Source organism: Haloferax sp. KTX1 (assembly GCF_902410085.1).
Classification (GTDB): Archaea; Halobacteriota; Halobacteria; order Halobacteriales; family Haloferacaceae; genus Haloferax; species Haloferax massiliensis.
Genome location: NZ_CABPRH010000017.1, coordinates 1 through 57,671 on the forward strand (window position 1 = coordinate 1; position 57,671 = coordinate 57,671).

47 protein-coding genes (1 of these 47 running past the window's edge) are annotated in these 57,671 nt (G+C 66.0%); 26 read left to right on the forward strand and 21 right to left on the reverse strand.

Features of this window, described 5'->3' with window-relative positions; all coding sequences use genetic code 11:
* The 5 genes from FY251_RS18995 to FY251_RS19015 all read left to right on the forward strand — a co-directional run.
* Positions 1-906: isocitrate/isopropylmalate dehydrogenase family protein (locus FY251_RS18995; protein WP_148416568.1), on the forward strand; the 906-nt coding region annotated here is incomplete at its 5' end.
* A gap of 7 nt (positions 907-913) precedes the next feature.
* A complete protein-coding gene (locus tag FY251_RS19000) occupies positions 914-2,098 on the forward strand; it encodes a hypothetical protein (RefSeq protein WP_148416569.1) in 1,185 nt (394 codons plus the stop codon).
* Complete coding sequence (locus FY251_RS19005) at positions 2,095-2,379, forward strand: hypothetical protein (RefSeq protein ID WP_148416570.1); 285 nt, start codon at positions 2,095-2,097, stop codon at positions 2,377-2,379. The genes FY251_RS19000 and FY251_RS19005 overlap by 4 nt, the downstream gene beginning before the upstream one ends.
* Before the next feature lie 4 nt (positions 2,380-2,383).
* Entirely contained in the window at positions 2,384-3,457 is a 1,074-nt protein-coding gene (locus tag FY251_RS19010; protein ID WP_148416571.1) for a hypothetical protein, read from the forward strand.
* 90 nt (positions 3,458-3,547) lie between these two features.
* Complete coding sequence (locus FY251_RS19015; protein WP_148416572.1) at positions 3,548-4,324, forward strand: HpcH/HpaI aldolase/citrate lyase family protein; 777 nt, start codon at positions 3,548-3,550, stop codon at positions 4,322-4,324.
* A gap of 147 nt (positions 4,325-4,471) precedes the next feature.
* On the opposite strand, the gene FY251_RS19020 is transcribed toward FY251_RS19015, so the two are convergent.
* Positions 4,472-5,374, reverse strand: coding sequence for a dihydrodipicolinate synthase family protein (locus FY251_RS19020; protein ID WP_148416573.1), 903 nt, complete (start codon positions 5,372-5,374; stop codon positions 4,472-4,474).
* 92 nt (positions 5,375-5,466) lie between these two features.
* Here FY251_RS19020 and FY251_RS19025 point away from each other — a divergent pair, with 92 nt between their 5' ends.
* Together FY251_RS19025 and FY251_RS19030 are read left to right on the forward strand one after the other, a co-directional pair.
* Positions 5,467-5,895 (forward strand): universal stress protein, encoded by a 429-nt coding sequence (locus FY251_RS19025; protein ID WP_148416574.1) that lies wholly within the window; start codon positions 5,467-5,469, stop codon positions 5,893-5,895.
* A gap of 19 nt (positions 5,896-5,914) precedes the next feature.
* A complete protein-coding gene (locus tag FY251_RS19030) occupies positions 5,915-7,234 on the forward strand; it encodes a DUF362 domain-containing protein (RefSeq protein WP_148416575.1) in 1,320 nt (439 codons plus the stop codon).
* 866 nt (positions 7,235-8,100) lie between these two features.
* On the opposite strand, the gene fdhF is transcribed toward FY251_RS19030, so the two are convergent.
* Both fdhF and FY251_RS19040 read right to left on the reverse strand, forming a co-directional pair.
* Positions 8,101-11,427 carry a formate dehydrogenase subunit alpha gene (fdhF, locus tag FY251_RS19035; protein ID WP_148416576.1) on the reverse strand — a complete coding sequence of 1,109 codons (3,327 nt, stop codon included), beginning with the start codon at positions 11,425-11,427 and terminating at the stop codon, positions 8,101-8,103.
* Positions 11,424-12,944, reverse strand: coding sequence for an NADH-ubiquinone oxidoreductase-F iron-sulfur binding region domain-containing protein (locus FY251_RS19040; protein ID WP_148416577.1), 1,521 nt, complete (start codon positions 12,942-12,944; stop codon positions 11,424-11,426). The genes fdhF and FY251_RS19040 overlap by 4 nt, the downstream gene beginning before the upstream one ends.
* 200 nt (positions 12,945-13,144) lie before the next feature.
* Here FY251_RS19040 and FY251_RS19045 point away from each other — a divergent pair, with 200 nt between their 5' ends.
* Complete coding sequence (locus FY251_RS19045) at positions 13,145-13,420, forward strand: hypothetical protein (protein ID WP_148416578.1); 276 nt, start codon at positions 13,145-13,147, stop codon at positions 13,418-13,420.
* A 108-nt stretch (positions 13,421-13,528) separates the two neighbouring features.
* Here FY251_RS19045 and FY251_RS19050 read toward each other — a convergent pair whose 3' ends face one another.
* A complete protein-coding gene (locus FY251_RS19050; protein WP_042662156.1) occupies positions 13,529-13,909 on the reverse strand; it encodes a Rid family detoxifying hydrolase in 381 nt (126 codons plus the stop codon).
* A gap of 316 nt (positions 13,910-14,225) precedes the next feature.
* Here FY251_RS19050 and FY251_RS19055 point away from each other — a divergent pair, with 316 nt between their 5' ends.
* Together FY251_RS19055 and FY251_RS22695 are read left to right on the forward strand one after the other, a co-directional pair.
* Positions 14,226-15,383 carry a glutathione-independent formaldehyde dehydrogenase gene (locus tag FY251_RS19055; RefSeq protein WP_089780295.1) on the forward strand — a complete coding sequence of 386 codons (1,158 nt, stop codon included), beginning with the start codon at positions 14,226-14,228 and terminating at the stop codon, positions 15,381-15,383.
* 69 nt (positions 15,384-15,452) lie between these two features.
* Positions 15,453-15,614 carry a hypothetical protein gene (locus FY251_RS22695; RefSeq protein WP_187367453.1) on the forward strand — a complete coding sequence of 54 codons (162 nt, stop codon included), beginning with the start codon at positions 15,453-15,455 and terminating at the stop codon, positions 15,612-15,614.
* On the opposite strand, the gene FY251_RS19060 is transcribed toward FY251_RS22695, so the two are convergent.
* Positions 15,615-16,748 carry a GTP-binding protein gene (locus FY251_RS19060; RefSeq protein WP_148416579.1) on the reverse strand — a complete coding sequence of 378 codons (1,134 nt, stop codon included), beginning with the start codon at positions 16,746-16,748 and terminating at the stop codon, positions 15,615-15,617. It lies immediately after the preceding gene.
* A gap of 271 nt (positions 16,749-17,019) precedes the next feature.
* On the opposite strand from FY251_RS19060, the gene FY251_RS19065 reads away from it, so the two are divergent.
* Both FY251_RS19065 and yqeC read left to right on the forward strand, forming a co-directional pair.
* Positions 17,020-18,774, forward strand: coding sequence for an aldehyde ferredoxin oxidoreductase family protein (locus FY251_RS19065; RefSeq protein WP_148416580.1), 1,755 nt, complete (start codon positions 17,020-17,022; stop codon positions 18,772-18,774).
* 128 nt (positions 18,775-18,902) lie between these two features.
* The gene (gene yqeC, locus FY251_RS19070) at positions 18,903-19,634 is read left to right on the forward strand and encodes a selenium cofactor biosynthesis protein YqeC (RefSeq protein WP_148416581.1); all 732 of its coding nucleotides are present in this window, start codon (positions 18,903-18,905) and stop codon (positions 19,632-19,634) included.
* Here yqeC and FY251_RS19075 read toward each other — a convergent pair.
* Positions 19,631-20,242: a molybdenum cofactor guanylyltransferase gene (locus tag FY251_RS19075; RefSeq protein WP_148416582.1), complete on the reverse strand. Its 612-nt coding sequence runs from the start codon at positions 20,240-20,242 to the stop codon at positions 19,631-19,633. The genes yqeC and FY251_RS19075 overlap by 4 nt on opposite strands.
* Before the next feature lie 1,174 nt (positions 20,243-21,416).
* Between FY251_RS19075 and FY251_RS19080 the strand changes: the two genes are divergently transcribed.
* From FY251_RS19080 to FY251_RS19090, 3 genes are all read left to right on the forward strand, one after another.
* Positions 21,417-24,938 carry a bacterio-opsin activator domain-containing protein gene (locus FY251_RS19080; protein ID WP_148416583.1) on the forward strand — a complete coding sequence of 1,174 codons (3,522 nt, stop codon included), beginning with the start codon at positions 21,417-21,419 and terminating at the stop codon, positions 24,936-24,938.
* Between the two features lie 317 nt (positions 24,939-25,255).
* The gene (locus FY251_RS19085; protein ID WP_148416584.1) at positions 25,256-28,393 is read left to right on the forward strand and encodes a PKD domain-containing protein; all 3,138 of its coding nucleotides are present in this window, start codon (positions 25,256-25,258) and stop codon (positions 28,391-28,393) included.
* Between the two features lie 77 nt (positions 28,394-28,470).
* On the forward strand, positions 28,471-29,238 hold the full coding sequence (locus FY251_RS19090) for a winged helix-turn-helix domain-containing protein (RefSeq protein WP_148416585.1): 768 nt from the start codon (positions 28,471-28,473) through the stop codon (positions 29,236-29,238).
* A 613-nt stretch (positions 29,239-29,851) separates the two neighbouring features.
* Here the strand turns inward: FY251_RS19090 and FY251_RS19095 are convergent.
* Entirely contained in the window at positions 29,852-30,736 is an 885-nt protein-coding gene (locus FY251_RS19095) for a bile acid:sodium symporter (protein WP_148416586.1), read from the reverse strand.
* 18 nt (positions 30,737-30,754) lie between these two features.
* Positions 30,755-33,073, reverse strand: a complete 2,319-nt coding sequence (locus FY251_RS19100; RefSeq protein WP_148416587.1) for an arylsulfatase — start codon at positions 33,071-33,073, stop codon at positions 30,755-30,757.
* Between the two features lie 224 nt (positions 33,074-33,297).
* On the opposite strand from FY251_RS19100, the gene FY251_RS19105 reads away from it, so the two are divergent.
* Positions 33,298-35,013 (forward strand): sodium:proton antiporter, encoded by a 1,716-nt coding sequence (locus FY251_RS19105; RefSeq protein WP_148416588.1) that lies wholly within the window; start codon positions 33,298-33,300, stop codon positions 35,011-35,013.
* A gap of 78 nt (positions 35,014-35,091) precedes the next feature.
* Here the strand turns inward: FY251_RS19105 and FY251_RS19110 are convergent, their stop codons facing one another.
* The gene (locus FY251_RS19110; RefSeq protein ID WP_148416589.1) at positions 35,092-35,760 is read right to left on the reverse strand and encodes a hypothetical protein; all 669 of its coding nucleotides are present in this window, start codon (positions 35,758-35,760) and stop codon (positions 35,092-35,094) included.
* Entirely contained in the window at positions 35,757-36,359 is a 603-nt protein-coding gene (locus FY251_RS19115) for a hypothetical protein (protein ID WP_148416590.1), read from the reverse strand. Before FY251_RS19115 ends, FY251_RS19110 begins: the two co-directional genes overlap by 4 nt.
* A 245-nt stretch (positions 36,360-36,604) precedes the next feature.
* Here FY251_RS19115 and FY251_RS19120 point away from each other — a divergent pair, with 245 nt between their 5' ends.
* Together FY251_RS19120 and FY251_RS19125 are read left to right on the forward strand one after the other, a co-directional pair.
* Positions 36,605-37,231, forward strand: a complete 627-nt coding sequence (locus FY251_RS19120; protein ID WP_148416591.1) for an HdeD family acid-resistance protein — start codon at positions 36,605-36,607, stop codon at positions 37,229-37,231.
* Positions 37,232-37,643: 412 nt separating this feature from the next.
* Entirely contained in the window at positions 37,644-38,969 is a 1,326-nt protein-coding gene (locus FY251_RS19125; protein WP_255516756.1) for an AI-2E family transporter, read from the forward strand.
* A 704-nt stretch (positions 38,970-39,673) separates the two neighbouring features.
* Here FY251_RS19125 and FY251_RS19130 read toward each other — a convergent pair.
* The 7 genes from FY251_RS19130 to FY251_RS19160 all read right to left on the reverse strand — a co-directional run bounded on the left by FY251_RS19130 (position 39,674) and on the right by FY251_RS19160 (position 46,559).
* Positions 39,674-40,075, reverse strand: a complete 402-nt coding sequence (locus tag FY251_RS19130) for a cupin domain-containing protein (protein WP_148416592.1) — start codon at positions 40,073-40,075, stop codon at positions 39,674-39,676.
* A 149-nt stretch (positions 40,076-40,224) separates the two neighbouring features.
* A complete protein-coding gene (locus tag FY251_RS19135; protein ID WP_148416593.1) occupies positions 40,225-40,905 on the reverse strand; it encodes a helix-turn-helix domain-containing protein in 681 nt (226 codons plus the stop codon).
* 237 nt (positions 40,906-41,142) lie between these two features.
* On the reverse strand, positions 41,143-42,102 hold the full coding sequence (locus FY251_RS19140; RefSeq protein ID WP_148416594.1) for an energy-coupling factor transporter transmembrane component T: 960 nt from the start codon (positions 42,100-42,102) through the stop codon (positions 41,143-41,145).
* Positions 42,099-43,922, reverse strand: coding sequence for an ABC transporter ATP-binding protein (locus tag FY251_RS19145; protein WP_148416595.1), 1,824 nt, complete (start codon positions 43,920-43,922; stop codon positions 42,099-42,101). The genes FY251_RS19140 and FY251_RS19145 overlap by 4 nt, the downstream gene beginning before the upstream one ends.
* An 18-nt stretch (positions 43,923-43,940) precedes the next feature.
* On the reverse strand, positions 43,941-44,804 hold the full coding sequence (locus tag FY251_RS19150; protein WP_255516757.1) for a hypothetical protein: 864 nt from the start codon (positions 44,802-44,804) through the stop codon (positions 43,941-43,943).
* 227 nt (positions 44,805-45,031) lie between these two features.
* Positions 45,032-45,829: a sugar phosphate isomerase/epimerase gene (locus FY251_RS19155; protein WP_148416596.1), complete on the reverse strand. Its 798-nt coding sequence runs from the start codon at positions 45,827-45,829 to the stop codon at positions 45,032-45,034.
* Positions 45,822-46,559 (reverse strand): 2-phosphosulfolactate phosphatase, encoded by a 738-nt coding sequence (locus FY251_RS19160; RefSeq protein ID WP_148416597.1) that lies wholly within the window; start codon positions 46,557-46,559, stop codon positions 45,822-45,824. Before FY251_RS19160 ends, FY251_RS19155 begins: the two co-directional genes overlap by 8 nt.
* Before the next feature lie 673 nt (positions 46,560-47,232).
* Here FY251_RS19160 and FY251_RS19165 point away from each other — a divergent pair.
* The 6 genes from FY251_RS19165 (at position 47,233) to FY251_RS19190 (ending at position 52,569) form a co-directional block, all read left to right on the forward strand.
* On the forward strand, positions 47,233-47,673 hold the full coding sequence (locus FY251_RS19165; protein WP_148416598.1) for a DoxX family membrane protein: 441 nt from the start codon (positions 47,233-47,235) through the stop codon (positions 47,671-47,673).
* Between the two features lie 96 nt (positions 47,674-47,769).
* Entirely contained in the window at positions 47,770-48,744 is a 975-nt protein-coding gene (locus FY251_RS19170; protein WP_148416599.1) for a deoxyhypusine synthase, read from the forward strand.
* Positions 48,745-48,906: 162 nt separating this feature from the next.
* Positions 48,907-50,010: an extracellular solute-binding protein gene (locus FY251_RS19175; RefSeq protein ID WP_187367454.1), complete on the forward strand. Its 1,104-nt coding sequence runs from the start codon at positions 48,907-48,909 to the stop codon at positions 50,008-50,010.
* 2 nt (positions 50,011-50,012) lie between these two features.
* Positions 50,013-50,951: an ABC transporter permease gene (locus FY251_RS19180; protein ID WP_148416601.1), complete on the forward strand. Its 939-nt coding sequence runs from the start codon at positions 50,013-50,015 to the stop codon at positions 50,949-50,951.
* Entirely contained in the window at positions 50,948-51,829 is an 882-nt protein-coding gene (locus FY251_RS19185) for an ABC transporter permease (protein WP_148416602.1), read from the forward strand. The genes FY251_RS19180 and FY251_RS19185 overlap by 4 nt, the downstream gene beginning before the upstream one ends.
* Complete coding sequence (locus FY251_RS19190; RefSeq protein WP_148416603.1) at positions 51,829-52,569, forward strand: ABC transporter ATP-binding protein; 741 nt, start codon at positions 51,829-51,831, stop codon at positions 52,567-52,569. The genes FY251_RS19185 and FY251_RS19190 overlap by 1 nt, the downstream gene beginning before the upstream one ends.
* On the opposite strand, the gene FY251_RS19195 is transcribed toward FY251_RS19190, so the two are convergent.
* Positions 52,491-53,786, reverse strand: coding sequence for a DUF6498-containing protein (locus tag FY251_RS19195; RefSeq protein ID WP_222847848.1), 1,296 nt, complete (start codon positions 53,784-53,786; stop codon positions 52,491-52,493). The genes FY251_RS19190 and FY251_RS19195 overlap by 79 nt on opposite strands.
* Positions 53,787-53,907: 121 nt before the next feature.
* Here FY251_RS19195 and FY251_RS19200 point away from each other — a divergent pair, with 121 nt between their 5' ends.
* Complete coding sequence (locus FY251_RS19200; protein ID WP_148416604.1) at positions 53,908-54,255, forward strand: hypothetical protein; 348 nt, start codon at positions 53,908-53,910, stop codon at positions 54,253-54,255.
* A gap of 362 nt (positions 54,256-54,617) precedes the next feature.
* Here the strand turns inward: FY251_RS19200 and FY251_RS19205 are convergent, their stop codons facing one another.
* The 3 genes from FY251_RS19205 to FY251_RS19215 all read right to left on the reverse strand — a co-directional run bounded on the left by FY251_RS19205 (position 54,618) and on the right by FY251_RS19215 (position 56,827).
* On the reverse strand, positions 54,618-54,929 hold the full coding sequence (locus tag FY251_RS19205) for a hypothetical protein (protein ID WP_148416605.1): 312 nt from the start codon (positions 54,927-54,929) through the stop codon (positions 54,618-54,620).
* Position 54,930: 1 nt separating this feature from the next.
* Complete coding sequence (locus FY251_RS19210; protein ID WP_148416606.1) at positions 54,931-55,302, reverse strand: helix-turn-helix domain-containing protein; 372 nt, start codon at positions 55,300-55,302, stop codon at positions 54,931-54,933.
* A gap of 340 nt (positions 55,303-55,642) precedes the next feature.
* On the reverse strand, positions 55,643-56,827 hold the full coding sequence (locus FY251_RS19215) for an outer membrane lipoprotein carrier protein LolA (RefSeq protein WP_148416619.1): 1,185 nt from the start codon (positions 56,825-56,827) through the stop codon (positions 55,643-55,645).
* A gap of 301 nt (positions 56,828-57,128) precedes the next feature.
* On the opposite strand from FY251_RS19215, the gene FY251_RS19220 reads away from it, so the two are divergent.
* Positions 57,129-57,671 carry the 5' portion of a PAS domain-containing sensor histidine kinase gene (locus FY251_RS19220; RefSeq protein ID WP_148416607.1) on the forward strand. Its footprint extends 1,023 nt past the window's final position, so only the first 543 of its 1,566 coding nucleotides appear in the window; the start codon lies at positions 57,129-57,131; the stop codon falls past the right edge of the window.

A 57,671-nucleotide genomic window follows, 5' to 3' on the forward strand; every position in this document is an offset into this window, starting at 1 on the left:
GCGGGGTCGATGATGCCGGACGACGCCATCGAGACGCTCGAACCGTGCGATGCGATTCTCCTCGGTGCCGTCGGACACCCGGAGATTCCGGACCACGTGACGCTTCGCGGGATGATGCTCCCGATTCGAAAGGCGTTCGACCAGCAGGTCTGTAAGCGCCCCTCGGTGCTCTTCGACGGCGTCGAGAGCCCGCTTCGCGGATACGACGGGGGCGATATCGACTTCGTCGTCTACCGGGAGAACACCGAAGGCGAGTACGCCGACGCGGGGGGCCACGAGCATCGGGGCTATCCGCACGAAGTCGCGGTTCAGACGGCCGTCTACACCCGAAAAGGGACCGAGACGGTCGTCCGTGCGGCGTTCGAGGAAGCCCGGTCGCGCGAGGGCCGGCTGACGAACGTGACGAAGTCGAACGCGCAGGCACACGGGATGGTGTTCTGGGACCGAATCGTCGAGGAGGTCGCCACCGAGTATCCCGACGTGACCGTCGAGCGCCTGCTCGTCGACGCGGCGTCGATGGACCTCGTCCGACGACCGGAGGAGTTCGACGTCCTCGTGGCGTCGAACCTCTTCGGCGACATTCTCACGGACATCGGAGCCATCGTCAGCGGGAGCATGGGGGTGGCCCCCTCGGCGAACATCAACGTCGAGGGGCACTCCCCGTCGATGTTCGAACCGGTCCACGGGAGCGCCCCGGATATCGCGGGGCAGGGAATCGCCAATCCCCTCGCGACGGTCCTCTCGGTTTCGATGCTCTTCGACCACCTCGGCGAGAACGAGGTCGCCCGTGGCATCCGGCGCGCGGTCGAGTCACAACTCGCCGACGAAACGGCACCGAGAACCCCCGACCTCGGCGGGTCTTCCACCACCGAGACGGTCGTCGAAGACGCCAGGACGCGCCTCTGACCCATCGATGCGCCGCTTTCGCGGGAACCGAGGCGACGACGCGAGCCGGTTCGCGACGCGGCTGCGCCGCCTCGACGCGGAGACGTTCGCCCGACTCGTGTCTGACCTCTGGGTCGAACGCGGCCGGTCTGTCACGCGGGAGGGGGCGACCATCGCTGTCGACGACGGGAGCACGACGCGTCACCTCGTCGTGACTCACCGGCCGCCGTCGACGGTCGCCGGCGACGTCGTGGTCACCTCACGGTTCTCCGACGACCCGAGCGTCGTCGACGCGGCCGAGTTACTCGACGTCGTTCGGTACGCGGTCGACAGAGACCGGTCGGCCGAGATAGCCCGCGAGTATCTCGGCCCCTCGGCGGACCGCTTTTGCTCGCCGCGATTCGATTCCGCCGACGAGCCACGGGGCGTCGACCGGCTGACGACCCCCACGAGCGGTGCAGTCGTCGCGGTCGCGGTGGTGCTCCTCTTCGCGAGCGTCGGTGTGGTCCTCACTCACGCCGGTCCGACACCGGTTGTGGATTCACCTCCACCCGCCACCGCGACGGCCGACCAGCGCGAGCCGGAACTCTCGACGACGACGGCGCGACCGAAGTCCGAAACCGGCGCTCAGGGCGGTGAAGACGGAATCGAGAGCGCGTCTGCCGACGTCGAGACAGTCTCGTACTCGGCCATCGGCTGTCCCGCTCCACCGGAAGACGTTCGCCCAGCGGACCTCGCCCCGGCCGTCGTGCCGGGGGCGAGCGCCGGTGGACTCGACGGGTGGCAGCAGAGCCCGGCGACGTCCGACCCGCCGGCCGAACCGGACCGACTCCGCGACCCGACTGCGCGGCACGCGGTGACGTACTTGCCACCGTCCGGTCACGGGCTGACGCTCGGAATCAGTCTGTGGCCGTCGCGTCGAGTCGCGCAGTCGGTCGCATCGGCGTTTGCACCGCGCAACGAGACGGTCGCGCGGTGGGGACAGTACACGCTCGTCGTCAGTGGGACCACGCCGGACGGGGACCCCCTCGCGAGAGACCGGACGACCGTCTGGTCCCGACCGCTCCTCTCGGAGGTGCGGGCCCCGTCGGGGAGTCGGCTGGGGTACCGGTGTGTGGACTCGTTGCTCGACGAGTCCGCGCCGTCGACGGCCGCGCCCTCCGCCGGCTCCGTGAAAGGTTTATGGTCGAAGAAACCAGACGAACGAACATGACACACGGACCGGACGCGGTTCACGCTCTCGTCGAGGAGTCGGGGTGGGAGTACCCCGTCTCAGTTCGCCGAATAGAGCGCGAGCACGCGTTGGCGAACGTGCAGGTGGACGCGGACGGGAACTCCATCATGGTCGCGGAGTTACTCGGGAAGGCCGAGGCGGACCGATTCGAGAGTTACGATGACCTCGTCACCAAACTCGGACCGGTGTTCGAAGCCGAGAGTAAGCGGCGGAAGGTCGGGTTCTTCGGCCGCATCAAACAGACGTTCCTCGGGGGATGACGGCATGAACAAGCTCCGCGCGTTCGTCGTCGGCGGCTGTTCGACGCTCGCTGTCGCCCTCGCCTTCGTCGGACTCCGATACGGCTACGGCCCCGCTTCGAGAGGCGGCTACGTCACGGCGCTCGTCGCCGTCGTCCTCCTCCCGGCGGTTCCGCTGGTCGCCGCACACGCGAAGTTCGCGCTTCGACGGCTCGCCGAGTACCGCCGAAACGGCTCCGGACTCAGTTTCGAGCGCGACTCGATCTTCGTCTCGGCTGATACCGTGAGCGACGCCGAGCAGGCGCTCACCGACATCGAAGCGGCCGTCGAAGCGGCGGACGAGTACGACGAGTGTCGCCGCGACCGGTTCGGAGAGGGTCGCGGCCTCAACGTTCGCCACACCGGATTCCACAACTCGTTCGTTCGCGTCGCCGGCGACGGCCGCCTCGTCGTGACGGGGGCGTCGCAGAACACGCACTCGCTGGCGGCGCTCGTCGAGCGCGTCGCGTCGCTGACGATGGAACGGACGCGCGCACACCCCTTCTTCGCCCGCAAGCCGGTTCGAGGGGCCCCCAGAGCGTTCCTCGGGCTCTTCCTCGTCGTGGTGTTCGTCTTCGGTGCCGGCGGCGTCGTGGGTGCGGCCTACCCGGCGGACGCCTACAGCGCGCCCGAGCGGGTCGTGCTCGTCGGTTACGACGCGCGCGCGGCGGCGACGCCCGGATACGACGCGACGGACGCCACGCTCGACAAGGCCGCGTTCCTCGTCGACTCGCTCGGCGAGGAGGCGGTCGAAATCGGGTGGGACCGCGACGACGCGGACAAACTCGCCACCCACGGGCGACAGGCGGTCTTCCTCTCCGAGACGGTGTCGGCACAGCTCAGCGCGGCCCGCGAAGACGCGTCGGCGACGAGCGAGCGCGAACGCGTCGCCGCGCTCGAAGCCGACCTGCACGCCGCGGAGTGCCGGGTCGCCGCGCAGATAACCGACCGCGTCGAGTCGGGGAACGTCGAGGGAGACGCGAGCGCGCTCGTCGGTGCGGGCGAGTCGCTCCGCGCGAGCGCGGCGGACGCGGGGTACGCGTGTTCGACCGAGGCGTGAACCGACCGCTCGGGACCGACCTGAGACGGCGTTCATACTCTCCCCCGAGCATTGCGAAGCTATACCTGCGCCACCCCCGAGAGTGGTCACATGGTCGAACACGACGGACTGAAACACGCCGGCCAGTCGCCGGACCAACTGATCGGAACGTGGGCCGTGATTCCGCACCCGAGCACCGCGGAGCTGCTCGCCGGCGTCGGATACGACTTCGTCGTCTTGGACGCGGAGCACACCCCGATGTCGTACGAGACGATAGCGGACATGATTCGCGCCGTCGACGCGGCACCGGGTGAGACGGAAACCCTCGTCCGGGTGCCGGACGACGCCCACGCGACGCTGAAACGGACGCTCGACCTCGACCCGACCGGCGTCCTCGTTCCGATGGTCGAGACGCCGGAACAGGCCGCGGCGGTCGTCGACGCCAGTCGCTACCCCCCGGCGGGAACGCGAGGGCTCGGACTCGGCCGCGCGACGGGGTACGGGCGCACGCTCGGCGAGCACGTGGAGGCCGCCGAAGAGACGGTTGTGAGGTACGTTCAACTGGAGTCCGAGCGCGCGGTCAGGAACGCCGACGCCATCGCGGCGGTCGACGGAATCGACGGCGTGTTCATCGGACCGGTCGACCTCTCGATGTCGATGGGCTGTTTCGGTGAGTGGGACGACGACGACTTCCTCGAAGCGGTCGACCGAGCCGTCGCGGCCGCGGCCGACGCCGGGGTGGCGGTCGGAACCCTCGCGACCGACGCCGCCCAGCGGGCGACCCGCATCGACTGGGGTGTCGACTATCTGGTCGCCGGCGTCGACGCGCTCCACCTCTCCGACGGGGCCGCCGACGCCCTGGACCACAGCACCACGCTCGGCGACTGACGCCGCGACGGCGCGCCTGTCGTTCGGTCGCACCGCCCCGTCTTCCCGTCCGTCTGTGACGCCGCCGGGTGGCATCCCCGACGGATTTCGCATCGTCTACGGGTCGGGGCCGAGCCCGCGGCAACCGAAGGCGGCGAGTGCGCTCCGTCAGCGATACGCGGCGACGGTCGTCTCGACGAGCGACGAAATCTCGTCGCGGGTAGTCTCGTCGAGGCCGACGAGCGGGGGCCTGACCTCGTCCGTTTCGAGGACGCCGCGGGCGCGGAGGGCCGCCTTCGTCGCCGGCGCGAACCCGTGTTCGACGCACTGTTGGAACAGCGGCGCGATGTGTCGCTCGTGGATTCGACGCGCCTCGGCGACGTCGCCGCGGTCGGCCGCGGTCGCGGCGGCGACGAACGCTTCGGGGACGACGTTCGAGAGCGCGTTGACGCCCCCGGTCGCGCCCAGCACGAGTCCCGGGACGAGGTGGCTGTCGAACCCTTCGAACAGTTGGAACCCCTCGGGAGTCCGTCGGAGTAGCTCCGAGAAGTAGTTCAAATCGCCGCTCGAATCTTTCAGACCGAGGATAGCGTCGCGCCCGGAGAGTTCGACGACGGCGTCCGCGTCGAGCGACCGGCCGACACAGGCGGGGATGTTGTAGAGGTACAGCGGGAGCGCCGCCTCGTCGGCGACCGCCTCGACGAACGCGACGTCGCCGGCCGGGTCGTTCGCTCCGTGGAAATACGGAAGCGTGATGAGCGCGGCGTCTGCACCGGCCTCGGCCGCGGCGTCGATTCGGTCGACAGTCGCTTTGACGCTCGTCGCGGCGGTGCCCGCCATCACCGGCGTGCCGTCGGCCCGCTCGACCGTCGTCGAGAGAACCGCGCGGAACTCGGCGCCGTCGAGACTCGCGAACTCACCCGTCGTTCCACAGGGGACGAGTCCATCGACGCCGCCGTCCACGACGTGGTCGACGAGTGTTTCGAGCGCCTCGTGGTCGACCGCGCCACCGTCGAACGGCGTGACGAGCGGGCAGTGTACACCAGCGAACCGTCGTGCTACGTCTGTCATCGTCTCGTACTCCCGCCGATGCCAGTTATATGTTCTCACGACCCGGAGCGTGGCGTCAAGATTTATGTACACATGTGAAAACATGGCACACGATGACGATACTGGCAGCAGTCGACGGAGAGCAGAAACCGGACCGCGTCGTGACGATCGGCGAAGACCTCGCGGACGCGTTCGACGACCAACTCGTCGTCGTCAACGTTCTCGACCAAAAGGAGTTCGAAGAGCGAGACGACGTCCACCAGACGGGGTACACGGTCGAAGACGGTCAGAACGACGCCGAATCGGTGGCACGCTCCGTCGTCAAAGCGACCACTGACCGGCCGGGACACGTCCAGACGCGCGGCCTCGTCGGCGAGGTCGTCGACGAACTGCTGGGCGAGACGGAGCGACTCGACGCGTCGTACCTCGTCATCGGCGGACGAAAGCGTACGGCGGTCGGGAAGGCGCTGTTCGGAAGCACGACGCAGTCGGTCCTCCTGAGCGCGGACGTCCCCGTCGTCGCGGTCATGGACGAAAAGTGAACACGGGACTCAGACACAGATGGTTACACTCGACCTCCCCGACCGAGAGCGACTCGAAGCGGTAAACGACGCCTCGGTAGACGACCTTCCGGCCTTCGCGACCGTCCGCTCGGTTTCGGACCCACCGGAGGTAGACGACGTCCGAGCGAGCGCCGTCGAGGCGCTCGACGACATCCCGGCGTTCGAGACGCTCCCGTCGGGGTCGTCGGTGGCGATTACGGCCGGAAGTCGCGGCATTCACGACATGCCGGCCGTCCTCGCGGCGGTGGTCGTGGAACTCCAAAACCGGGACCTCGACCCGTTTATCATGCCCGCGATGGGGAGTCACGGCAGCGCGACCGCGGACGGACAGGTCCAGACGTTGGCCTCGCTCGGCGTCACCGAGGCGTCGATGGGCTGTGAAGTCCGCTCGTCGATGGCCGTCGAGCGAGTCGCCGAAGACCCGAACGGCGAGCCGATATACGCGGCGAGAGACGCGCTCGAAGCCGATGCAATCCTCCTCGCGAACCGCGTGAAACTCCACACCGACTACCGCGGTCCGATCGAATCCGGACTCTGTAAGATGGCCGTCGTCGGCCTCGGGAAGCACCGCGGAGCCGAGAACATGCACAACGCCGCAATCGCCCGCGGGTTCGACGAGGTCATCCCCGAGCGCGCGGAGATACTGCTCGCCGAGACCGATATCGTCGGCGGTATCGCCGTCGTCGAGAACGACCACGAGCGCGCCGCCCTCATCGAGGGCGTCCCCGCCGAGGGGCTTCCCGAACGGGAGTCTGAACTGCTCGAACGGTCGAAAGAGCTGTTCCCGTCGCTCCCCGTCGACCAGTTGGACTTCCTGATGGTCGACGAACTGGGAAAGAACATCAGCGGGACGGGGATGGACACGAACGTCGTCGGCCGGGTCTGGTTCCACAACCAACCCGAAGTGAACTCGCCGGAGATAACGCGCATCTACGTCCGTTCGGTCACGGCGGAGTCGCACGGCAACGCAATCGGCATCGGCCTCGCCGACTACGTCAACCGAAGTCTCGTCGAAGCGGTCAATTTCGAGGACATGTACGTCAACATCACCACGAGCGGCGAACCCGAGCGCTCGAAGATTCCGTTCGTCGTCCCCTGCGATGCGACGGCGTTCGTTCTCGCGGCCTCGATGACCGGCGTTCCCGACCTGAGTGAGATGCGCATCGGCCGCATCACCAACACGCTCGAACCGGGGACGATGCTGGCTTCCGAACCCGTGCTCGAAGAGTTAGCGGGACGAGACGACGTCGAAATCGGCGAACGTCGACGCCTCGAATTCGACGCCGACGGTACACTCGTCTCCACCATCGAAGAGTAGTCACGACACGGACCGGACCGAGCGAATGACGGTCGGACCCACTCGACCGCATGCCGCTTCGAACTACCCCATAGTATATCAATTTTCATAACCACCTTTGTACCTATCACGATGTGGTTGGAATCTCCGTAATCGCGTTCGCCCGTCGAGCGTAGGTCGGGTTCGCTATTCGAATGAATTGTGCAGGTAATCTAAAATACTACTGCGTCCGCTTGTGTCCTTTTTCCCCGCGACACTGGGAACGACCGACTGGAATCCGCGGGTCTGAAACCGGGTGTCGACGAAGATTCGAACTGAACCGCCGGCTTCGACGTTTATCAGAAACGAGTTCGAATCCCGGACTGTGGCTAATTTGGCGGTCTACTCGTCTCTGGACAATATCGTCTCTCACGTCTTTCGTACGGGCGCGAGTCGTGGGAACCGGTCCGACCCCCCGAACGGCGTAACGTCGAGACTCACGGTTCTCCCGAACGATACTGTATTAAATTCACATTTCCAACTGACGTTGAATCTGACGGCTGATTCGTCGGCTACGAATCTCTTCGAGTCGTGTACGGTGCATACGGTGCGTTCAACGTTCAAGACGGAGTGTGTGACTAAACTATCCGTGGCAACTGTGCGGAGTCGGTGGACACCGCCACGTCGACCCGTTCGAACACATATGAGATCTAGTATCTTCTCGAATAGTTAATCTGCTGTACTAGACACGGTAATCGGGACCAGTCAGTATTCGCCTTGGTCCCCCATAGAGCCGCCCGCAGTTCTCGTCGCTGTGCTCCGACGCGTCGGGTCAGTTGCAACGCCCAGTCACTACCGCGCTGTCTGACCCGCGCAGAAGGCGGGGACGAACTCACCGTTCGCGGCACTCAGTCGTCGCCGCGTGCGGCGCTGCCAGCGCCCGCGTCCGGAGTCCGCAGCACGTCCGGGTCGGCGTCCGATCCGAGCGGTTCGACGCGCACGCTCGACACCTTGTACTCCGGAATGCCGGCCTGCGGGTCGAACGTCTCCTGCGTGAGTTTGTTGACCGCGCCGGCCGCGAAGTGCATCGGGATGAACAGCGTCCCGTCGCCGACGCGGTCGGTCACCGTCGCCTTGACGACGATGTCGCCGCGGCGGGACTCGACCTTGACGTACTCGCCGTCTGAAACGCCGAGTTCCGCGGCCGTCGTCGGGTTGATCTCGATGAAACTCTCGCCGACGTGGCTCATGAGGCCCTCGACGCGCCGGGTAATCTGTCCGGTGTGCCAGTGGTAGAGAACCCGCCCGGACGTGAGCGTGAGGGGGTACTCCTCGTCGGGGAGTTCGCCGGGGTGGCCGCCGTCCGCCGGCACGAAGCGGGCGAGTCCGTCGTCGAAGTTGAAATTCCCCTCCTCGTAGTCGTAGAGGTACGGCGTGCCGGGGTGGTCGTCGTCCCAGCACGGCCACTGGAGTCCGTGCTCCTCGCCCGATTCGAGGCGGTCGTAGCTGACGCCGCCGTAGATGGGCGTCAGGTCGCTGATCTCGTCCATGACCTCCCGCGGGTGGTCGTAGCCCCACTCGTGGCCCAGTCTGGCAGCCAGTTCCTGCGTGATTTCCCAGTCCTGACGCGCCTTTCCGGGCGGTTCCGCGGACGCTCGAACCCGCTGGACACGACGCTCGGTGTTGGTGAAGGTGCCGTGTTTCTCCGGCGAGGTCGCCGCCGGCAGAATCACGTCGGCGTGCTCCGCGGTCTCCGTCATGAAGATGTCCTGTACGACGAGGAAGTCCAAGCTATCGAGCGCCTCGCCGGCGTGCTGGATGTCGGGTTCCGAGAGCGCGGGGTTCTCCCCGACGATGTACATCCCGCGGAGATTCCCCTCGTGGGCTTCGGCGAGCATCTCCGGCACTTTGAGACCCGGTTCGGCCGGCGGGCGCTCGCCCCACACGTCGGCGAACTTCTCGCCGACCTCGTCGTCGGCCGGGTCCTGGTATCCGGGGAGGCTCCCGGGCAAGGTCCCCATGTCGCCGCCGCCGCCCTGCACGTTGTTCTGGCCCCGGAAGGGCGACAGTCCGGCACCCGGTTTCCCGACCTGCCCGAGCGTGAGCGCGAGGTCGGCCATCGCGAGGAGGTTCTCCGTTCCGTGGCTGGATTGGGTCATGCCCATCGCCCAGCCGAAGACGACGTTCTCGGCGTCTGCGAGCGTCTCGGCGGCCGATTCGAGTTCGTCGGGCGAGACGCCGGCCAGTTCCTCGACTTTCTCGGGCGTGAACGCCTGGACCTTCCGCTTGACCTCTTCGAATCCGTTCGTATTCCGTTCGATGAACGTCTCGTCGTGCAGGTCGTGCTCGATGAGGTATCGGATGAGGCCGTTGAGCCACGCCACGTCGTAGCCGGGCGTCGTTCTCGTGTACTGGTCTGCGTGCTCGGCGATGCCGATTTTCCGGGGGTCGAACACCACGAGGTCGGCCCCGTCGCGGACGTTCTGCTTGATTCGGGTCGCCAACACCGGATGCGACTCGGTCGTGTTCGACCCGCTTATGAGGTAGGCGTCGGCCTCGCCGATGTCCTCGTTGATGCGGTTCGTCATCGCGCCGTACCCGAGCGTCTGTTGGAGCGCCGCCACCGTCGACGAGTGACAGAGCCGGGCGCAGTTGTCGATGTTCTTCGTGCCGAGCACCTGCCGCGCGAACTTCTGGACGAGGTACGCCTCCTCGTTGCTCCCCTTCGACGACGCGAGGCAACTGACCGCGTCGACGCCGTGTTCGTCCTGAATCTCGCGGAGTTCGCCGGCGACGTAGTCGAGCGCCTCGTCCCACGACGCCGCCTCGAACTCGCCGTCGTCGTTTCGAATCAGCGGTCTCGTGAGCCGGTTTTCGCTGTTGGCGAACTCGTGTCCGAACTTCCCTTTCACGCACGTCGAGAAGTTGTTGGCCGGTGCGTTTTCCGGGTCGTCGACGGGCTGGACGCCGAGGGCGTTGCCGTCTTTGCCCCACATCTCGAACCGACAGCCGACCGCACAGAATCCACAGGTCGTCTCCGCTTTGTCGAGGGTGCCCAGCCGGTAGTCGCTGACGAGCGACGCGACGTCGAACAACCGACCCTCCGGCAGGGTCCGCGCCGCGAGGTTCTCCGCGGTGTGTTCGCCCGCGAGCATGGCCTTCCGACCGTACTCCCCGAGGAAGTCGGACGCTCGGCGTTTGCTCTGGGCCATGTATCGGGCGACGCCGCTCCGTCCCTCCTGTCCCGCCTCGGCTTCGCCACCGGCGCTCCCCGCGCTCCCGGGTGCGGGCGAGCGGTTCGGTGCCGTCGTGTCGTCGATGGTCTCCGCCTCCTCGTGTTCGATGACGTTCCCGACGGAGTTCCGCTGCGTGAACCCCGGGAGCGGGAGCGTCCCCGCGCCACCGATGTCCTTCTCGGTCAGGGCACCGGTCGGACAGACCGTGGCGCAGTGACCGCAGGAGACGCAGTCCGAATCCGCCATCGTCTCGGCGTCGGACTGGAAGCCGATGCGGGTGTCCGAACCGGACCCCTCGATACGGAGCACGCCTTCGACCTGAACGTCGTTACAGCCCTCGACGCACCGGTTACAGAGGATGCACTTGTTGCGGTCGATTTGGATGAACGAGGAGCTGTCGTCGAGCGGTTCGTACTCGCTTCGCTCGTCGAAGACGCCGTACCGCGGATGGTCGACCCCCTCGCTGATGGCCGTCTCCTGGAGCTCGCACCGACCGTTCCCGTTACAGGTCGTACAGCGAAGGTTGTGGTTGGAGAGGACGAGGTCGAGGTTGACGCTCCGAGACTCCTCGGCGGCCGACGTATCGGTCTCGACCGTCAACCCGTCCGTCGCCGGGAACGAACAGGAGGGAACGACCCCGTGTTCGTCCGTCTCGACCATGCAGGTTCGGCACTCGCTCCGCGGGCCGATTTCGTCGCTCGCGTCGCCGTCGCGGTCGTAGTAGCACAGCGCCGGAACGTCGGCGTCCCCGTCGAGGCTGTCGGAGCCGGGGTCCACGCTCACGACCTCGTCGTCGACGGCCTGCATGGCGTCGATGACGGTTGCCCCCGGCGGGACGGTGACCGGGGTCCCGTTGACGGTGACCGTCGTCGGGCTCTCTCCGCCGGTTCCGACGGGCGGGTCGTTCGCGGTCCCGGTCTCGAACTCAGCCGTGACCGACGTCTCGTGCTGTGGGTCGTCTATCTCCGGAACGCCCGGAAGTGGGTCGTCAGTACTCATAGTTTGTCAGTACAGGCTCCGCTGGGACAGCGGCCGTCGGCGTGTGCTTCGAAACTCGATTCGAACTCGTCCATCGCGGTCAGCACCGGTCGCGGCGCACGAGCCCCGATTCGGCAGTTGCTCGACCGGGTCATGACCCGCCCGAGTTCGCGTAGCTTCCCCCGGTCGTACGAGCCTCGGTAGACCGCTCGCACCAGTTCGGTGAGTTGGACGGTTCCCTCCCGACCCGGCACGCACCGCCCGCTGTTGGCTTCCGAGGCGAAGTTCGCTCGTTGACCGGCGGTGGCGACCGGACACCGCTCGTCGTTCAACAGTTCGACGACGCCGTCCGTGCCGAGGCCGGCCGCGGTCAGTTCGTCCGCGGTCGGCGTGATATCCAACGTCCGAGTGACGCCGCCGAACACCCCGCCGACGCAGGCCATCTTGAACGAACCCTCCAGTTCGACGGCGTCCCGAACCGCAGAGAGGCGGGCGTCCGACCCGACCTCTATCGTCGCGGGCGCGGCCACGTCGCCGGTGACAGTCAACAGTCGCGTCGCCGAGGCGGACCCGTCCTCGTCGGTACCCTCGGAACCCGAGAGCGCGTGGTGTACCTGTGCGAACGTCCGCGGCGAATGGATGACCGTGGGGCGGCCGAACAGCCCGTACTCGGCCGGCGACGGTGGCTGGAGACGGGGCTCGATTCGGTCCGCTCCCTCAATCGCTTCCAGCGCCGCCGTCGGTGCGCCGGCGCGGTACTCGTCCGGGCCCGTGGCGAGTCTCGGAACGACCGGGAGTTCGCCCGCGGCGGCGTCGACGGCCCGCCGGAGATGTTCTCGGAGTTCGGTGTCGGTCTCCGCGAGATAGACGACCGCGTCGGTCGTCCCGAGGTACTCGGCGACGGCCGCCACGCCGTCGAGCACCGACATCGGCGACCCGGCGAGGAGCGTTTCGTCCGCCCACTGCCTGTCGTCCGCGTCGTTCGCGTTCACGACGACCACCGGGTCGCCGTCCGTCTCTCGCGCGCGCCGCCACGCGTCGGCGACCGGGTCGTCAGCGCTGGCATCGCCCCTGCCTCGACCGACGAGGCCAGCGTCCGCGATCGCGCCCGCGTCTTTGTCGAGCGACTGGAACTGACACCCCTCCGGGTCCAGCGGGTCGACCCACCCGCAGGGACCGAGGACGCGCCGCTGACCCACCGCGAGCGGCCCGTTCGTCGGCACCGGTAGCGTCGTCGTCTCGGCGTCGTGTTCGACGACCGCCGCGGCGTCGTCCGTCGGTAACGCCCCGTCTTCCACGTCGGCGACGATTTCCCGGGCTCTCGGTGCGTCCGGAGCCGGGAAGAACGCGGTCCGCCCCGCTCTGGTCGCCAGAACCAGCGGGTCGTACTCGCTGATTCCGGTCGGTCCCGTTCGCAGGACCGGGACGGAGTCGGCGGCGGCGCGCGCGCTGCTCAAGACACGCTCCCCGCGCTCCGTTCGTCCGGCTCCCGAAACCCGGACGGTCGGCGACGGGGTCGCCTCACCTGTGCGATTCATTCTCACGGTTAAAAAGACGCGGTAGGGTTAAAAAATCATCCCAACCCGGACCCGTTGGCGCGCGGCTTCGAGGCGTTCAATCCCCCGGACTCGAAGCCGGTCCCACCGCGATTGGCACGAAATCGCCGCGGCGGATGGCGCTCCCAGACGGGGCAGCGACCGGAGCAAAGAGCTAATGCGGCGACGCGTTGTTCCCCGAGGTGATGACGAACTCACGGTTCGACGACGTCCGAGAGACCGCGGCCGACGCGACCCGCGAAGACGACGTCCTGTCTGCGTACACCGGACTCGTCCACGACGACGGTCGGCGCGAGTACTACTTCGCCAACGACACCGAAGACGCATCGGAGCTACGCGAGACGGCGGCCGTCCAACTCGGGATGCTGGTTCGGGTCCTCGCGGACCGCTCCGAGAGCGACGTCGAGGAGATCACCGACCTCGCGGCCGAGCGGGCCGAGAACATGCGGTTGGAGTGACCGCGGGGGCCGACACCGGCCGCTCGAACGCGAGTTCTCGTCGGTGAGTGTCGTCTCAAGAATCCTCACGCGGGTCGGGACCCGTTGCGTCCGGTCGGGACCGCGACCCTATTCGGTCGCCGCTATCGCTTCGATTTCTATCGCCGCCCCTTTCGGCACGTTCCCGACCTCGACCGCGCTACGCGCCGGCGGTTCTTCGTCGAAGAACTCGCTGTACACCTCGTTGAACTCCTCGAAGTCGTCGATGTCGTCGAGGAAGACGGTCGTTTTGAGCACGTCGTCGAGGGAGCCGCCCTCCGAGACGAGAATCGCTTCCACGTTTTCGAGACACCGCTTCGTCTGGTCGCCAACAGAGGCGTCGTCGAGTAGCTCCCCGTCGGGCGTGAGCGGCAGTTGGCCCGCAGTGAGGACGAGGTCGCCGTTCGTCGTCGCCTGACTGTACGCGCCAACGGCCGCCGGTGCGTCCGAAGTGCTAATCGTGCGCTTCACAGCCGGCCGTTTCGAACGGTTCGTATTAAATCCACGTCCGGGGCGAACCCGGTCTCACGATATGTGTGCCATCTGCCATATCGTGGCGTCACTCGGCTTGCACGTCGGCTACTCCTCGTCCCGAACTTCGGAGCCTCGTGGGTGTCCCGGCCCTGCCGACACCCACGCAGAAAACACAAATAATACCAAACGTGACACGATGAGACGTTCACCAACGATATTTAAGCGTTGAAGTGCCGAGAACCGTGAAAGACATTCGCACCCGAACTATAAATGGCATCCGTCCGCAGAGACCGGCGGAGCCCGAACAATGTCAATGGACGCAGTCGTCTACAAAGGCGAACGAGAGGTCGCAGTCGAAGCGGTCGAAGAGCCCCAGATTGAACATCCGAACGACGTCGTTATCGACATCACGACGACCTGCATCTGCGGGTCCGACCTGCACATGTACGAGGGTCGGACGGCGGCGGAACCGGGAATCGTGTTCGGCCACGAGAACATGGGTATCGTCGAGGAGGTCGGCGAGGCCGTCAGCGGCCTCGAAGTCGGCGACCGCGTCGTCGCGCCGTTCAACGTCGCCTGCGGCTTCTGCGAGAACTGTGAGAACGGCTACACCGGCTTCTGTACCAACGTCAATCCGGGATTCGCCGGGGGAGCGTACGGCTACGTCGCCATGGGGCCGTATCAGGGGGGCCAAGCCGAGAAGCTCCGCATTCCGTACGCCGATTTCAACGCGCTCAAACTGCCGGACGGACGGGAGCACGAGGACTCGTTCTCGCTCCTCGCGGACATCTTCCCGACGGGCTGGCACGGCACGGAACTCGCCAATCTCGAATCCGGCGATTCCGTCGCTATCTACGGGGCCGGCCCGGTCGGCCTGATGGCCGCCTACAGCGCCAAACTCAAGGGCGCGGCCGAGATTTACGTCGTCGACCGCGTCCCCAGTCGCCTCGCGCTCGCCGAGGAACACTGCGACGCCACGCCCATCAACTTCGAGGAGGGCGACCCCGTCGAACAGATCAAAGAGATTCACGGCGGCGGCGTCGACAAGGGCGTCGACGCGGTGGGCTATCAGGCCATCGACCCGGACAAGGAAGCCGACAGCGCGTACGACCCCGCCCGGGAGAACCCGGCCGTCGTCATCAACAACCTCATTCGGACGGTCCGTCCGACCGGCGAACTCGGTATCCCGGGTCTCTACGTCCCCGACGACCCCGGCGCTCCCGACGAGATGGCCGCGCAGGGACGCCTCGGCATCGACTTCGGTCTCCTGTTCGAGAAAGGACAGGCGCTCGGCACCGGCCAGTGTAACGTCAAGGAGTACAACCGAAAGCTCCGAGACATGATAATCGAGGGGCGAGCCGACCCGAGTTGGGTCGTCTCCCACCGCGTCGACCTCGAAGACGCGCCCGAGATGTACGAGAAGTTCGACAACCGCGAGGAAGGCGTCACGAAGGTCCTGCTGGAACCCTAACGGTAACCGTCGCTTCCCCCTCTGATTTTCACCGGTACTCCTTTGACGGTCACCCCGGTAGTTCGGTCTATGTGCCAGTACTGTAGCTACCGGTACCACGACGGCTGGACCCAGCTGTTGGAGTACGACGAGATTTACCAGACGGCGGTCGGCGGTGAGTCGGAGTCGACCTACGGCTTCCACGAGTCGTGGGACGAACTCCGAGACGAGGTCGACTTCGGCGCGGCCTAATCAGGCGGACTCCCGGGGAAACGGGTCGTCGGGATACGACGCCGCCCGCTCGTCCGTCGTCGCCAGACACTCGTCGAGTTCCCCGCTCAGTGCCGCCTCGTCGAGGTCGCGGCCGATGAACACGAGTCGCGTTTCGGGGTCATCGTCTCCCCACTGACCGATGGGGCCGGCCTGTACCGACGGCCCCGCCTGACTCACGCCGAGCACCGTCTCGGGACGACTCGCGACCCACGCGAACCCCTTCGCGCGGACGACGTTCCCCTGCCAGTCGTCGAGCCAGTCATCGAGTCGGTGCGGATGGAACGGGCGGTCCCGACGGTAGACGAAGGACTCGACGCCGTGGGCCGTCGCCGCCGAGACGTCCTCATCGTGGGCGTGTCCGCTGTCGCGGCCGTGGCCGTGGTTGTCGTTCACCTCGCCATCGTCGCCCGTGAGCGCGCGTTTCCAGCCTTGGTGGTGTTTCGCAGCGTCGAAATCGAACCGTCCCGTATCGAGAACTCGCCCCGACTCGACTTCGCTGTGTGTCGTCCGGTGGAGGCTCGCGCGGGGTTGGAGTTCTCGAATCTCGGCTTCGACGGCGTCCAGCGCGTCGTCGGGGACCATGTCGCACTTGTTCAGCAACAGCACGTCGCAGAACTCGACCTGCTCGACGAGAACCTCCGTCAACGGCCGTTCCGGGTCGGGAGCGGCGTCCGGGAGCGATTCCGCCGGGTCGAACGCCTTCCAAAACCCGTAGGCGTCGATGACCGAGACCGCGGTGTCCAACCGGAACTGCTCCGGCAGACCGCCCTCCTCCGACTCGCGCGTCAGCACCCGCGCAATCGGGAGCGGTTCGCTGATTCCGGAGGCCTCGATGAGAAGGTAGTCGAACGAACGCTTCTCGGCCAACCGCGTCACTTCGGTCACGAGGTCGTCCTGCAATCGGCAGCAGATACAGCCGTTTGAGAGGTCGACAAGGCCGTCGTCCGCCTCGGAGGCGACTAACTCTGCGTCGACGTTCAGTTCGCCCATGTCGTTGACGACGACGGCGATCTCCCTCCCGCCGGGGTCGTTCAGGAGTCGGTTGACCAACGTCGTTTTGCCCGCGCCGAGGGGCCCGCTGATGACCGTAATCGGAGTTTCAGCCGTGGACATGTCGATGCTGTGTGTCGACTCGCGGGTGGCTGTAATCAATGCTGGGTCGCCTCGCTCGACCCGAGTGTAGAACCCCTCACACCGGACCTCCGTTCAAAACTCATCTTCTTCCATTACTGATAGGTCGGGTTTCGCGGCCGTTCGCGTCGGCCGACCTCCGCGCGAACCGGACTATCGACCTTGTTGGACGCGTTCGCGCCACCGAACTCGCTCGCCCGCTGTGGCACGACGGCATCATCTTTTTTGGTCGCCGGTCCTGACGGGTGACCAGATGGCACCCTCCGTCCCCGACCGACTCCTCACAGTCGACCTGTCTGCCGGTTCGGTCGAGAGCACGCCGATTCCGGACGAGTGGCGACGGCGGTACCTTGGCGGAAAAGGGCTGGGTGCCCGCTATCTCTACGACGAACTCGACGCCGGCGTGGACCCGCTGGGTGACGAAAACGCGCTTCTGTTCATGCTCGGCCCGCTGTCGGGGTATCTCCCGGGCGAGTCGAGATACGCCGCTATCACGAAATCCCCGCTCACGGGCTGTTTTCTCGATTCCTATGCGGGCGGCGAGTTCCCCGACTCGCTGGCCGGCGCGCTCGGGCCACAGATGGGCCTGCTCGTGACGGGTGTCGCGGATGAGCCCGTCACCCTCGTCATCGAAGGCGGGGACGCCACGATTGCGCCCGCCGAGACGTGGGGGGCCGACACGGTCGAAACGGCGCGAGCGTTCCCCGACGCGTCGGTCGCGTGCATCGGCCCGGCGGGCGAACAGCAGGTCGCCTACGCCACTATCGCCTCCAATGCCGGCGACCACCACGCTGGTCGAGGGGGCGCGGGAGCGGTCATGGGTTCGAAGCGGCTGAAGGCGGTCGTCGCGCGGGGAGAGCCACCCGAGGGGTTCGACGGCCTTCGGGAGGCCTACGCCGCGAAGTACCGAGAGAGTTCCACCGGACGCTGGCTCCGGGCCAGTGGAACCGTCGAAACCATCGATTTCGCGAACGAAATCGGCGCGCTCTCGACGCGAGGCTGGCGCGATGGACACCTCGAACAGACGGACGAACTGGGAATCACTGCGGTCGAAGACAGCGCCGTCGGTCGCGAGTACGCCGACACGGCGGCTCCGGGAGGATTTCGCGTACCGACGGACGAGGGCGACCACGTGCCGCGGGGCGCCACCGCGATGACGCTCGGGGCCGGACTCGACATCCACGACTTCGACGCCGTCGCCGAGCTGGGACAGACCTGTGACCGACTCGGGATGGACCTCATCAGCGCCGGCAGCGCGGTCGCGTGGACCATCAACGCCGACGCCGCCGGCGTGCTCGACCGTCCACTGTCGTTCGGCGACGCCGACGGAGCGCGCGCCCTCTTACGGGAGATTGCGAACCGTGCGACGGATCTCGGCGACGCGCTCGCGGACGGGGTCGATGCCGCGGCGTCGCGGTACGGCGGGAGAGAGCTCGTCCCCACGGTCAAGTCGATGGAGCTACCGGCCTACGACCCGCGCGGTGCGCAGAGCATGGCGCTGGCGTACGCGACCAGCGACCGCGGGGCCTGCCATCGACGGGCGCGACCCATCGAACGCGAGGCGTTCGACGGGGAGTGGGGAGCCGACCGGACCGCGGAGGCGGTCGTTCGCGAGCAGGACCGGCGGTCGGTACTCTGGAGTCTCATCGCGGACGACTTCTTCGCCGACGCGCTCGACGACCTCGGACGAGCGTGGCTTGAATCGGTCGGCCTCGAACCCGCCGGGGGACTCGCCGCGGTCGGTGAGCGGATTTGGAACGTGACGCGCCTGTTCAACGTCCGCGAGGGAATCTCGCGAGCTGACGACGCATTGCCGGCCACGCTCCAAGAGCCGCTTGAGACGGGGCCGCGCGCCGGTGCAGTCGTCGACCGCGACGATTTCGACTCGATGCTCGACGCGTACTACAGCCCCCGCGGCTGGGCCGCCGATGGCGTGCCGACGGCGCAGACCATCGACCGCCTCGATCTCACCGAACTCGCCGCCGACCTGCACGCGCTCCGCGATTGAACACCGCCCGAACGCCCGGTCGGCGACCGATACGGGCGAACCGGCTGTCCGCGGGTCCTCGACCGCCCACTCGCGGCTGCCGAACGCAGCCCCGTGTCACTTTAATCGCTTCCCCTCGTGGAACGAATATGAAGCTTCGCGATGCGCTCTGCGCTCGAAGCGGCGTGGTCTGCGTCGTCGGCGCGGGCGGGAAGAAATCCACGCTGTACGCGTTGGCGCGTCAACTCGACCGCGCCGTCGTGACGGCGACGGTTCGCATCCCGATCTTCGACCAGCACGTCGACGACGTGCTCGTGACCGACGCTCCGGTCGCCGCGCTCCGGCGCGTGACGGACTGGCCGGTGGGCGTCGTCCCCGACCGCGACCGCGACGACCGCTACCGGGGGTACGACCCCGACGTGGTCGACGACATCGGGACGTCCGACGCCGCCGACGCCGTGCTCGTGAAGGCCGACGGCGCTCGGATGCGCGAATTCAAAGCTCCGGGCGACCGCGAACCTCAACTCCCGGCGACTGCCGACACCGTCCTCCCAATCGCCAGCGTCCACGCGGTCGGAGAACCGCTCGCTGACGATACCGTTCACCGCCCCGAACGGGTCGCCGCCCTCACCGGTCTCGACCCCGGCGACGCGATTCGCCCGTCCGACGTCGCAACGGTGCTCACGAGCGAGCGCGGCGGCCTCGCGGCCGTCCCCGACGGCGCGACGGTGGTTCCCGTGCTGAACAAAGTCGACGATTCGGCGCTCGAAGCGGTCGCGCGAGAGATTGCTTCGGACATCCTCGCTCGGTCCGACGTTCCGCGCGTCGCCCTGACGCGATTGACGGCGTCCGACCCCGTCGTGGCCGTCGTGGAGCGCTAGCCCAACCGCTCCGCCGCGTGGGCGAGCTCTTCGGGGGTGTTGATGTTCTCGAAGGTGTCGAGGCTCGCGTACTCGCACACCTCGTCCTCCCCGAGGACGACGTAGTCGAGCGCGAACAGCGGCTCGATGATCTTGTGGTTCCCCTCGGCCAACGCGAGTTCGCACGCGTCGGCCATCGCCGAGGCTCGGTACACCGCGTGAGTCGGTTGGAACCAGCCGTCACCGACCCGCGGCACGGCGGCGTCGCGGCCGGCCGCCCGCTCGAACAGCCGGTCGATGAGCGCGGGTTCGACAAAGGGCATGTCGCAGGCGGCGACGAACGCGTACTCCGTCTCCACGGCCCGCAGGCCCGTCATGATTCCCGCCATCGGTCCCTCGTCGCACTCCGCGTCTTCCGCAACCGTCACCGGGTGGTCGTAGCCGTCGAGCGCGGTTCGGAGTGCAGCGGTCTGTTCCGGTCGGCAGTTGACGACGAGGGCGTCGATTACGCCGGCCATCCGGTCGGCGACGCGGCGGATGAGGGGAGTCCCCGCGAGCGATGCGACCGCCTTGTCCCCCTCGCCGAACCGCGTCGAGTATCCCCCGGCGATGATGACTCCAGTTCGCATACCGGAATCCACTTTCTCGCCGTCCAAAGCAGTTGTGCTCCGACCCGTATCGCCCGGCGGTCGACGACGCCGCCCGACGTTCCGCGCGTTCCCCTCTTTCGAGGTTCTTAACCTCCGAGTTCGGGACGTGAGAGAGGTCGAGAGCGCATCACAGTCATGACACGGCTAGCCGTGTTATTCTAACTTCAATCCAATTAAAAGTAACGCCGCGCTCCGAGACGAAGAAACGTCGCGAACATCTCGCGCTTCGAACTTCGGACCGAGCGACTCGAATCGGCGCGGGAAAACTACTCGTTCGGATACGTCTCTCGCTTAGCTAGTCTCCCGAAAAGGTGGCTGTAGTGTACGTCGGACCCGCGCAACCAGTGTGTCACGTGTCACTCGCGGCCCTCTTCGAGTGATGCGAGTATCTGTTGTCCCACTCTCAGAAGGTGGCCGAGATATTCTTCGTCTAGAGACACGACGATTCGGTCGGTCGAATCGTACTGAATCAGTCCCGAACTGTCCAGTTTCGGCAGATGCACGTGGTGCAGTTGTCGCGTATACTTTTCTTTCGACGGAATCGGCGCTGCGGAACCCGGTCCGCGTTCACCTGCCCACTCGACCTCGGTCGCCAGCGTATCGAGTGAAATCGGGGTCCCCTGACGCCGGAGCACGTGTAGGATGCGGTTTCGGTGGGGATTCACGAGCGTATCCGAGACCGCAATCAACTCGACGACGTGATCCGACTGACGACGGTTATCTCCTCGGGTCATGGATCGGTGGCAGTCGGCATCCCCGCCGTCTGGAAGACGACACGTCCCGCTGTCTGAACGCCGGTTGGCCACGTCGTCGCCTTCTCGGGGCGACTGTGCGTGCGGTCGGCGCTTCCTCTCGGTGTTTGCCCTCGGTGGACGACCCACCACCCACCCGACCCCGTGTCCTCTCTATTAGTCGACATGCGCTACAGAGTCGTTCGAATCGGGTGAAAAGATACTTACTAGCATATCAGATTGACTATCGCAAACTCTCTAACATTTTAGCCAGCGGTCGTTCCCCGCGGGGACAACAGAGTTCGCCGTCGTATCGGTGTCAGCGATGTCTCGTTCCCGTACTCCACACGCCGGGCGCGACGAGAGGCGGTGTATCTTCTATCGACGGAACTGATTTGTAGTACGAATGACAACCTCACTGTATGACTTCGGCTGCACCGACCGCTGTCGACGTAGCGGCGAAGGTCGACGACATCGGACCGCCCGGGACGCCGGTGACGACACCGGAGGTCGCCGAGGGGTACGATTGCACCACGCGAACGATCTATAACCGACTGTCGTCGCTCGTCGAAGACGGCGTGCTACGGACGAAGAAGGTCGGCGCGAACAGCCGCGTGTGGTGGCGTCCCGCGGCTACCGACCCGCCGGCAGGTGGGGCCCCGGAGGAGAGAGAGCGGATTCGCGCTCACCCGGTCTTCGACTCCGCGTTGGTCGGTGTCGTCGTCTGGGGAGAGGAGATGACGATTAGCGACGCGAACGGGGCCTTTCTGGAGATGGCCGACCTCGACTACGAGGCGGCGATCGGGACGTCTTGGCGGGAGCTCACGCCCGAGGAGTTCCATCCGGACAGCGAGCGACACGTAGAGCAGACCGTCGGGACCGGGAGCGGCGTCCCCTACGAGAAGCAGTACTACCGCGCCGACGGCTCGCGCTTCTGGGGGCTGTTCGAATCGCGGCGGGTGGAGGGGGTCGGGTACGTGGAGTTCGTCATCGACATCACCGAGCGCAAGGAGGCCGAAGCCGAACTGCGAGCGCGCGAGGACCGACTGGATGCGTTCGTCACGGCGACGTCCGAGGTCGTCTACCGCATGAGCCCCGACTGGACCGAAATGCACTACCTCGACGGCAAGGATTTCGTCGTCGACACGGAGGACCGGCGGGGCACGTGGCTCGAAGAGTACCTCCCGGAGAACGAACGGGAGCGGGTGATGGCGGCCATCCAAGACGCCGTCGAAACCAAGAGCACGTTCGAACTGGAACACCAGGTGGTGCAGGCGGACGGAACCCGGGGGTGGGTACACGCCCGCGCCGTGCCGGTGCTGGACGACGACGGCGAAATCGCCGAGTGGTTCGGAACGTCGACGGGCATCACCGAACAGAAGCGCCGCGAACGACGCGAACAGTTCCTGCTCGCGCTGAGCGACGCGATTCGCTCGATTTCCGACCCGGTCGAGATACAGCGGGAGGCCGCTCGCGTCCTCTGCGAGGAACTGGGCGCGGACCGCGTCCAGTACGGCGAAGTGCTCGACGACGAGAACACGAACGTCGTCCGCGCGGATTACCACCACGACGAGATGGCGTCTCTCGCCGGCGAGCACCGCCTCGACTCCTACGGCGAGTACGTCACCGACGGATTCCGCGCGGGCGAAACCCTCGTCGTAGACGACCTCGAAACGTCCCCGACCCTGAGCGAAGCGTCGCTGGAGACGTGTCGGGGGGCACAGATACGCGCGTGGGTCGGCGTCCCGCTCGTCAAGGACGGGTCGCTCGAAGCGTTCCTCTCGGTCACGGAGTCCGCAGCGAGGGAATGGACCGACACCGAGGTCGCGATGGTCGAGGAGACGGCCGAGCGGACGTGGGGGGCCGTCGAACGCGCCCACGCCAAGCAGGACCTCCGCGAGAGCGAGGAGCGCTATCGCACGCTGTTCGAATCCATCGACGAGGGCTTTTTCATCGTCGAGGTGATATTCGACGAGGACGACGACCCCGTCGATTATCGCTTCTTGGAGACGAACCCGGCCTTCGAGAGCCAGACCGGCCTGACCGACGCGGAAGGCGAGCGAATGCGAGACCTCGAACCGAACCACGAGGACCACTGGTTCGAAATCTACGGTCGCATCGCCCGAACGGGTGAGCCGGAGCGGTTCCAGAACGAGGCGAAGTACATCGGCGATAGATGGTACAACGTCTACGCCTTCCGCATCGGCGACGCGGACGAGCGCAAAGTCGCCGTGCTGTTCAACGACATCTCCGAACTCAAACGCACCCAGCGGGCGCTCGAACGGCTCACCGGTGCGAGCAGGGAGCTGATAGACGTGGACACGGAGACGCTCCACGACCGGGTGGCAGACCTCACGGTGGACGTGCTCGATGTCGAGTACGCTGCCCTCTGGCGGTACGACGAGGCGGACGGTGACCTGACCGAAGCGACCAGTGCTCTCAACGCGGGCAGCGAGACTGACGCAGTCCGGCACCCCGACGATATCTCCGACCACGTCTGGCAGGCGTTCGTCGGCGACGAAATCGCCGTCAGTAACGACCTCTTCGCCGAGGGGACCGCCCCTGACGGGGCGACCCTGCGGAGTCGGTTGCTTCTCCCGCTGGGGAGACACGGGGTCGTCTGCGTCGGCTCCCTGCAGTCGCACGCCTTCGACGAACGGGTCGTCGGGCTCGCCGAGACCCTCGGGGCGACGCTCGAAACCGCGTGGGACCGCGCCGAGGGCGAACATCGACTGCAGGCGCAGAACGACGAACTGCAGCGCCTCGACCGACTCAACAGTCTCATCCGGGGAATCGATCGAGTGCTCGTGGGGGCCGACACCCGCGAGGAGATCGACGAGGCGGTCTGCGAGCAGTTGGCCCGTTCGGACCTCTACGAGTCGGCGTGGCTCGCCGCCTACGACGGGGAGTCGGACACGCTGCGGCCGCGGGCTTGGTCCGGAATCGACAGTCGCTATCTGGACGACCGGACGGTCACCGCGGGAGACGCGTCGGGCGACGACCCGCTCGTCGCCGCCCACCGGACCCACGAGATGCAGGTCGTCTCTGACGTCGCCGTCGACGCCCGCGTGGCCTCGTGGCGCGAAGCGGCCCTCGAACGCGGCGCGCGCTCGTGTATCACCGTCCCGCTCGTCTACGAGGGGTCGATGTACGGTATCCTCACCGTTTACGGTCGGACGCCGAGACCGGACGACCGCGAGACGGAGGTGATCGCGGAACTCGGTCAGACGATAGCCCACACGATTCACGCCGCCGAGACGCAAACGACGCGACGGCCCGACAGCGTCGTCGAACTCACGTTCCGGACGCGGAACGCGGAGACCCCGCTCGCGCGCCTCTCCCGGGAGACCGACTGCGACATCACCGTCGAGGGGCTCGTTCCCAGCACCGCTACCGACGAACTGCTCGTGTTCTTCACAGCGAGCGGCATCGCCCCGGACGAGCTCTCGGCCGCCGGCGAGCGGATTCTCTCCGTCGACGACCTGACCTGCCTCGACGAGCGCGAGGACGAGAGCCTGTTTCGGGCCCGACTGACCGACCAACTGCTCGTGTCGGTGCCGGTCGCCCGGCACGCAATCGTCCGGTCGGTGGCCGTCGAGGCGGGAACCGTCACGGTCGTCGCGGACCTCCCCGAGACGGGAGTCGTCGGCGAGTTCCTGGACGAACTCCGACGGGACCTGCCGGACCTGGAACTGCTCGCCCGGACGACGCGAACCCGCCCCCTCGAAACGCAGTCCTCGCTCCGGATGACCCTCGAAGACCGCCTCACGCCCCGGCAACTCGAAGTGCTCCAGACGGCCTACGAGAGCGGGTACTTCGAGTCCCCGCGCGTCCAGACCGGCACGGACCTCGCCGCCGTCCTCGATATCTCGCAGGCGACGTTCACCTACCACCTCCGGGAATCCCAGCGACGACTCTGTGCGCTGGTCTTCGAGTCTGCCTAGACTCGTTTCGGGGGCGACTTCCCGGCGCTCCCGGCATCGACGACGGACCGGGACGGCGGCCCGTCGATTGCCGTGACCCCGGCCTGTCATCGAGATTCAGCCGTCGCGTCCCGTAGTCCGTTCGTTCGATGAAACGCTGTGTCGCCCATGAAACGACGTCCCATCGGTGCGTATAAACTCGCCTTGTCCGTCCTCGCGACAATGAACTCGATGGGTTCGTCGAACACGCTCGCCCCCGTTCGGTCCCGACCGGGAGCGAGTGTGAACAGACGGGGACCGAGTACCGGAACGGGCGTGGGTATCGGGAGGCGCGGAGCGTGAGTCGCTCCGAGACGCGATTGCGTGCGGTCGTGAGTTCGCTCCTCCTGATATCCGCGCTGGTCGCGGGCGTCACTGCGTTCTCCGGCGCGGCAGCGGCGGTCGATGCACCGACTGAATCCGAGTGTGCCGCCCTCTCGTGGTCCACGCGAACGGTCTCGGGCGAGACCTATTACGAGGTCGCCGCGGTGGACGAACTCCAGTGTATCGAGACGAACGGACTGGGGGAAAACTACGTTCTGACCGAAGACATCGACGCGAGCGAGACGAGCAGTTGGAACGGCGGCGCCGGGTTCGACCCCGTCGGAGACGAGAACAGCGAATTCGCTGGGACCTTCGACGGCAACGGCCACGCGGTCTCGGAACTCACTATCGACCGAGGGGGGACGTACTCCGTCGGTCTGTTCAGTGAGGTCGGGTCGGGAGGAACGATTACGAACGTCAGTCTCGCGGGTGGCTCCGTCACCGGCGCGAGAAGGGTCGGACAGCTCACCGGATTTAACGACGGGACAATCGAGGACGCCCACGCCACTGGTGCGACCACCGGGACCGAGCGGGTCGGCGGCCTGGTCGGCCGGAACGACGGAACGCTTCGTCGCTCCTCCGCGAGCGGGGAGCGAACTCGTGGGACCGATTGGGTTGGCGGACTGGTCGGTTACAACCGGGGGACGGTCGATCGCTCCTTCGCCGCAAGAGCCGTCGTCGGAGAGGGGGGAAGTTTCGATGGCGCTTCCGTTGGTGGGCTCGTCGGCGTCACCACCGGAGCGATAACCGATTCCTACGCCACCGGAGCGGTTTCCGGAAGCTGGTACGTCGGTGGGGTGCTCGGGTCCTACCAGATGGCCCCCGGGGGAACGGTTCGGCGTTCCTACGCCACCGGGGCCCTCAGCATCGGCGACGAGACGCAGGGAATCGGTGGCATTGTCGGTGGCTCCGCCGTTAGTCCTGTTACCGTGGAGCGGGCCTATTGGGACGTGGGAACGACGAACGAGGCGAGCGTGAATGATGGGACTGGATGGGACCCGATAACGGTGACCGAGGTCGGCGGCTTCGGCGCGACGGCCGACACCGCCCCCGCCCCCGAGATGCGGGGCGCGAGCGCGGAAACGAACCTGACCGCGCTCGATTTCTCGGGGACGTGGGAGACCGTCGAGCGCGGGGACACCGACGCGGCGACGGGCGGCTACCCGATACTGCGTTCGCTCGACCGGGGCGACCAACTGCGAGCGCAGGGTATCGCAAACCCCACCGTCGAATCGATTACCCGGACCAGTCCGACCGGGCGGGTGACCGCCGCCGGGAACGTGACGTTCACCGTGGCGTTCTCGGAGCCCGTCACCGGCGTCGACGCGAGCGATTTCGCGCTGACGACGACCGGAACCGCGACGGCGGCGAACGACGACGGCGACATCTCGGTCGCCGGCGGTGACGACCGGTACACCGTCGGCGTCGCCGATGTCTCCGGCGACGGCGACCTCCGGCTCGACCTCGTCGACGACGACAGCATCACCGACAGCGACGGTACCCCGCTGGTCGAAGCCGGGAAGTCCGGCAGCGCCGACGGGAGCTACGCGACCGGCGAGACCTACACCGTCGACACCACCGCACCCGTCGCCGTGCCGGAGAGCGATTCGAACCCGGTGGACCAGCGCAGTCCGGTCGCGTTCGACGCCTCGGCGTCGACCGACAACGTCGGCATCGCGTCCTATCGGTGGAACTTCGGCGACGGGTCGCCGAACGCGTCCGGTGCGACGCCGAGTCACACCTACGCGGGGCGCGGCACGTACACCGTCACCCTGACCGTCGTCGACGCCGGCGGAAACACCGACACGGAGACGCTGGAGGTGACGGTCCTGCTCGCCCGCGGCGACGACGACGGACCGCGGGACGGTTCGAACGAGCCGCCGGCTGCGAGCGACGACTCGTACGCCATCCCCGCGGGGACGCGGTACGACGTGACGACCGAGCGCGGACTCCTCGCCAACGATAGCGACCCCGAAGACGCGGTGGACGCGCTCTCGGCGTCGGTCGTGAGCGCCCCCTCGAACGGCGCGCTCGAACTCGCCCCGAACGGGTCGTTCGCGTACACGCCGAACGACGGGTTCACCGGGACGGACTCGTTCACCTACGCGGTGAGCGACGAAGCCGGTCTGGCGGACGAGGCGACGGTCACGCTCACCGTCCGACAGACCAACGACGGCGTCCGCTCGACGTTCGACGACGCGTCCGACATCCGACGCCAGTTCGACTTGCCCGCGGACGCGACGCCGACGTACGCCGAGCGGGTGTCGCTTCCGACGGACGGCTCCAGCCCCGCCTCGGTGACGTTCACGCGGAACGCGACCGTGTCCCGGATTCGATTCGCCCCCGACACCGAGGTCCGCGGTGACTTCGCCGTGGTCGAATTCGCCACGAGCGAGTCCGTCCCCGGAGCGCTCCCCGGGCGGTTGCTCGTCGCACTCCAGCTACTCGGGCCGCCATCGGCCGCGAACGCGTCCGCAACCGTTCACATGCGGATTCCGCGGGCCGACCTGCGGGCGGTGGGCGCGAACGCGTCCGCCGTCCGGGTCGCGCACCACGTCGACGGGCGCTGGCGGCTATCGAACGCGAGCGTCGTGAACCGAACGGCTCGCACAGTCACGGTCGGTGCCGCGACGACCGGGTTCTCCCCGTTCGCAGTAACGGTCGTCGGAACGCCCGAGGCCTCGGTGTCGGGGATGCCGACGACGGTTTCGGTCGGCGAAGCGTTCGAACTCGACGCGACCGGATCGTCGACGCCGTACGGGAACCTCGTCAGGTACGAGTGGTCCGTCGACGGACGTAGTCGGTCCGGTGAGACCGTGACGATGCGACTCGACCGACCGGGGACGTACCCGATCGAGTTGGCGGTGACGAACGACGCGGGGCGAACGGCGACAGTAATCGAGACGGTCGTCGTCGAGGGCTCGGATACCTCGACGCCGGCGGGCGCGTCGGGTAACGCCTCAGAATCCGACGCGTCCCGAGACGGTCGGGAGTCGTCTACCGACACTCCGACAGGGTCAGCGCTCTCGACCGACGTCGACGGCCCCGGGTTCGGCCTCGTCAGCACGCTGCTGGCGATACTGCTCGCGGTGACCGTCGTTCGGCGTCGGTGACCGGGCGCTCTCGGTTCGAGGCCGAAGCGGCGGCCCGTTTCTGAAACGTTATATGGAATCGGTCGGACACGACTGATATGGACTACTCGGGCCTCGACCGCGACACGACGCTGTTGCAGCGGGCTCCAGTGTTGGCTGCCTGTCGGGACGGCCCGGTCGGCCGTTCGACCATCGCCGAGCGCGCCGGTTGCTCGCGGACGACGGCCTATCGGGCGACCACCGACCTCGAACGGCGGGGACTCGTCGAACAGGCCAACGGCGGGTACCGCCTCACCGGACTCGGGAGCACGCTGCTCGACTGCGTCGATGGGTTCCGGGAAGCGGTCGACGGTGCCAGACGCCTCCGGCCGGTGTTAGCCCGCATCGACGCGGCGGAACTGCGTGAAAACACGCGGCTGTTCGCAGACGCGACCGTCGTTGAGGCCGACCCCGAGGCCCCCTACGCCGTCGAACAGCACCTCGACACCCTCATCGCCGATACCAGTGACCGAATCTGTGGCGCCGCGACGAGTTTCGGCTCGCCCGGACTGCTCGCTCGCACGGTCGAGCGAGTCGAGGCCGGCGTCGAGTTCGAGTGGGCGCTTCCGACGGCGGTACTGGACCGCCTCGAACGACAGCACGGCGAACTGCACGCGACGGTACTGGCTCACGATAACGCCGCCGCGTACGTCGTCGACGACGTCGCCGTCGACTTCTCCTGTTACGACGACACGCTCGTCCTCACGGCCTTCGACGCCGGTCGGGGCACACTGACGGCCATCGCGACGACAGACGACCCCGACGCCGTCGCATGGGCGGAGGAGATATTCGAACGGTACCGTGACGCTGGCGAACTGGTGGCCTGACCGCGGCTCTTCCCCTCGCCCGCGTCGCCACCGCGATACCGTCTCGGCCGATAAAATGACATAGTATTTATATTCTCGGGTGAGCTCTGCCGTCGAGCGAACCGAAGCGATCAGACAGTATAGTATTGCATAAATTATGTGGAGTCCTTCGGTGTTCGACCGGCATCTCACCCGCGGGTTCCGGAGCCGGACAGTCGGTGCCACCCGTCCGAACGAGACACGGCAGATAACGCCCCTCACAGTCGTGTTTCTCATAGATTCGACGGGGTAACGAAGCCGTCGGAATCGATCGCGAAGCGCGTGAACACCGCGACACCACGAGTCGCTGATTCACCCATTAATAATGTTGTTTCTACCCAATACTACTTGCTATCGTCGGTCGACTTCGAGGAGATTCCCTCGTATCAATCCCCGACGTATCAGATGAGCGTCCGTTATTGGGACCGCTTGGGGACCGCTCTCAGCGTCGAGATACGGACGACCGATGGCCTCGATGCGCGAGTGTGTCCGAGTCGTTGAGCGACCGCGATGACGGTGGGAGACGCCGTGACGACGCGTGCGCTCCGCGACCGTCGCCCCGAACTGTTCGTTCCAGTGTGGGCGTCTGCTCGTATCAGTCGTCGACAGACTCCGTGGTCTGAGCCGATTGGCCCCGTTCTCGCGGGGTTCGCTTACCGAGTTCGCCGCTCGCAACCATCAGCGCCGCGAGCATCACCAGCGCGCCGACGAGGAGGACGGTCAGCACGTCCGGGTCCTGGAAGTTCTGCGCCCCGACGACTAACGCGGCGGAGATATTCCGCTGTGCCGTTCCCAGCCCCAGCACCGATTTCCGGTCGGTCGCGTCGCCGCCGAGGAGATAGCCGATGGCGAACGCCCCGGCGACGAACGCCAGCAGGGCGACGAGCACGCCCGTCCCGAGGACGGCCAGCAGGTTCTGGACGTTCAACACCAGCATGAGCACGACGAGGAACACCAGCGCGGTGGTCGACGTCTGCGCCATGATGGGTTGGACGCTCGCGGCGAGGTCGGCGTAGCGGGCGTTCACCACCAGTCCGAGGGCGAGCGGGAGGAGCATCAGCAGTATCAGCGAGTTCGCGATGTCGAATGGATTCACCTGAACGCCCGGCAGCAAAAGCGGTAACACCAACGGGACGTACGCCACCGTCGTCACCATCAGGAGCACCATCACCCCGACGCCGAACGCGACGTTCCCCTTCGCCACCTCGACGAGTTTCGGGAGGAACGGTGCTCCCGCCGCGGTCGCAAGCAGTAGCAGGCCGATGGCTTGCCCCTCGGTCATCGGGACGACGGCGACGAGTGCGTACCCGAGCACCGGGACGAACACGAAGTTCGCCGCGAGCGCTTTCGCCACGACGGCCACGTCCTTCAGCGGGTCGAGTATCTGGTCGAGCGTCAGGCTCAACCCCATCGCAAGCATGCTGGTCACGACGAAGACCAACACCGACAGCGTTGCGAGTGATTCGAGGACGACGGCCATCGTCGGTGGTCCTCCGAGCTACTCCTGTGCCATGATGCGGTCCATCTCGGCCTCGGGGTGAACGAACGCATCTCCGCTGACGTCGACGGTCACCCGGGCGATGTCGCCAGTGAACGCGAACGGCACTCGCTCGCGGTACGCCGCGGTGACGGTGCTGAGCGCGTCGCGGCCACAGCTCAATCCCGCGGTGAGCCCCATCGTTATCGGGAGCGTCCGGGGAATCGTTCCCTCGCCGACCCGTTCGTCGTCGTAGTAGAGTCGGACCGTCCCGGGCGCGCCCTTCCCCTCGGCGGGGTCCGCCTCGCCGGTGGCCTCGAACTCCATCCGGAGGCTGACTTCGCCCTCCGGGACGCGCGTCTCGGCGACGACGTCGTACTCCTCGACGCCGACGTAGTTGTAGGCGTAGTGCAGGCGGTCGTCTTCGACGTACAGCGAGTACCCGCCGGAGCGAGAGCCGTGGGCGAGGAGGGTCCCCTCCGCGCCGCCCTCTGGGATGGTCACGTCCGCGGTGATGCTGTGGCTTCGGTTGAGCACCTTGACCGCGGCGTTCTCGGGGACGTACTGGCCGCCGGGGTAGTAGACGTACTGTTCGCGGGGGCGACCCGGCTCCGGGCGCTCCTCGACGAAGCGCTGGACGCTCCGCCCGTCGAGCGGCAAGACGTCGTACTTACCGGCCTCGGTCCACCACAACTGGACGAGTTCGAGCAGTTTCTCGGGGTGGTCGGCGGCGACGTCGTGGGCCTCCGAGAAGTCTTCGGCGACGTGGTACAGCTCCCAGTCGGAGTCCGCGAGCGAGGTGGTCGAGAGGTCTTCGGCGGTAATCTCATCGCCGAGCGGCCACGGGTGAACGGCCCGCCATCCGTCGTGGTAGACCGCCCGGTACGCGAACATCTCGAAGTACTGGCTCGTGTGCCGTTCGGGCGCGTCGGGGTCGTCGAACGTGTACGCGAAACTCGTCCCTTCGATGGGAGACTGGGCGATGCCCCGTATCTCGTCGGGAGCCGCCACGCCGAGCAGTTCCAGAACCGTCGGGACGACGTCGATGGCGTGGACGAACTGGCTCCGTATCTCGCCCGCCGCGTCGATACCCGCGGGCCACGAGACGACCATCGGGTCGCTCGCGCCGCCGCGGTGCGTCTCGCGCTTCCAGCGTTGGAACGGGGTGTTACCGGCCCACGTCCAGCCCCACGGGTAGTGGTTGAAGTAGTTCGGGCCGCCGAGTTCGTCCATCGCTTCGAGGTTGTCTTCGAGGCTCTCCGGGACGTTGTTGAAAAAGCGGTTCTCGTCGACGGACCCGGTCGGGCCGCCCTCGGCGCTCGCCCCGTTGTCCGAGACCATCACGACGAGCGTGTTCTCCAACTCGCCGAGTTCTTCGAGGTAGTCGAGGAGTTTTCCGACCTGCGCGTCGGTGTGTTCGAGGAAGCCCGCGAACACCTCCATCATCCGCGCGTAGAGTCGCTGTTCGTCGTCGGAGAGGGTGTCCCATCGCCGAACGTCCGGGTTCTGGGGCGAGAGCTCGGTTCCTTCGGGAACGACGCCCAGTTCGATTTGTCGCTCCAGAATCCGCTCGCGGGCCGCGTCCCACCCCATGTCGAACTCCCCGGCGTACTTGTCGGCCCACTCCCTCGGCACTTGGTGCGGCGCGTGACACGCGCCGGGACAGAAGTACGTGAAAAAGGGCTTTTCGGGGTCGACCTGCTTGGCGTCGCCGATAAACTCGATGGCCCGCTGTGCGAGGTCCTCGGTGAGGTGATAGCCCTCGGCCGCCGTCGCCGGGGGGTCGACCTGGTGGTTGTCGTAGACGAGCGACGGGGTGTACTGGTCGGTGTCGCCGCCGAGGAAGCCGTAGTAGCGTTCGAACCCGCGGCCGAGCGGCCAGCCGTCGTACGGACCGGCCCCGCTCGTCGCCTCCGCCGGGGCGAGGTGCCACTTCCCGACGGCGAAGGTGCTGTAGCCCTGTTGGCCGAGCACCTCCGAGAGGAAGCCGTTCTCGTGGGGAACGTGGCCGTTATAGCCGGGGAACCCCGTCGATATCTCGGTGATACCGCCCATCGCGTTCGAGTGGTGGTTGCGCCCGGTCAAGAGACACGAGCGCGTGGGCGAACAGAGCGCGGTCGTGTGGAAGTTGCTGTACTGGAGGCCGTTCTCGGCGAGTCTATCGATGTTCGGAGTGTCGGCGAGGCCGCCGTAACAGCCCAACTGGCCGAATCCGACGTCGTCGAGGACGACCATGAGGACGTTCGGAGCGGTCTCCGATGCTCGGGTCGGCTCGGGCCACCAGGGTTCTGATTCGTCGTACGTGCGGCCGATTCGGCCGTGAAACTCTTGCTGGGACATGGTCTGGACGTTCTGGTCGTTGCATCAGCACCGAGTTACTGTCGCGGACGGACAGTTTGTGCAGCAGCCAATGACAACGAAACTATCGATGTGTCGTCTATTAAATCTATTTCGATGACAATTGTATAGTCAGCCGCCGACAACTGTCTGGGCGGGCATCATCTGTCGATAGCCGGTCGTGTCGGCACAGAACCATTTATCTATATTTGAATCGAATACGAGTCATGGCCGGGGTCGAAGAGCAGTTACTGACGCTGCTGTACCTGTTCGGGGTCGCCGCAGTCGCCGGTCTGCTCACGGTTCGATACACCCGTCTGCAGTACACGACCGGACTGCTACTTGCCGGGTTACTCATCTCCGTGCTCGGTTCGCCCGTCGAGGTCGCTCTCACGTCCGACCTCATCCTGCTGGCGCTGCTCCCGGCCCTGATATTCAACGACGCAATCGGGATCGACGTCGAGGCGTTCCGCGAGAACCTCGTTCCGATACTGGTGCTCGCGGTCGTCGGACTGCTGTTCTCCATCGCGCTCATCGCCGTCGTGGGACAGTTCGCGTTCGGGTTCTCGCTGGCGGTCGCGATTCTCTTCGGTGCGATTATCATGCCGACCGACCCCGTGTCGGTCCTCGCCATCTTCGAAGACCTCGGCGTTCCCGAGCGACTCAACATCCTCGTCGAGGGTGAGAGCCTCTTGAACGACGGCGTCTCTATCGTGGTCTATTCGTCGGTCCTCGCGGTGTTCGTCGAGGCGAGGTCGCGGGGGCTCACGGTCCGGGAGTTCACCACTATCGGCGCGTTCATCACCGACGTCGGTCTCGGCATCGTCGTCGCGCTCGTCGGCGGGGCGCTCGTCGGGGCCGCGGCCGGGTACGTCGGGTACGCCCTCGTCTCGCGGGCGGACGACGAGCTAATCGCGGTTGTCCTCTCGTTTCTCGTCGCCTACGGCGTCTTCATCTTCCTCGACATTCTCGGCAGTAGCGGTGTCATCGGCACGCTGACCGCCGGTGTCGTCCTTGCGAGTCGCCTGAGCCGCACGGCGGTTTCCCCCGAGACGAGTTACACCGTCGGCGCGGTCTGGGAGTACGCGGCGTTTATCGCCAACACGCTCGTCTTCGTCGCGCTCGGGGTTATCACGCCCTTCGACCTGCTTCTCGAATACGGTGTTCAAATCGCCGCCGCCATCGTCTTCGTGTTCCTCGCGCGGGCGGTGGTCGTCTACCCGCTCGTCGAACTCCTCAATCGGTGGTCGAGCCCCGCGATTCCCCGCGGCTACCAGCACGTGCTCGTCTGGAGCGGTATCCACGCATCGGTCTCTGTCGCGCTCGTCCTCGGGTTCGCAGAGGAGTTCGCCGGCCCTCTCGCAGAGCAGCTTTCGGCGCTGGTGTTCGGCGTCGCCGCGTTCACGCTCCTCGTCAACGGGCCGACGATGGGAGCCGTCATCAGTCGCGTCGGAATCAGCGGACAACGGCCGTCGCAACGGCTCTACGAGGCGCTCGTCGGCCGCTTGCACGGCGTCGACGCCGCGCTCGATACCGCGGAGCGACTGCTCGAACAGGACCGCATTCCGACGAGCGTCTTCGATGACCTCACGACGGCGTACAAACGCGAACGCCTCGAACTCGAAGCCGCCGTCGAATCCCTCCTCGCGCGGTATCCGGACATTCGAGAACACGAGGAACGACTCGGGCGCCATCGCATCCTCATCGCGGAGTTCGAGGCGATTCGCGGGGCAATCAAGCGAGGAGAGATAGGTCAGGAGGTCGGCGACCGCTTGTTGCGTGACGTCGAAGCGGACATCGACCACGCCCTCTCCGACGAAGGGACAGTTCCCGGGTCGAGACCGGGTCGGGACCCCTACTGGCGTCACCAACTCGAACAAGTCGGCCTCGATGCCGAGCGGGACGACGACGCAACTATCGGCGAGGAAACGGAGGGGTTCTGACGCCACCTGACGCAACCCGACGACCCTGACGACTCCCAACGGCATCGACGCAGGGCTCGGCTCTCGGCTCACCCCGGCTCACCGGTTCGGCGACCTGCCTTCGAGCCTCTCCGCGAGGTCCGCGGAGAGACCGGTCAGGTGGGCCGTCCCGAAGGCGGCGACCAGTAGACCGCCGAGCGTGTTGTAACACAGGTCGAGGACGGTATCGTCGAGGCCGTACTGCGTGAGTACCTCCGCGGTGCCGAACGCCCGGGCCGCGACGCTGATGTAGAACTCCAGGAGCTCCCACAGGACGCCGAACGCCATGACGAACACGAGGAGGTACGCGAACATGAACTTCGGCGGCATGTTGACGTGCGCCGTCCGCGCTTGGAAGGTTCGAGTCACGGCGTAGGCGGCCCCCGCGACGAGCGACGACGACAGCGCGTGGGTCATATGGTCCCACCACCAGACCGCCGTGTACGCGCTCAGGAAGTCGAGGCCGGGCAGCGGAAGCGTTCCCAGCGCGTGCAGGAACATCGCGACGGTAATCCAGAGGACGATTCCGACGTGCATCGTGAACGCGTATCTGCGCTCGATGACCGCCGGGAGGAGCGTCACGAGCAACCCGACCGCGGCGTTGACGGCGACGCCCGAGTTCCCGTAGAAGACGCCGACGGCGAAGATGAGAAGCATCAGAACCTGTAGCACGCGAGTGACGGCTCGCTGGGCGGTGAGCGAGACGCTCGACCCTCGTTCTTGAATCATCCCGCCACCCCCTCGTCGGGACCGCGTTCGAGGTTCGCGGCGAGTTGCCGGCGGAAGTACCAGCGGAAGACCAGCCCTGCCGTGACACCCGCGAGCAACGCCGCGGTGAAAATCACCATGAGTTCGTCGTTGGTCTCGACGAATCTCGTCCCGAGATACGCGGCCGAGGCGGCGGAGCCGACGGTCCAGAACCCGGTCGTCGCGAGCGTCGTCAGCACGACGAAGACGATTGCGAACCCCGGCGTCATCCGGACCGTCGTCGTCAGCTGGAGCGCGACGACCACGAGCATCGCGAGGGTGGCGACACTGAGACCGACGACGACGTCGCGGAAGAACGACGGTTGGACCGCTCCGACCGCGAGCGGAAGCGACGCGAGGAGCAAGAGGGGCCAAGAGACGGTCCGCGTCCAGTCCCCGTCGGTGATCGCCGGCACGACGGCGACGACGGCCGCGACCCCGGCGACTGTCGCGTGTACCAACAGGCCGTTTCGGAGGCTCAACGCCGCGATTCCGACGAGTAGCGCGACGAGTATCCAAGCGATGACCGCGTTCGTTCGCTCGGATTTCACAAACCACGCTTCGGGTAGCTGTTGACTCATGGGTAGGCACCGACCACCGAGGGAGTCCGTCCGTGGCTCCGCTCTGCGGGTTCGTACGGTACCGACTATTCACTGCGAATATTAATAAAGATTCTCGCGTCGTCGCGTGTGGTCGCCAGCGGTCAGTCGACGGCACCAGAGACGACTGGACGGGTCGGAACGCTCCGGTATTCAGCGACCGCAGAGTTTCACGACCAGTGCGCTTTCCCTTTATTGTCCGGTCCGTCGTACACCAACTTGTCGCTATGAGCACTGACACGCAGGCGGAGTCGGAGATGCCCGCCACGTCCGAGGTATCGCTATCGAACGCGCTCCAGAACGAGGGCCGGACGCTGATGGTCGTCGGCGGCCTGCTCGCAGTCCTCGGGTTCGGTGCGATACTCTTTCCCCTGCTTTCCTCGCTGAGCGTCGGACTGTTCTTCGGTGCCGCGCTCGCGGTCGCCGGGTTCGCCCACGTCGCACACGCCTTCTCGGCACCCGGCTGGAAGGGCGCGCTCGGCGAAATCGTCCTCGCCGTCGTCCTCCTCGTCGCCGGCCTCGTGATGCTGGTCAATCCCGTCCTTACGCTGGCGACCCTGACGCTCCTCATCGTCTCGTACTTCGCGGTCGAGGGCGTCGTCCTCCTGTACTTCGCGTGGTCGCTCCGGAGCGAGCGGGGTTGGGTCTGGTCCGCGGTGAGCGGCGCGCTCTCGTTAGTTCTCGCCGGACTCCTCTTCGTGGGGTTCCCCGCGACCGCCGCGTGGGCGCTCGGACTGTTATTCGGCGTCAACCTCCTCGCGACCGGCCTGTCGATGATTGTCGTCGGGAACGGCGCTAGAACGACCGATGTCGCGTCGTCGCCGTCGGTGACCCGTCCCGATACGGGTGTCTGAGGCCCCCGCGGCGCTCGACCTGGTGTACCCCTCCAATTTCTGCGCTGTTCTCGTCAGTTGACACACCGTCCGGCCTCGCTCCCTCCGGTAGTTTGCGAAGCAGAGCGGGCCGGTGTCCCGAAATAAATGTAAACGAAAACGTAGTTTCCATTACATACATAATTCTGTAAGTTCTGACGTTCCGAACAACCGCAAGAGACCGCGTTCGGGCCGACTCGGAGCGTCCACGCGGCACCGAACCGATGACTCTCGGTTATCCCCCGGCTGTTACCCCGAGCGCCGCCTCGCTGGTGTCCCGACGGGCGTGTCTCGCATCGGTGACGTACGGTCCCTCATCGCCGCGGAAAGAGCTATCTGTCGGACTCGCGTCGTATGACGTGTATTCCGCGGGTAAGCGCCCGCTCACACACTCATGCCGGAAGAACCCACCCGCGACTCGACGGCGTCGGCACCGACGGACGACTCACCGCTGGAGCGACTCGCGGCGGCGCTCCGGTCGGTCTCGTTCGAACGGGCGCGTGTGGCTCTCTGGTTCGTCGCCATCGCCCTCGTCTTTGAGCTCATCTACCTCGGCTGGCGGTTCGTCGGGACCGTCGTCATCGGCCTGTTCGTGTACTACGTCACGCGCCCGGTATTCAGACGCATCAACGCTCGCATCGAATCGCGGACCGTCGCCGTCGCCGTGACGTTGGTGACGGTGGCACTCCCGCTGCTCTTCGTGGTCGGCTGGGCGTTCGCGATTCTCGCGGGGTCGCTGAACGAACTGCTCGAATCGGACGCCTTCGGCGACTTCGAGGTGCTCCTGCAGCCCTACTTCGACTTCACCGCGCTCGTCGCCGAGACGGGGCGGTTCGTCGACGAGGTTCTCGCGGACCCGAGCCGACTCGCGGACCTCCAGTTCGGGCCGATTCTCGGCGAGATACTCGGCTCCGTGCTCTCTTGGCTTGGAGTGGTGTTCAACGCCGGTATCCACGGCTTCATCGTCCTCATCTTCGTCTTCTATCTCCTGCGGGACGACTATCGCCTCGCCCGCTGGGCGCGGGCCAACTTCATCGAAGACGGCGGAGTGCTGGACACGTACTTCACGGCGGTCGACAGCGACCTCCACAACGTCTACTTCGGCAACATCCTGAACGCGCTGTTGACCGGGGTCCTCGCGGCGGTGGTGTACACGGCTCTCAACCTCTTTGCACCCCCCGGCGTCGGGATTCCCCAGGCGGCCTTCCTCGGTCTGCTCGTCGGCATCGCGAGCCTCGTTCCGGTCATCGGCATCAAACTCGTGACCTGGCCGGTCGCCGCCTACCTCCTCGGACGCGCGCTCTGGCTGGACCCGGAGGCGCTCTGGTTCCCCGTCGTCTTCCTCCTCGTCTCGTTCGTCATCGTGGACTACATCCCGGACCAGGTGCTCCGTCCGTACGTCAGCGGGCGAACCCTCCACGTCGGAGCGGTGATGCTCGCGTACACCGTCGGTCCGCTGCTTTTCGGCTGGTACGGCATCTTCTTGGCCCCGTTGCTGTTCGTCGTGACGTTCGAGTTCGGACGGATGGTCTTCCCGTGGCTACTCCACCCGGAGCGCCCCCTCGTCGCGACACCGGGTCTCTCCGGGGAGTCGCCCGAAGGGGGACCAGAGACGAGCGCGCCGACCGAGTCGCTCCTGACGGGCGGAGTCGCCAACGACAGTTCGGCGGACGACGAGCACGTCACCGACTCAGTCGAGGGGACGAAAAGCGACCAGTAATCGACGTGGCGGCGGAGCGTCGGCTGGTCTCCCGTTCTTCGAAACCGCGGTGGCGACTGGCTGCACCCTTCGATATCGCGGTATCCGATATACCGTCCGGGGCGGTCGGTCATTTCGACCTGCCTCTCGATTCGCCCGCCGTCGTTCCTTCCACGGGCCGCCGAACAGCGTGTCCGCAGAGAGCGACACTCGAATCCACGCCGATAGTATAGCACATATCGGACACAATATTCTGCTTAGAATTGTAGTGAGTTGCTCAGCTAGTGGGAGAGTACCGGTTGATTCGCAACTGTCGCTGATATCAATTGACTAGGTTGTAAACGAGATACCGCAATAATGTTTCGATACTCGTATATTTTGTAGGTAAGTGACCAAAGACTGATTGTATGCTCAGTGCCCCACTCCTCCTCGAATACTAAACCGTCATTCCCCGACGAAGTATATGGTGGGGTAATTACAACAGCAACTACTGTACGGGGAGTAGTATTGAATGGTTAACGCATTCATATCGTGGCGTCGGTACGCACAGACAGAGTAATCGGGGCGTCAGGCCAGCTATTCAGTCGCGTTCCGGACCCCGGTCGCCGCCGCGGAGCGCTTGATTACTCTGAGGTAGCGGCTCCCGCGCTTGGGAAAGACCCGGTCGAGACTACGCGCCCGCGTCAGACTTCATCCGCGCGGCGCGTCGGTCAGACGGACTGGTGTCACTCGGTGTCGACGTACTCGTCGTCGGTGACGTGGTCCAACCAGGTGACTGCCTCGCCGTCGAGTTCCTCTTGGACGGCGATGTGCGTCATTGCCTTCTCCGGCTGCGCGCCGTGCCAGTGTTTTTCGCCCGGCGGGAACCAGACGACGTCGCCCGCGCGGACCTCCGCTATCGGGCCACCCTCGCTCTGGACGAGGCCGTAGCCGCTCGTGATGACGAGTTGCTGTCCCAGCGGATGAGTGTGCCACGCGGTGCGCGCACCGGGTTCGAACGTGACGCTCGCCGCGGCGGCGCGGGCGTCGTCCTGTGGGTTGAACAGGGCGTCGATTCGAACGTCACCGGTGAACCAGTCGTCGGGCCCTTCGAAGGTCGGGAGCGAATTGCCGTTTGTTATCTCCATATCTCGTTTCTAGTTCGTCGTCCCGTAACTTGGATTCGATGCTAATCAGTACGTTAGTTTAAATATCCCCTCGCGGCGGTCCCCGCCCGACCAAGTCGGTTGCCTCGTCCCCCGGCGAATCCGCGGAGGCCGAAAACTGACCGCCTCAGCTACCGCCCGGCGATGGGTTTCAGGGCGCTCCCATTCGCCACCGTTTGACCGATGAGTCGGTGTTCCGCCCGCCGAAGTAAATCCGACAGGGCGGGTGCCGAGATGCCGAGTTCCCGTGCGACCTCGGCCGTCGAGGCGGTCCGCGGGGCGTCGTAGTAGCCGAGCGAAAAGGCGGTGCGTATCGCCTCGAACTGCCTGTCGGTCAGGCCGAACTGCGCCCGCTCGGACGGGTTCTCGGGGTTCAACGAGATGCTGAGGAGTTCGAAGGGAAGTTCATACACCTCACAGCGGTCTCGCAGGGTGCTGAGCGCGTCGTAGTCGGCGAACACCTTCCGTTCGATCCAGCCGTCCCCGGTTATTCGCGCTTCCATCAGTACGCCCTCGAACTGCGTCGGGTCGTGCGATTCGAGCACGTCCGAGTCTCGCTCGGTGACGACCTGATAGAACCAGCCGTCCGGCGTTTCGCCGATGGGAATCACGTCGACGATATCCGATTGCTCGCTCGCCGCGGCTTCGAACGCCGCCCGCGCGTCGGCCGCGATACAGATCATAAACAGGTACCGGGAGCCCTCCAACCGGATCAGCTGCGAGAGCGAAATCTCCCGGTTCGGAAGCGCCCGAGCCAACTCGACGAGCGGGAGCGCCTCCGACGACAGGAAAATCTCTGCGACGATAGCCATACACACCATTGGGTCGAGCCGTATAACTCCTGTTCGGTCGGTTCAGCCGAACGCCGAACCGTCGAGCGAGTTTCCCACCCGACGTTCGGCGTCACGTCGATAACAGGCCTACCCGTGTAACTCCGCTGCGTGCGTCGATTCGGCGGCGATATACCCACCTCGACGGGGTTCACTTCTGACGACGACCGACGAAGTGGCTGCGACGCTGAGTATCGTCCGCAAGGTACCGAGCCTCGGTCAGGTGAACGCCCAGACCGCGGCGACGAACAGCAGCGACCCGAAGACGAAGGTGACGTCTCGGGTCCGAACCATCATGCCCTCGGTCCGGAGGGCTTGGCTCCGTTCGTCGCCCAGCGAGCGCGAGAACCCCTTCGTCTCCATCGCTTCCACGGTGACCCGCGAGCGCTTCGCCACGTTGAAAATCAGCGGATAAAACGCCTTGACCGAGAGCGTCAGCAGGTAGTAGAAGTAGCGCCACCTGAACAGTCCTTGTTTCTCGGGGACCTTACTTCGAAGGCGGAACGAGTTGATGAGCGCGTGGTACTCCTCGACGAGGAGCGGCATCATCCGGTAGCCGTACGCGATTGCGAACGTGAGCTGTCGGGGGACGCCCAGACGCAACATCCCCTTGCTGAGTTTCTGCGGGCTCATCGCCGAGAAGACGGCGAGGCTGATGACCGAGATAATCGTGAGCTTGAGGAAGAACGGGACGAGCGCCCCGACGGCGTCGATTCCGACTTCCTGACTGGTCGTGGCGGTGTGGACGCCTCGGCCGACCGCGGCCGCGACGATAGTCCCGGTCTCGGCGAACGCGCTCACATCGCCGGTCGTGACGCCTTCGACGACCCGGCCGGCGTTGTCACCCAAGTGACCCGCCGCTCGCATCGTCCCGCCGATGAGCGGGACTAACACCACGAAGAAGCCGACGTTGGTGACTTGGCCGAACAGGAGCAACGCGAGCAGGTATTTGCTGACCTGCGAGAGCGCGGCGAGCGCGAAGGCCGCCGCGAGCAGGATGGCCAGCGGGAGCGTGTCGTAGAACAGCCACGGGATAATCATGAACAGCACGGTCCACAGCAGGACGACCCGCGGGTCGAAGCTGTTCAACAGCGCGTCCTCGTTGTCGTAGGCGGTCCGCATCAAGTCGACCTTGACGTCGGCGACAGAGATGTCGGTGAGCGCGTCGACGTACTTCATCGCGTCCCTCCGTTCGGCTCGGCGTCGCCACCCACGTCACCGACACCGCCGTCTGCGAGCCCGTCGCCGTCGAGCGAACGAGCCAGCGTCTCGCACATCGCGTCGGTGCTGAGGGCGGGCGATTCCAGCCCGAGTCGCTGGCTCAGTTCGACCACCTGCGGCCGTCGCAGGTCGGTCTCGGCGAGGAGGTCCGGGTCGGAGAACACCGCCGCGGGCGGGGCGTCCGCGAGCACCTCGCCCTCGCCCATGACGAGGACGCGGTTGGCCCACGCCGCGACCAGTTGCAGGTCGTGCGAGGCGACGACGACGGTCTCGACGCGGCTCTCGGCCTTCCGGAGCATGCCGGTCACCTCGCGGCGGCTCTGGAGGTCGAGGCTGCCCGTGGGTTCGTCCAAGAGGACGACCGTCGGGTCGGTCGCGAGGCCGATGCCCAGCGACGCGCGGCGCTGTTGGCCGAGGCTCATCAGGCGGCCGTCGCGGTCGGCGAGGTGTTCGAGGTCCAGATACGCGAGAATCTCGCCGACGCGTTCGTCAACGTTCGGGGCGTCGCGGTTTTCGAGGTAGTAGGCGACGTCCTTGCGGACGGTGTCCTCGACGAACATCTCCTCGGGGTTCTGGTGGATGTAGACGGTGTCGTCGGCCAACTGTTCGGGGAGCGTCTCGCTCGTGTCGCGCCCGAGGACCGTCACCTCTCCTTGGTCCGGGGACTCCAACCCCGTCATCAACCGCAACAGCGTCGACTTCCCGGAGCCGTTGGCACCGACGAGCGCGACCCGGTCGCCCGCGTGCAGTTCGAGGTCCAGTCCATCGAGGACGCGGTTGTACCCCTCTCGAAGCGTGGGATAGCCGTGGCCGACACCGCGCATCGTCACCAGTGCGTCCCCGTCCTGCTCGCGGTCGGTCGACGCGTTGTCGGTGGCTGCGCCGGGTGTCGCTACCGTGCCGCCGTCGACCGCGGCCCGCGACTCGCGCGTCGTGGCGGACTGAAACGCCGTCGCCGCCTCGTCGACGGTCACGGGATACCGACCACTGGGCAGGGAACCCACCTCGGACGGCAGGCCGTCGGCGATTTGCGTGACCTGCGGCGGGTGGATGTCGTGGGCGAGTAAGTCGTCGAGCCTGTTGAGTCCGACCTCGACCGGTTCCTTCCAGGCGACCCCGCCGTCGGAGACGAGCACCATCTCGTCGCAGTAGTCGGCGATGAACTCGGAGTGGTGTTCGATGACGATTATCGTCTTGTCCCGCTCCTCGTTGAGTCGTCGGAGCTGTTCGTACGTCTCGCGGGCGTTTCGAGGGTCGAGCTGTGCGGCCGGCTCGTCGACGAAGATGAACTCGGGGTCCATCGCGAGCACCCCCGCGAGGGCGACGAGGTGTTGCTGGCCGCCGCTCAGCTCCCAGATGAATCGGTCTTCGAGATGGTCGAGATCGAGGGTTTCGAGCGCGCTCGTCGCCCGTTCGGCGTAGTCGTCGAGCCCGTGGTTGAGGGGAGCGAACTCCACGTCGTCGCGGACCGTCTCCTGAACGAGTTGGTTCTCGAAGTCCTGGAAGACGTAGCCGACCGTCTTCGAGAGCTCGGCGACGTCCGACTCGCGGGTGTCGGTGCCGGCGACGGTGACCTGCCCGTCGAACGTCCCCTCGAAGAAGTGCGGGATGAGGCCGTTAAACGTCTTACACAGGGTCGTCTTTCCGCTTCCGTTGCCGCCGACGACGGCCGTGAACTCGCCCGGCTCTATCGTCACGCTCGCATCTCGCAATACCGCCTCGTCGCCGCCGGGGTACTGAAACGTCAGGTTCTCCACGACGATGTTGTTACTGCTCATAAAACGAAGCGATGGGAGTCAGTCCTGCAGGCCATCGACCTTGCGCTGGCGGTAGGCGACGAGCCCGAACGAGACGACCGCCGCGATGACGATGGGCACGAACAGGAACGCTTGGCCGTACGTTTCGACGAACTCAGGCGTGAACGTGATGAGCCCGCCGCTGGTCTCGCTCAGCGTCTCGAACGCGAACGCGACGGGAATCAGCGCCACCCACGCGATGAGTCGCTTCAGAGACGTTCGCGTGAACATCGGACCGTCGCGGCCCTCGACGGGACTCATGCCGAGCAGCGGTTCGATTTTCCCGCGGAGTCGCGGGTAGAGGTACAGCGTCGGAATCGCCCCGAAGACGACGCCGGCGATGATAATCTGCAGCAGGGCACCGATTCCCTCGGTGGCCCACACGGTCTCGGGGAGCCACGAAATCGCTTCGAGTTCCTCGACGCCGACGTAGAACTTCCCGACGTCGATGAACCACGCCGCGGTCTCCTCCATCGCCTTCGCGAGGAAGCCCAGCGCCGCGATCTGTTTGACGTCTTTCGGGTCCGTGATGAGCGACATCACGAAGAACCACGACAGCGTGACGACGATGAGCCCCTCGACCGCTCCGAGGGCGCTGAAGTCGCCGATGAGAATCTCTCCGAAGACGATGCCGCCGACCGGAATCGCGAGACAGGCCCAAAACGAGCGGAACAGAAGGACGACCGACATCGCAACGAACCAGAACGGTCCGATAGAGACGCCTAACCCGCCTATCGAGAACTCCGGAAGGAGCTCCGTAATCATGCTCTGCAGACCGTGTAGCGACATGACGAGGATGAACGCCATCATGTCCCGATGGTCGAAACTGAACGCACTACCCGAGTTGTTGGACGTTGTCACCATCCGGGTGGTGGTGGTTAAGCAACCTGTTTAACCGTTGGTATGAGTATGGCGTACGACTGTATATCGAACTATACTCTGCGTATCGATCGGTGGACGTACATAGAAATCGCGGTGGTATGTTCCGCTCCGGATACCACCCGGTCGCGGCGCTCGCGGAGCGATTCGGACGCTCCTGAGCGTGACTGCCGGTCTAAAAAACCGAGCGGCGGCGACGTCGACGCCGACCGTCAGGCGTCGCTCGCGCCCACGCAGCGCTCGACGTCCGCGCGGGACTTCATCTCCAAGACGTTGTACGGGGCGTCGACGTCCGCGGCGACCGACCGGAACGACGGAAGCGGTTCGTGCGCGTCTTCGGTGCCGTCGTTGTCGTGGAGGTGTGCGACCTGAATACGGTCGCCGAACCGCTCGACGAACCGCCGGTAGTCGACGCCCGTCGCCTTCGCGTGGCCCACGTCGAGCGTCAGCTTCAGGAACTCGTCGCCGACGCCGACGTCGTCGAGGAACGCGGCGAGTCGGTCGGGAGTCGCCGTGTGCCGACGCGTCTCCGGTTTGTCGCGCTGGTTTTCGAGGCAGACCGGAACGCCCGCCTCGGCGGCGAACTCGGCGCACTCGCGGAGCGTCTGGACCGCCTGCTCGCGGGTGTGTTCGCGGACGTGGTCGGGATAGCGGGTCCGAACCGACCCCCCGTGGACGATGACGCCGCCGGCGTCGATTGCCGCGGCGAGTTCGATGGCGTCTCTCGTTGCCGCGACCGTGGCCCTCCGAAGTCGCTCGTTGACGTTCCCGGGCGCGACATCGAGGTGGGGGCCGTGGACCGTGTACGTCACGTCGAACTCCTCGGCGACCGCCCGCAGGCGCTCGGCGTCTCGCTCGTTCGCCCGAACGTCCAGATAGCCCGCGCGGAGTTCGACGTGGTCCAGGTCGAATCTGCGGAGGAACTCGGCGAACGAGGCGACTCCGTCGGCGTAGCGGATGTCCATCGACGCGCCGAACCGCGGTCGCTGGACGGGCGTCGCCTCAGACATCGACCCGGCTCGCGGGGACGAGGCGGTCGCCGCGGAGGACGGGCACGACCGACCGGGAGTCGATGGCCGTCTCGAACTCGTGGAGGTCGCGCCGCCGAATCTCGTGTTTCTGTTCGTATCGCGGTCCCTTCGCGGTCACGAGGAGGCGCGCGTAGCGCTCGCGCTCGCGGTCGGTGAGACCGTCGCCGTGGAGGTGTTCGTCGATGAGCGCCGCGCCGAGCGTGTCGTCGGGCGTCGGCTGGCCGCTCGACCCGCTGGCGACGATGGTGACCGGCCGCCCGCGGTCGTCGAGCAGGTCCGCGACCGCCGCGGCGTTCGTGTAGCCGCCGACGAACACCTCGACGTCGGACCCGCCGCGCTCGCGGAGCGTCGAGACTGCCCGCCCGCCGTTCGTGGAGGTCATCGCGGTCGGCCGCCCGTCGAGGTCCAATCGCTGGACGTAGCTCGGCGAGTTGAAGAAGTCGTAGCCGGGGTTCGGTTCGTAGTCGTCGGTCTTGCCGCCGCCGATGAGGCACTCGGGGTGGTCCTCCCGATACGCCGGTTCGTCGCCGCGCTCGTCGGTCACGTGGACGTACTCCGCGCCGAGCGCGAGCAGTTCCGCGACGGTCGCCGAGAAGTGCGTCACGTCGACCACGACGTAGTCGCCCGGTGTCGGCTTCGCCGGGATGTTCTCACAGCCCTCTATCAACGTCTCTACGAACGGCTCTGTCTGTCGTCCATCTGCGGACATAGCCCAGGTTCTCTACAACACCTACAAGTCGATTGCTAGTAGCGATATATACCGGGACGTACTATCCGTAGTTCGCTTCGCCCGCAGGCAGCACCCCGGCTGCGCGGCTCGTCACTCGCGCGTACCGCGTCGTGCGGTCGTGTAGAACCGTGTTCGTCTCGACGGATAGCGCGCTCTCGACAATCGCCTTCGACGAGGAAATAGTCAGAAAATAATACTAAAACCGGTCTGAAATTTCACAGCTACAATTACTAGGCCCATCTCGGAATCAGGCACCGACCGCGCCCTCGCTCGCGAGATAATCGAGCCGTGTCGACCGCGTTCTCGCACCACGGCTGCGAGTTCGACTCGGTCGACAGCGTCCGCTGAAAGCGGAGCGGTTATGGCTCAAGAGTACGTTTTCGAGTACAAGTGGTGTCGGCGAGTTCCTCGCTCCCTGCAGCGCGGTTCTTTGGGACGGTCGTTACAGACGTTGACTCGTCCAAACGGGTGAATATGCTGAAAAGAGCGGTTACGACGAACGGAACGAGTTCAAGATCGAATATTTATATTAGTACTATACGACTATTGATTTTCGAATACGCGGTCTCGACCCCCGGAACAGTACCGACCGCCGCTTCGCCGAAACCGACGCCGACAGCGTCTTTGACCGCCGGTCCAACGTCGAGTCGAGATGGCTTTCGCCGCCGAACGACTCACTCGACTCAAGACGCCGCTCCGGTACGCGATGGGTGCGCTCTACGTCCTCGCCGGCGTGATGCACTTCGTCGTACCCGACGCGTACGCGCAGGTCGTCCCGCCGGTCTTCCCGGCGGCGCTCGCACTCGTCTACGTCTCGGGCGTCGCCGAAATCGCTCTCGGCGTCGGCGTCGTCCTCCGCCACACCCAACGCATCGCCGCGTGGGGGCTCATCGCGCTGTTGGTCGCGGTCTTCCCCGCGAACGTCTACATGGCGACGAGCGATATCGCCCTCGAAGGCGTTCCGGCGGCACTTCGAGAGCCCTCCGACGCCGCCCTGTGGCTCCGACTGCCGCTTCAGGGCGTGCTCGTCGCGTGGGCGTGGTGGTACACTCGACCGGAGTCCGACGGCGTCGACTCGTCCCCGGGCCGGTGACCGTCACCGAGTGAATCGGTGCCGAGCCCCACGCCGTCCGGCTGTTTTCGGAACCGAACGGAACTGATTCAAGCGCGCCGGTGCGAGCCGTACCCGATGACCGAAGACGACACTCACGACCACGTCGTCCCCGGAAGCGACGAGGCCATCGATTCGGCCGACGTTCGGGGCTACGACTTCGACGGCTCGTTCGACTTCGACGAGTTCCTCGACGCGTACGCGACGACCGGATTTCAGGCGACGCAGCTCGCCGAAGCCATCGACATCGCCGAAGAGATGCAGGAGGCGGACGCGACCGTCTATCTGACGTTCACCTCGAACATCGTCTCGTCGGGCCTACGCGAGGCCGTCGCCTACCTCGTCCGCGAAGGTTTCGTCGACGTGCTCATCACCACCTCCGGCTCGCTGACCGAGGACGTCATCAAGACCGCCAAGCCGTTCAAGATGGGCTCGTGGGACGCCGACGAGGGTGCGCTCCGCGAGCGCGGCATCAACCGGCTCGGCAACATCTACGTCCCCTCCGACCGGTACGTCTGGCTCGAAGAGTACCTCTACGACTTCTTCGAGGACTTCTTCGCGGAGGAGAAGGTGCGGACGCCGACGGCGTTCGCCCGCGAGCTGGGCGAGACGCTCGACGACGAGCACTCGGTGTTGAAGCAGGCGGCCGACAACGACGTGCCGGTCTACTGCCCGGCGCTCACCGACGCCGAGGTGGGTAACTTCCTCTACTACTACCGACAGGGCTACGACAAGGACGTCGGCATCGAGATTCTCGACGACTACGACTCGCTCATCCAAAACGGCCTCCTCGCGGACGAAACCGGTCTTATCGCCGTCGGCGGCGGCGTCCCCAAGCACCACGCAATCATGACGAATCTCTTCCGCGGCGGCGCGGACTACGTCGTCTACATCTCGACGGGGATGGAGGGCGACGGCTCGCTGTCCGGCGCGCCCCCGAACGAAGCCGTGTCGTGGGGGAAAATCAAGGATCACGACACGAACTACACGCAAATCGAAGCCGAGGCGACGCTCGTCTTCCCGCTCCTCGTTGCGGGCGCGTTCAAGAACTAGCGCGCCGCCGCTCCCTATTGTCCCCTTTGTAGCGCTATGTGGGTGTCCCAACCGTCGAAACGGACTACGTTAGGCTCATAGCAATCCCCTTTAGGGGCCGGTCGTGTTGCCCGAGTGATGGTATCAACAAGGCGAAGTTTCATCGGGGGTTCTGCCGCGGCGGTGGCGGGTCTCGCCGGCTGTCTGACGACGAGCAGTTCCGAGAGTGACGCCGACGCGACGGGTTCCGGTGGCGGCGACGCGGAGACGTACGAGGTCGGCTATCGGGACTTCCAGACGAACATCGAGGCCACCGCGTTCCCCGATACGCTGTACTTCTACTGCGTGCAGTCCGGGTGGATGAACTGGCCGTCGCTGATGCAGTCGTTCGAGGATTCCTACGGCGTGGCCGTCCACGACGACGACCGCTCGTCGGGCGAGGCGCTCCAGCACATGCGCTCGCATTCGAACAACATGACGCACTCCGGGTACAACGGCGGCTACACCTACGGCATCGTCGCCCGGAACGAGGGCTTCACGCAGGCGTACAAGCCACAGGGGTGGGACAAGGTTCCTGACTCGCTCAAGACCGACGACGGCCACGTCACGGCGACCCGCCGGGTGACGACGGCCGTGACCTACCGGAAGGACATCTACGAGGAACGCGGCCTCGACGAGCCGACCACGTGGGAGGACCTGCTCCAGCCCGAAATTATGCAGGACCTCGCGCTCCAGACCCCGCAGGCGGCGGTCGGGCTCGCGGCGGCGCTGTCGGTCAACAACGCCCGCGGCGGGGGGATGGACGACCTCCAGCCCGTCATCGACTACTACGAGCGGATTCAGGAGGGCGGCGCTGAGTTCACCGACAACTTCCTCGCGCAGTTCTCCCGCGGCGAGTACGCGACGTTCATCCGATACGACTACTCCGGGCTGGACCTCAAGTACAACAACGACGAGGTCGCAGAAGAGAACGTCGGCGTCGCGCTCTTGGGCGGCGAAAACGGCAATAAGGGCGCGCTCAACATGCCGTACGGCTACGCGCTCTTGGAGGGCGCGCCGAACCCCGCGGCGGGGAAGCTGTTCATGGACTACGTCCTCTCGCTGGAGGGCCAACAGCAGTTCCTCGACGCCTACGTCAGGCCGATTCGCTCCTCGGAGCTGGAGCTTCCCGACGAGTTCATCGACCCGACCGAGTACGACCGGACCGAGTTTCAAGTCGACTACGGTCAGTTGGTCGAGAAACAGGAGGACATCATCCGAGAGATAACGCGCGGCGCGAACATCTGAGGATGTCCGACCGACACGCCGAGACCAGTCCGCACTCGACGCTCCGGGCGCTCGCGGCGCGGGTGGTCGGCGCGTTCGAGAGCGTCGCGAACCCCGTCACCGAACGAGAGCGCGAGTACCGCCGCATCGTCGCGCTGTGCGCGCCGTTTTCGGTGCTGTTGCTCGTCGCGGGGGTGTACCCCCTCTCCGAGGTCGTTCGCATCAGCGTCTCGACGGCCCAGTACCGGTCGGTCGGGTTCTCGCTCGACGCCTACGCGACGCTGTTCGGCGACCCCTACTACCGCCGAGTGGCGTTCGACTCCCTGTGGCTGACCACGGGAACGACGCTCGTCTCGGTCGGGCTCGCCGTCCCCATCGCGCACGCCCTCGAAAAGTACGACCTGCCCGGCGAGGACCTCCTCGTCACGCTCGTCTCGTTTCCCATCAGCCTCCCCGGCATCGTCGCCGCGTTCATGATTCTGGTGCTGTTCGGGAACAACGGCGTCGTCACCGCAGTCGCGGCCGCCCTCACCGGGAGTCGGCCCACCGACCTCGCCTTTGCGGTCAGCGTCCCGGGGCTGTTCGTCGCCTTCGTGTACTCGATGGTGCCGCGCGCGACGCTCATCCTCCGCGGGACGTACGCCGAACTCGACTCGGCCGCCGAAGAGGCCGCGCAAGCCCTCGGCGCGACGCCGTTCGAGACGTTTCGGTACGTCACGCTCCCGCAGATTCGACCGGGCATCACCGGGGCGCTGATTCTCACGTTCCGGACGGGACTGGCGATTTTCGGGACGCTCGTCGTCATCCAGACGCTCGTCGTCTGGACGCTCCAGCTCTCGCGGGAACTCGGCGTCGGCTACGACGTGCAGGTCGCCGGCGCGATGGCGACCGTCTACTTCGCGTTCACGTTCCTGTTCACCGTCCTCGGGCTTCGGTACACCAGCGCGGAGGTCGGCATATGACGCCGTCCCTCTCGCGTCGGTTCGGACGGTCGGCCGTGACGCTGGCCCTGTTTTCGACGGTCGCGTTCCTCATCGCGCCCATCGTGCTCACGATCGTCGCCTCGTTCGCCGCGAGTTGGACCGGCGTCCTCCCCTCCGGGTTCGTCACCTTCGAGAACTGGCGGGCGGTGCTGGGGCTCGCGGACACGATTGGGTCCCAGCGCAGTATGGGATGGAGCCCCCTGTTTAAGCTCCCGCTCGGCGGCGAGACGCTTTCGGTGTTGGTTCCGGCGGAGTTGGCGTTCAGCATCGGGCTGGCGCTCGGCGGCGTCCTCATCAACCTCGTCGTCGGCGTCCCCATCGCGTACGCGGTCGCTCGCTACCAGTTCCCGGGCAAAGAGTGGGTCAACGCCGTCTCCGTGCTCCCGCTCGTTCCGGGAGTCATTCTGGGCGTCGCGTTCCTTCGAGCGTACCCGGACCTCTCGGCGACGAGCTTCGGGCTCATCGTCGGCTACTCGCTCCTGAAAGCGCCGTTCATGGTGATGGCCGTGCAAAGCGAGTTCGAGTCGATGCCGCTGCGGCAACTGGAGGAATCGGCCCGCTCGCTGGGGGCGTCGTGGCCGCGGACGTTCCTGACGGTCATCGTGCCGAACGCCCGCTCGGGCATCGTCTCGGGAGCCATCATCTGCTGGGCGCTCGCGGCCGCGGAGTTCAACTTCTCGTACATCGTCTGGGCGAAAGGCACCCAGCCGCTGGCGCTGTTCTTGCAGCGACACATCTCGAACAGTTCGTTCACCAAGGCGGCGGCCGCCGTGTCGATGTTCTTTTTCATCATCGTCGCGGTCACCCTCCTCCTACAGCGGGTCGGTCGCCGCGGATTCGACACCAGAGGTAGCTAATGGCAGACGTGACACTAGACGCGGTCCGAAAGAACTACCACGACACGACGGCGCTGAACGGCGTTTCACTGACCGTCTCGGACGGCGAGATTCTGGGCGTGCTCGGCCCCTCGGGGTGCGGGAAGACGACGACGCTTCGAACCGTCGCCGGCTTCGAGACGCCGACCGACGGTGCGGTCAGGTTCGACGGCGAGGACGTGACGAACGTCCCCCCGGAGAACCGAAACGTCGGATTGGTCTTCCAGGAGTACGCCCTGTTCGACAACATGACGGTCGCCGAGAACGTCGCGTTCGGGCTGAAGATGCGGGGCGTCGGGAAGCGCCAGCGACGGAACCGAGCCGAGGAACTGCTCGAAATGCTCGACATCGGCGAGATGGGCGACCGCGACCCGACGACGCTCTCCGGCGGCCAACAACAGCGCGTCGGGCTGGCTCGCGCGCTCGCCATCGAGCCGAACGTCCTCCTCTTGGACGAGCCGATGACGGGGCTCGACGCCCAACTGAAGGCGCGCCTGCGGACCGAAATCGGCGCGCTCCTCGCCGAGTTGGACGTCACCGGCCTCTACGTCACCCACGACCAGGAGGAGGCGATGGTGATGTGCGACCGCGTCGCCGTGTTGAACGAGGGTCGCGTCGAACAGGTCGGCACGCCCCGAGAGATCTACGAATCGCCGGCGAACGAGTTCGTCTCGGAGTTCGTCGCGCTCGACGCGCCCGACCTCCCGTTCGTCAGTTGGTGATTCGACCGTGGCGGCGCGATATCGACGGCGTCCGAAGAGAGGTGCGGCAGTCGGTACACGCGGTCATCGCGTTCGAGTCGAAGCGTCTCGGTTCCGAACAGGCGGTCGGTGACGGTTCGGGCGCGCTCCATCTCGGCGCGCGCCTCGCCGGGGAGTTGCCATTGCGGTCCGAGCAATCGGTCGTAGCCGACGAGCCGTCCGTTCCCGACACCCTCGTCGCCGATGCGGTACTCCATCGCCAGATACCGGAACGACCGGTCGAAGACGCCCAGCGCGGTGAACGCCCCAGCGACTACCACCGCACCCCCGAGCAGTTCGACCGCGACCCCGTCGGTCGTCGCGGTGCTGAGCAGGCCGACCAGCGTCAATCCGGCTGCCAGCAGGACCGAAAGCGGAGAGCTGAGCCCGCGGACGACCCCGCCCGCGACGACCGCCGACGGCTTCGGTCGGACGATGTCTGAGCCGTCCCGCGAGCTCTCGATTCGCTCCCACTCGGGAGTGTCGGGAGCGAGTCCGAGTTCGACCGACGTGCGCTCGTCGTACGCTTCCAGTCGGTCGCGGTAGACGTCGACGATATCGGCGAGCAGTTTCACCGCGAGGACGAACGCCAGCACGAACGGCGGCGGGGCACCCGCAATGACGAACCCCCCGCCGATGAGGAGCGCCGAGCCGGTTCCCGCCATCGACACGAGCGCCGACTGAAGCGGTTGCTGCGGCGGGACCGACGCGTAGGTTCCGCTGAGGACGTACCGACCCACGTCGACGGCGCGGCCGAAGATAACGGCGAGCACGCCCAAGCCGACAGAGAGCGATTCGGCGTCGGTCATCGTCGCGCCCGTGGTCTCCCCGACACCACCGACACCGATTGCACCGAAGAGAGCCCAGCCCACGCTTCCGACGGCGAGGGCAATCAGGATGGCCGGGAGGTTCGCGACCTGAATCGACAGCGGCAGGACGGGGAGACCGATTCGACCGCGCTTTTCCGCCAGGGCACCGAACACGAGCCACGAAAAGCCGTTCGCGTCGTAGACCGGCTTGCCCTCCGCGAACAGCGCCTTCACCGCGGCACCGACGAGACACGCCCCGAGTTCGACCCAGTAGACCGCCAACAGCGCCACGAGCGACCAGTCGAGCGCGAGCACGCCGACGAGGGGCACGGCGTTGACCGCCATCAACACCGCCACTTTCGCTCGCCGCCTCTCGCTGGGAGTGAGCATTATTACTGCAGAGACATTTCGCTCGGAACAGTTAGGTGGTCTGACTCGCGTCGGGCGGTCGGAACCGCGCCTCCGCGACCGGAAAACAAGATTGATACTGTCAACTAATCATCTAGAATGCGTGCGTCCCTCCATTCGATACCTCGCCTCGCTCGTCGTCGGTCTCGTTGTCGCCGGTGTGGCCGTCTCGACCGCCGACGCGCCGGGGTTGCTCCCCGTGGCAATCGCTCCGCTGTACGCGGCGACGACCGCGCTCGTCCTCCGCCACCGCGACGGTTGGAAGCGACTCGTTCGGTTCGGAGACCAACGCTGGAGCGACCGGAAGCGGGGTGCGCTCGGGGGCGGCATCGGCGCGTTGAGTTTCTCGCTGCTGCTCGCCGTCTCGGTCCCGGCTGGCATCACCGGAATCGGGCTGATGCTCTTCGGGCAGGCGCTGACGGTCGCCGACTACGAATCGCTCCCCGAGTAGTCGCGCGCCGCCGAGGCCGGTCGAGAGCGGGCGTCATCAGATATATTCGGATGAGCGAAACGACGCATCCGATGGTCCCTCCACGGTGGTCGGCGTCGTCACCGTGGTGGTCTCCCCGTTCGGACCGCTCACGGGGTGGTCGCTCGCGTTGTTCCTGTTTTCGGTCTTCGCCATCGTCCCCAAGCTCCGGGAGCTCGCGCACCCGTGAGGCGGGTTTCGGACCTGTCGCTTCGAGGTCGGCGACGAGTGAACGGTGGTAGTCACGAGTGAGCGATGAATGAGCGACGAGTGAGGAGAGGGTTCGAGGTGAACGTGAGCGGGGATCGCGCCCGGTGGGACCGCCGCGACGGCCCGCGGACGGACTACCCTCGCGAATGTAACGAGTAGGCGATGAGGAGGACGCCGCAGAACTGGAACAGCCGCGTGACGAGCGTGAGCGGCTGCTGGTACTGGAGGCCGACGTAGCCCTGACGCAGGAGCACCGAGCCGACGAAGGCGACGCCGAACGCGACGGCCGTGAGGAGGAACAGCCCCGCGGAGAGCGCCCGCATCGTCCGGCTGTCGTGACGGCGGTAGCCGCGATAGGCCTGATAGCCGACGTAGCTCCCGACGAGCGTCGACCCGAGGGCGAGCGCGACGATGAGCCAGTCGAGGACCGCCGACAGGGTCGCCATCTCAGAGGTCCTCCCACATCCGTTTGAAGCGGTCGGCGGTGTCGGGTTCCCCCTCGCCGGGGAACGACTCGTCGCCGGTGCGCGTCAGCGACGCCTCGAACGAGCCGTCGTCTAATTCGACGGCGAACTCGGAGAGCGTGGCGGTGTAGACGCTGTAGTGGTTGTTACTGGTTCGAATCTCGGTCTGCTCGTCGAGGAGTCCGTACGCTTGTAATCGTTCCACCCGACGGTAGACCGTCGGTTTGGACATCTCACACTCGTCGGCAAGCTCTTGTGCGGACATTGGTTTGGTACTCGTCGCTGCGAGGATGTCCCGGGCGTACTCGTCGCTGAGGAGGTCGAGAACATCACCCAGCGCCGGTTCCTCACTCACGGTGGTCGAATGACTGCTCGGCGGACTAATAGGCCCACGGGTTTCCACCCCTGTTGGTCGCGGCGACCGGCTCGGGACGGGGGTGCGGTGGGGCTGTCGGGATAGCACGGTGGTTCGGATTACTGCGACGGTACTGCGGGGCAGTACGGCGATGCCGTGGAGGGACTGCCGCGTCAGCGATGACCGCGATGGGTGCCGGAGTGCTGTCAGAGGGCACAGTACGGTACTGCTCGGGAGGGCAGTCCGATATCGGTTCGGCGGGGCCCATCGCAGTTCGACCAACGCGACGTGAGATTATATAAAACGGGGGCCAGTTTCTGACCCAGAAACTCGCGCGAGTTCAGGCCGGACAGCCGACGGAGCGGCCGACTTCGACCAGGCGGTCCGTCTCGACGCCGGTCCCCCGGACGGTGTAGCCGTAGCCGTCGCAGTTCCACGACAGCGACGTGGTCGGCCCGTAGTCGAGCGTCGCCGGCCGCCCGCCGACCGTCGCGTCGCGCTCGTCGGCGTCGATATCGAGGGTGTAGTTGAACTTCGCGACCGTGAGCTCGCGGCCGCCGGCGGCGTAGCGGAGTCCGACCCCCTCGATGCGGCCGGTGGTCCGCGTGGCGTAGACCAGTTCGTACGCGGGCGGGACCGTCGGCACCGGAACAGAAATCGAACTCCGTGCTTCCACGTCGGCTCTGCTCCGGAACCACTCCGTGTTCGGCGTCCGCTTGCGCTCTACGGTCGTGTTAGCGTCGATGTCAGGTCGGAACGTGTCGGCCGACAGCGACGCGTCGAACGTCACGTTCGTATACGTCGTCGTCACCGACCGCCGGGTCCCGTCGGCCGTCCACGCGGTCTGTTTGCGAAGCGGGTAGAACCGCTCGGTGTCGAGCCACAACCGCTGGTGGTAGCCCGCCTCGCTCCGATTCGTCTCGGGCGCGATGTCGAGGACGTACGCCTCGCGCCCACCGACGGTGTCGGTCTCGACGAACTCGACGGCGTAGCTGCGGTTCGCGTCGGCTCGCGGGGCGGCACCGGCGTGCCGCGGCACGACGGGGAGCGGTGACACGCCGATGGACTGCGGGCGACCGGCGTCGTCGGTCAGCCCCGCGGCCGCGACGAGCAGTTGGAGCCGTTCGGCCGTCCGCGACTCGGCCGGCGGCCCCGTCAGTTCGATGACGGTGACCTCAGCTCCGTCTGTGTCGTGAAGCCAGAGCGTCGACCCGTTCGAGACCTGCCGGTCGTACTGTCGATTCGCGGCGCTCCGGAAGTCCACGCGCTTCCGCTCGGTCTCCGGGACGAGCGTCACGTCGGCGACGGTCCGAGACGTCGTCGTGCCGTTGGCTCGAATTTCGACCGTCTGCGTTCCGGTGAGCGTGTCGATGCCGCGGTAGCGCTCGGTCACGTTCGCGTCGACCGAGGGGTTCGCGTCACCTATCGCGCCCCCCGTCGTCCAGAGGACCGCGGAGAGCGCGACGGCGAGAAGCACGAACGCGGCGAGCGTGCGTCGATTGAGGCGGAGTGGAGGGCGGGTCATGCTGGTTGCACCCTGACAGGGAGTTCGACTGCGTGTCTGGGAGCCGACGGCTAAATACTTCTGGACGACGGGGACGGTCGAACCGACACCGACCGACAGCGATAGCTCCGTCGCGGGGGTCAGTTCGGACATCCCATCCACTCGCTCTCGTGGGATATCCGGCGTTCGTTCCGAGACGACGTTCGTGACCCAGTTTCCCGGCGACAAGCACCCGACGTCCGTGAACAAACTGGCACCCGAGTGGTTCACCCGCCGAGTCGTCGGGTAGATTAATGCACGCCTAGGTGGTATACAAGCAGTAATGTCAGACGAGTTGGTTGGATTGTTCGAACACGTCGAAGCCGACCTCATTCTCCGAGAGTTCTTTCAGGAGGTGACCGAATACGCGATATTTCTCCTCGACGCGGACGGGTTCGTGGCGACGTGGAACGAGGGTGCGAAACGGATAAAGGGCTACGAGCGAGCCGAGATTATCGACCGCCATCTCTCCGTGTTTTACCCCGACGAGGGCGACGGCACGTCCCCCGAGGCGGTGCTCTCAATTGCCGAATCCGAGGGGAGTTACGAGGAGAAGGGGTGGCGCGTCCGGAAAGACGGGTCGCTCATTCTCGCGCACGTGACCGTCCGCGCGCTGAACGACGACGCCGGGGAGCTCAAGGGCTTCACGAAAATCGTTCGGGATATCACAGAGACCTACGAGTACCGACAAGAGTTGGAGCGAAGCCGAGACCGACTCGAACGCACCGAGCAACTGGCCGATATCGGCGGGTGGGAAGTCGACTGCGAGACCGACGACCTACAGCTGACCGATGGAACCAAACGGCTGGTGGATATCCCTCCCGAC

Excerpts from the sequence above, each read along its gene's own strand:
- FY251_RS19000 (WP_148416569.1), top strand. The coding sequence starts at position 914 with ATGCGCCGCTTTCGCGGGAACCGAGGCGACGACGCGAGCCGGTTCGCG.
- FY251_RS19005 (WP_148416570.1), top strand. The coding sequence starts at position 2,095 with ATGACACACGGACCGGACGCGGTTCACGCTCTCGTCGAGGAGTCGGGG.
- FY251_RS19010 (WP_148416571.1), top strand. The coding sequence starts at position 2,384 with ATGAACAAGCTCCGCGCGTTCGTCGTCGGCGGCTGTTCGACGCTCGCT.
- FY251_RS19015 (WP_148416572.1), top strand. The coding sequence starts at position 3,548 with ATGGTCGAACACGACGGACTGAAACACGCCGGCCAGTCGCCGGACCAA.
- FY251_RS19020 (WP_148416573.1), bottom strand. The coding sequence starts at position 5,374 with ATGACAGACGTAGCACGACGGTTCGCTGGTGTACACTGCCCGCTCGTC.
- FY251_RS19025 (WP_148416574.1), top strand. The coding sequence starts at position 5,467 with ATGACGATACTGGCAGCAGTCGACGGAGAGCAGAAACCGGACCGCGTC.
- FY251_RS19030 (WP_148416575.1), top strand. The coding sequence starts at position 5,915 with ATGGTTACACTCGACCTCCCCGACCGAGAGCGACTCGAAGCGGTAAAC.
- fdhF (WP_148416576.1), bottom strand. The coding sequence starts at position 11,427 with ATGAGTACTGACGACCCACTTCCGGGCGTTCCGGAGATAGACGACCCA.
- FY251_RS19040 (WP_148416577.1), bottom strand. The coding sequence starts at position 12,944 with ATGAATCGCACAGGTGAGGCGACCCCGTCGCCGACCGTCCGGGTTTCG.
- FY251_RS19055 (WP_089780295.1), top strand. The coding sequence starts at position 14,226 with ATGGACGCAGTCGTCTACAAAGGCGAACGAGAGGTCGCAGTCGAAGCG.
- FY251_RS22695 (WP_187367453.1), top strand. The coding sequence starts at position 15,453 with ATGTGCCAGTACTGTAGCTACCGGTACCACGACGGCTGGACCCAGCTG.
- FY251_RS19060 (WP_148416579.1), bottom strand. The coding sequence starts at position 16,748 with ATGTCCACGGCTGAAACTCCGATTACGGTCATCAGCGGGCCCCTCGGC.
- FY251_RS19065 (WP_148416580.1), top strand. The coding sequence starts at position 17,020 with ATGGCACCCTCCGTCCCCGACCGACTCCTCACAGTCGACCTGTCTGCC.
- yqeC (WP_148416581.1), top strand. The coding sequence starts at position 18,903 with ATGAAGCTTCGCGATGCGCTCTGCGCTCGAAGCGGCGTGGTCTGCGTC.
- FY251_RS19075 (WP_148416582.1), bottom strand. The coding sequence starts at position 20,242 with ATGCGAACTGGAGTCATCATCGCCGGGGGATACTCGACGCGGTTCGGC.
- FY251_RS19080 (WP_148416583.1), top strand. The coding sequence starts at position 21,417 with ATGACTTCGGCTGCACCGACCGCTGTCGACGTAGCGGCGAAGGTCGAC.
- FY251_RS19090 (WP_148416585.1), top strand. The coding sequence starts at position 28,471 with ATGGACTACTCGGGCCTCGACCGCGACACGACGCTGTTGCAGCGGGCT.
- FY251_RS19095 (WP_148416586.1), bottom strand. The coding sequence starts at position 30,736 with ATGGCCGTCGTCCTCGAATCACTCGCAACGCTGTCGGTGTTGGTCTTC.
- FY251_RS19100 (WP_148416587.1), bottom strand. The coding sequence starts at position 33,073 with ATGTCCCAGCAAGAGTTTCACGGCCGAATCGGCCGCACGTACGACGAA.
- FY251_RS19105 (WP_148416588.1), top strand. The coding sequence starts at position 33,298 with ATGGCCGGGGTCGAAGAGCAGTTACTGACGCTGCTGTACCTGTTCGGG.
- FY251_RS19110 (WP_148416589.1), bottom strand. The coding sequence starts at position 35,760 with ATGATTCAAGAACGAGGGTCGAGCGTCTCGCTCACCGCCCAGCGAGCC.
- FY251_RS19115 (WP_148416590.1), bottom strand. The coding sequence starts at position 36,359 with ATGAGTCAACAGCTACCCGAAGCGTGGTTTGTGAAATCCGAGCGAACG.
- FY251_RS19120 (WP_148416591.1), top strand. The coding sequence starts at position 36,605 with ATGAGCACTGACACGCAGGCGGAGTCGGAGATGCCCGCCACGTCCGAG.
- FY251_RS19125 (WP_255516756.1), top strand. The coding sequence starts at position 37,644 with ATGCCGGAAGAACCCACCCGCGACTCGACGGCGTCGGCACCGACGGAC.
- FY251_RS19130 (WP_148416592.1), bottom strand. The coding sequence starts at position 40,075 with ATGGAGATAACAAACGGCAATTCGCTCCCGACCTTCGAAGGGCCCGAC.
- FY251_RS19135 (WP_148416593.1), bottom strand. The coding sequence starts at position 40,905 with ATGGCTATCGTCGCAGAGATTTTCCTGTCGTCGGAGGCGCTCCCGCTC.
- FY251_RS19140 (WP_148416594.1), bottom strand. The coding sequence starts at position 42,102 with ATGAAGTACGTCGACGCGCTCACCGACATCTCTGTCGCCGACGTCAAG.
- FY251_RS19145 (WP_148416595.1), bottom strand. The coding sequence starts at position 43,922 with ATGAGCAGTAACAACATCGTCGTGGAGAACCTGACGTTTCAGTACCCC.
- FY251_RS19150 (WP_255516757.1), bottom strand. The coding sequence starts at position 44,804 with ATGGTGACAACGTCCAACAACTCGGGTAGTGCGTTCAGTTTCGACCAT.
- FY251_RS19155 (WP_148416596.1), bottom strand. The coding sequence starts at position 45,829 with ATGTCTGAGGCGACGCCCGTCCAGCGACCGCGGTTCGGCGCGTCGATG.
- FY251_RS19160 (WP_148416597.1), bottom strand. The coding sequence starts at position 46,559 with ATGTCCGCAGATGGACGACAGACAGAGCCGTTCGTAGAGACGTTGATA.
- FY251_RS19165 (WP_148416598.1), top strand. The coding sequence starts at position 47,233 with ATGGCTTTCGCCGCCGAACGACTCACTCGACTCAAGACGCCGCTCCGG.
- FY251_RS19170 (WP_148416599.1), top strand. The coding sequence starts at position 47,770 with ATGACCGAAGACGACACTCACGACCACGTCGTCCCCGGAAGCGACGAG.
- FY251_RS19180 (WP_148416601.1), top strand. The coding sequence starts at position 50,013 with ATGTCCGACCGACACGCCGAGACCAGTCCGCACTCGACGCTCCGGGCG.
- FY251_RS19185 (WP_148416602.1), top strand. The coding sequence starts at position 50,948 with ATGACGCCGTCCCTCTCGCGTCGGTTCGGACGGTCGGCCGTGACGCTG.
- FY251_RS19190 (WP_148416603.1), top strand. The coding sequence starts at position 51,829 with ATGGCAGACGTGACACTAGACGCGGTCCGAAAGAACTACCACGACACG.
- FY251_RS19195 (WP_222847848.1), bottom strand. The coding sequence starts at position 53,786 with ATGCTCACTCCCAGCGAGAGGCGGCGAGCGAAAGTGGCGGTGTTGATG.
- FY251_RS19205 (WP_148416605.1), bottom strand. The coding sequence starts at position 54,929 with ATGGCGACCCTGTCGGCGGTCCTCGACTGGCTCATCGTCGCGCTCGCC.
- FY251_RS19215 (WP_148416619.1), bottom strand. The coding sequence starts at position 56,827 with ATGACCCGCCCTCCACTCCGCCTCAATCGACGCACGCTCGCCGCGTTC.